The 52,890-nt window shown below is 41.1% G+C and carries 48 protein-coding genes, 1 pseudogene and 2 other annotated features (1 of these 51 cut by a window edge); of the genes and pseudogenes, 31 read left to right on the top strand and 18 right to left on the bottom strand.

The genetic code is table 11. From position 1 onward, the window contains the following. Nucleotides 1-56: 56 nt before the first annotated feature. A complete protein-coding gene (locus AOQ70_RS17695; protein ID WP_058837489.1) occupies nucleotides 57-707 on the top strand; it encodes an MOSC domain-containing protein in 651 nt (216 codons plus the stop codon). 42 nt (nucleotides 708-749) lie between these two features. Here AOQ70_RS17695 and AOQ70_RS19460 read toward each other — a convergent pair whose 3' ends face one another. The 3 genes from AOQ70_RS19460 to map form a co-directional block, all read right to left on the bottom strand. Next, nucleotides 750-887 carry a YflJ family protein gene (locus tag AOQ70_RS19460; RefSeq protein ID WP_064497716.1) on the bottom strand — a complete coding sequence of 46 codons (138 nt, stop codon included), beginning with the start codon at nucleotides 885-887 and terminating at the stop codon, nucleotides 750-752. A 134-nt stretch (nucleotides 888-1,021) separates the two neighbouring features. Beyond that, entirely contained in the window at nucleotides 1,022-1,183 is a 162-nt protein-coding gene (locus tag AOQ70_RS19820) for a hypothetical protein (RefSeq protein WP_087976421.1), read from the bottom strand. Nucleotides 1,184-1,306: 123 nt separating this feature from the next. Beyond that, complete coding sequence (gene map, locus AOQ70_RS17690) at nucleotides 1,307-2,056, bottom strand: type I methionyl aminopeptidase (RefSeq protein ID WP_024424611.1); 750 nt, start codon at nucleotides 2,054-2,056, stop codon at nucleotides 1,307-1,309. A gap of 187 nt (nucleotides 2,057-2,243) precedes the next feature. On the opposite strand from map, the gene nagE reads away from it, so the two are divergent. Continuing rightward, nucleotides 2,244-3,611, top strand: coding sequence for an N-acetylglucosamine-specific PTS transporter subunit IIBC (gene nagE, locus AOQ70_RS17685; protein WP_059377718.1), 1,368 nt, complete (start codon nucleotides 2,244-2,246; stop codon nucleotides 3,609-3,611). A gap of 18 nt (nucleotides 3,612-3,629) precedes the next feature. Here the strand turns inward: nagE and AOQ70_RS17680 are convergent, their stop codons facing one another. Both AOQ70_RS17680 and AOQ70_RS17675 read right to left on the bottom strand, forming a co-directional pair. Further along, complete coding sequence (locus AOQ70_RS17680) at nucleotides 3,630-4,388, bottom strand: DUF817 domain-containing protein (protein WP_059377715.1); 759 nt, start codon at nucleotides 4,386-4,388, stop codon at nucleotides 3,630-3,632. Between the two features lie 440 nt (nucleotides 4,389-4,828). Continuing rightward, complete coding sequence (locus tag AOQ70_RS17675; RefSeq protein WP_059377713.1) at nucleotides 4,829-6,190, bottom strand: DJ-1/PfpI family protein; 1,362 nt, start codon at nucleotides 6,188-6,190, stop codon at nucleotides 4,829-4,831. A gap of 479 nt (nucleotides 6,191-6,669) precedes the next feature. Between AOQ70_RS17675 and AOQ70_RS17670 the strand changes: the two genes are divergently transcribed. Further along, nucleotides 6,670-7,173, top strand: coding sequence for a DoxX family protein (locus tag AOQ70_RS17670; RefSeq protein ID WP_024426621.1), 504 nt, complete (start codon nucleotides 6,670-6,672; stop codon nucleotides 7,171-7,173). A gap of 43 nt (nucleotides 7,174-7,216) precedes the next feature. Here the strand turns inward: AOQ70_RS17670 and AOQ70_RS17665 are convergent, their stop codons facing one another. Further along, nucleotides 7,217-7,804 (bottom strand): YjgB family protein, encoded by a 588-nt coding sequence (locus AOQ70_RS17665; protein WP_058837485.1) that lies wholly within the window; start codon nucleotides 7,802-7,804, stop codon nucleotides 7,217-7,219. A gap of 98 nt (nucleotides 7,805-7,902) precedes the next feature. Continuing rightward, the gene (locus AOQ70_RS17660; RefSeq protein ID WP_039177124.1) at nucleotides 7,903-9,888 is read right to left on the bottom strand and encodes an LTA synthase family protein; all 1,986 of its coding nucleotides are present in this window, start codon (nucleotides 9,886-9,888) and stop codon (nucleotides 7,903-7,905) included. A gap of 579 nt (nucleotides 9,889-10,467) precedes the next feature. Here AOQ70_RS17660 and AOQ70_RS17655 point away from each other — a divergent pair. The 7 genes from AOQ70_RS17655 (at nucleotide 10,468) to AOQ70_RS17625 (ending at nucleotide 19,005) form a co-directional block, all read left to right on the top strand. Then, a complete protein-coding gene (locus tag AOQ70_RS17655; RefSeq protein WP_058837484.1) occupies nucleotides 10,468-12,126 on the top strand; it encodes a pyridoxal phosphate-dependent decarboxylase family protein in 1,659 nt (552 codons plus the stop codon). A 31-nt stretch (nucleotides 12,127-12,157) separates the two neighbouring features. After that, the gene (locus AOQ70_RS17650) at nucleotides 12,158-13,882 is read left to right on the top strand and encodes a methyl-accepting chemotaxis protein (protein ID WP_059377711.1); all 1,725 of its coding nucleotides are present in this window, start codon (nucleotides 12,158-12,160) and stop codon (nucleotides 13,880-13,882) included. Nucleotides 13,883-14,042: 160 nt separating this feature from the next. Then, nucleotides 14,043-14,429 carry a J-domain-containing protein gene (locus AOQ70_RS17645; RefSeq protein WP_058837482.1) on the top strand — a complete coding sequence of 129 codons (387 nt, stop codon included), beginning with the start codon at nucleotides 14,043-14,045 and terminating at the stop codon, nucleotides 14,427-14,429. A 168-nt stretch (nucleotides 14,430-14,597) separates the two neighbouring features. Further along, a complete protein-coding gene (treP, locus tag AOQ70_RS17640; RefSeq protein WP_041087235.1) occupies nucleotides 14,598-16,034 on the top strand; it encodes a PTS system trehalose-specific EIIBC component in 1,437 nt (478 codons plus the stop codon). A gap of 15 nt (nucleotides 16,035-16,049) precedes the next feature. Next, a complete protein-coding gene (gene treC / locus AOQ70_RS17635) occupies nucleotides 16,050-17,750 on the top strand; it encodes an alpha,alpha-phosphotrehalase (RefSeq protein ID WP_059377710.1) in 1,701 nt (566 codons plus the stop codon). Nucleotides 17,751-17,769: 19 nt separating this feature from the next. Then, a complete protein-coding gene (treR, locus tag AOQ70_RS17630) occupies nucleotides 17,770-18,498 on the top strand; it encodes a trehalose operon repressor (protein WP_059377709.1) in 729 nt (242 codons plus the stop codon). A gap of 72 nt (nucleotides 18,499-18,570) precedes the next feature. Further along, nucleotides 18,571-19,005 carry a hypothetical protein gene (locus tag AOQ70_RS17625; RefSeq protein ID WP_041087241.1) on the top strand — a complete coding sequence of 145 codons (435 nt, stop codon included), beginning with the start codon at nucleotides 18,571-18,573 and terminating at the stop codon, nucleotides 19,003-19,005. 39 nt (nucleotides 19,006-19,044) lie between these two features. Here the strand turns inward: AOQ70_RS17625 and AOQ70_RS17620 are convergent, their stop codons facing one another. After that, nucleotides 19,045-23,337 carry a multifunctional 2',3'-cyclic-nucleotide 2'-phosphodiesterase/3'-nucleotidase/5'-nucleotidase gene (locus tag AOQ70_RS17620; RefSeq protein ID WP_059377708.1) on the bottom strand — a complete coding sequence of 1,431 codons (4,293 nt, stop codon included), beginning with the start codon at nucleotides 23,335-23,337 and terminating at the stop codon, nucleotides 19,045-19,047. A 254-nt stretch (nucleotides 23,338-23,591) separates the two neighbouring features. Here AOQ70_RS17620 and AOQ70_RS17615 point away from each other — a divergent pair, with 254 nt between their 5' ends. Then, on the top strand, nucleotides 23,592-24,110 hold the full coding sequence (locus AOQ70_RS17615) for a type 1 glutamine amidotransferase domain-containing protein (protein WP_059377707.1): 519 nt from the start codon (nucleotides 23,592-23,594) through the stop codon (nucleotides 24,108-24,110). Nucleotides 24,111-24,217: 107 nt separating this feature from the next. Here AOQ70_RS17615 and AOQ70_RS17610 read toward each other — a convergent pair whose 3' ends face one another. Next, the gene (locus tag AOQ70_RS17610; protein WP_003214000.1) at nucleotides 24,218-24,433 is read right to left on the bottom strand and encodes a DUF1128 domain-containing protein; all 216 of its coding nucleotides are present in this window, start codon (nucleotides 24,431-24,433) and stop codon (nucleotides 24,218-24,220) included. A gap of 75 nt (nucleotides 24,434-24,508) precedes the next feature. Then, the gene (locus AOQ70_RS17605; protein WP_039177145.1) at nucleotides 24,509-25,864 is read right to left on the bottom strand and encodes an alanine/glycine:cation symporter family protein; all 1,356 of its coding nucleotides are present in this window, start codon (nucleotides 25,862-25,864) and stop codon (nucleotides 24,509-24,511) included. Nucleotides 25,865-26,037: 173 nt separating this feature from the next. On the opposite strand from AOQ70_RS17605, the gene AOQ70_RS17600 reads away from it, so the two are divergent. The 3 genes and pseudogenes from AOQ70_RS17600 to AOQ70_RS17590 all read left to right on the top strand — a co-directional run bounded on the left by AOQ70_RS17600 (nucleotide 26,038) and on the right by AOQ70_RS17590 (nucleotide 27,708). Then, nucleotides 26,038-26,508 carry a low molecular weight protein-tyrosine-phosphatase gene (locus AOQ70_RS17600; RefSeq protein ID WP_058837477.1) on the top strand — a complete coding sequence of 157 codons (471 nt, stop codon included), beginning with the start codon at nucleotides 26,038-26,040 and terminating at the stop codon, nucleotides 26,506-26,508. 20 nt (nucleotides 26,509-26,528) lie between these two features. After that, nucleotides 26,529-26,862: pseudogene (locus AOQ70_RS17595) on the top strand (hypothetical protein). 27 nt (nucleotides 26,863-26,889) lie between these two features. After that, nucleotides 26,890-27,708, top strand: coding sequence for a YihY/virulence factor BrkB family protein (locus AOQ70_RS17590; protein ID WP_039177150.1), 819 nt, complete (start codon nucleotides 26,890-26,892; stop codon nucleotides 27,706-27,708). A gap of 205 nt (nucleotides 27,709-27,913) precedes the next feature. Here the strand turns inward: AOQ70_RS17590 and AOQ70_RS17585 are convergent, their stop codons facing one another. Continuing rightward, complete coding sequence (locus AOQ70_RS17585) at nucleotides 27,914-29,095, bottom strand: MFS transporter (RefSeq protein WP_058837476.1); 1,182 nt, start codon at nucleotides 29,093-29,095, stop codon at nucleotides 27,914-27,916. Between the two features lie 75 nt (nucleotides 29,096-29,170). Between AOQ70_RS17585 and AOQ70_RS17580 the strand changes: the two genes are divergently transcribed. From AOQ70_RS17580 to AOQ70_RS17570, 3 genes are all read left to right on the top strand, one after another. Continuing rightward, the gene (locus tag AOQ70_RS17580; protein ID WP_058837475.1) at nucleotides 29,171-29,548 is read left to right on the top strand and encodes an OsmC family protein; all 378 of its coding nucleotides are present in this window, start codon (nucleotides 29,171-29,173) and stop codon (nucleotides 29,546-29,548) included. Nucleotides 29,549-29,613: 65 nt separating this feature from the next. Beyond that, complete coding sequence (gene cax, locus AOQ70_RS17575) at nucleotides 29,614-30,681, top strand: calcium/proton exchanger (RefSeq protein ID WP_059377704.1); 1,068 nt, start codon at nucleotides 29,614-29,616, stop codon at nucleotides 30,679-30,681. Nucleotides 30,682-30,748: 67 nt separating this feature from the next. Beyond that, the gene (locus tag AOQ70_RS17570; RefSeq protein WP_039177159.1) at nucleotides 30,749-31,531 is read left to right on the top strand and encodes a YfkD famly protein; all 783 of its coding nucleotides are present in this window, start codon (nucleotides 30,749-30,751) and stop codon (nucleotides 31,529-31,531) included. Between the two features lie 355 nt (nucleotides 31,532-31,886). On the opposite strand, the gene AOQ70_RS17565 is transcribed toward AOQ70_RS17570, so the two are convergent. The 4 genes from AOQ70_RS17565 to yfkAB form a co-directional block, all read right to left on the bottom strand. Next, complete coding sequence (locus tag AOQ70_RS17565; RefSeq protein WP_024425262.1) at nucleotides 31,887-32,606, bottom strand: YebC/PmpR family DNA-binding transcriptional regulator; 720 nt, start codon at nucleotides 32,604-32,606, stop codon at nucleotides 31,887-31,889. Between the two features lie 131 nt (nucleotides 32,607-32,737). Continuing rightward, nucleotides 32,738-33,139, bottom strand: coding sequence for a nuclear transport factor 2 family protein (locus tag AOQ70_RS17560; RefSeq protein WP_059377701.1), 402 nt, complete (start codon nucleotides 33,137-33,139; stop codon nucleotides 32,738-32,740). 99 nt (nucleotides 33,140-33,238) lie between these two features. Beyond that, nucleotides 33,239-34,075, bottom strand: a complete 837-nt coding sequence (locus AOQ70_RS17555) for a mechanosensitive ion channel family protein (protein ID WP_039177163.1) — start codon at nucleotides 34,073-34,075, stop codon at nucleotides 33,239-33,241. Between the two features lie 7 nt (nucleotides 34,076-34,082). Further along, entirely contained in the window at nucleotides 34,083-35,204 is a 1,122-nt protein-coding gene (gene yfkAB, locus AOQ70_RS17550; protein ID WP_041106321.1) for a radical SAM/CxCxxxxC motif protein YfkAB, read from the bottom strand. A gap of 146 nt (nucleotides 35,205-35,350) precedes the next feature. On the opposite strand from yfkAB, the gene AOQ70_RS17545 reads away from it, so the two are divergent. Both AOQ70_RS17545 and pdaA read left to right on the top strand, forming a co-directional pair. Beyond that, nucleotides 35,351-35,542, top strand: a complete 192-nt coding sequence (locus AOQ70_RS17545; protein WP_012009274.1) for an SE1561 family protein — start codon at nucleotides 35,351-35,353, stop codon at nucleotides 35,540-35,542. A 112-nt stretch (nucleotides 35,543-35,654) separates the two neighbouring features. After that, nucleotides 35,655-36,434: a delta-lactam-biosynthetic de-N-acetylase gene (pdaA, locus tag AOQ70_RS17540; RefSeq protein ID WP_372556296.1), complete on the top strand. Its 780-nt coding sequence runs from the start codon at nucleotides 35,655-35,657 to the stop codon at nucleotides 36,432-36,434. 89 nt (nucleotides 36,435-36,523) lie between these two features. Here pdaA and corA read toward each other — a convergent pair whose 3' ends face one another. Next, entirely contained in the window at nucleotides 36,524-37,483 is a 960-nt protein-coding gene (corA, locus tag AOQ70_RS17535) for a magnesium/cobalt transporter CorA (protein ID WP_059377699.1), read from the bottom strand. A 131-nt stretch (nucleotides 37,484-37,614) separates the two neighbouring features. Next, nucleotides 37,615-38,130: a hypothetical protein gene (locus AOQ70_RS17530; protein ID WP_059377695.1), complete on the bottom strand. Its 516-nt coding sequence runs from the start codon at nucleotides 38,128-38,130 to the stop codon at nucleotides 37,615-37,617. Nucleotides 38,131-38,565: 435 nt separating this feature from the next. On the opposite strand from AOQ70_RS17530, the gene AOQ70_RS17525 reads away from it, so the two are divergent. The 12 genes from AOQ70_RS17525 (at nucleotide 38,566) to AOQ70_RS17470 (ending at nucleotide 51,531) form a co-directional block, all read left to right on the top strand. After that, nucleotides 38,566-39,435, top strand: a complete 870-nt coding sequence (locus AOQ70_RS17525) for a DNA-3-methyladenine glycosylase family protein (protein ID WP_059377691.1) — start codon at nucleotides 38,566-38,568, stop codon at nucleotides 39,433-39,435. A gap of 102 nt (nucleotides 39,436-39,537) precedes the next feature. Further along, nucleotides 39,538-40,923: a 23S rRNA (uracil(1939)-C(5))-methyltransferase RlmD gene (gene rlmD, locus AOQ70_RS17520; protein WP_039177177.1), complete on the top strand. Its 1,386-nt coding sequence runs from the start codon at nucleotides 39,538-39,540 to the stop codon at nucleotides 40,921-40,923. Nucleotides 40,924-41,038: 115 nt separating this feature from the next. Then, nucleotides 41,039-41,449 carry a DUF6508 domain-containing protein gene (locus AOQ70_RS17515; protein ID WP_059377688.1) on the top strand — a complete coding sequence of 137 codons (411 nt, stop codon included), beginning with the start codon at nucleotides 41,039-41,041 and terminating at the stop codon, nucleotides 41,447-41,449. A 32-nt stretch (nucleotides 41,450-41,481) separates the two neighbouring features. Then, the gene (locus AOQ70_RS17510) at nucleotides 41,482-41,997 is read left to right on the top strand and encodes a hypothetical protein (protein ID WP_059377686.1); all 516 of its coding nucleotides are present in this window, start codon (nucleotides 41,482-41,484) and stop codon (nucleotides 41,995-41,997) included. A gap of 160 nt (nucleotides 41,998-42,157) precedes the next feature. Then, on the top strand, nucleotides 42,158-42,979 hold the full coding sequence (locus AOQ70_RS17505) for a MerR family transcriptional regulator (protein WP_059377684.1): 822 nt from the start codon (nucleotides 42,158-42,160) through the stop codon (nucleotides 42,977-42,979). 26 nt (nucleotides 42,980-43,005) lie between these two features. After that, on the top strand, nucleotides 43,006-44,193 hold the full coding sequence (locus AOQ70_RS17500; protein ID WP_059377682.1) for an MFS transporter: 1,188 nt from the start codon (nucleotides 43,006-43,008) through the stop codon (nucleotides 44,191-44,193). Between the two features lie 213 nt (nucleotides 44,194-44,406). Beyond that, nucleotides 44,407-45,237 carry a DNA alkylation repair protein gene (locus AOQ70_RS17495; protein WP_059377679.1) on the top strand — a complete coding sequence of 277 codons (831 nt, stop codon included), beginning with the start codon at nucleotides 44,407-44,409 and terminating at the stop codon, nucleotides 45,235-45,237. 216 nt (nucleotides 45,238-45,453) lie between these two features. Next, on the top strand, nucleotides 45,454-46,215 hold the full coding sequence (locus AOQ70_RS17490; protein WP_059377676.1) for an HNH endonuclease: 762 nt from the start codon (nucleotides 45,454-45,456) through the stop codon (nucleotides 46,213-46,215). A gap of 189 nt (nucleotides 46,216-46,404) precedes the next feature. Further along, nucleotides 46,405-46,628 (top strand) — a binding site (T-box leader). Nucleotides 46,629-46,665: 37 nt separating this feature from the next. After that, nucleotides 46,666-46,890 (top strand) — a binding site (T-box leader). Nucleotides 46,891-46,943: 53 nt separating this feature from the next. Then, complete coding sequence (thrS, locus tag AOQ70_RS17485; protein WP_059377674.1) at nucleotides 46,944-48,872, top strand: threonine--tRNA ligase; 1,929 nt, start codon at nucleotides 46,944-46,946, stop codon at nucleotides 48,870-48,872. 158 nt (nucleotides 48,873-49,030) lie between these two features. Beyond that, nucleotides 49,031-49,600: a hypothetical protein gene (locus tag AOQ70_RS17480; RefSeq protein ID WP_059377672.1), complete on the top strand. Its 570-nt coding sequence runs from the start codon at nucleotides 49,031-49,033 to the stop codon at nucleotides 49,598-49,600. 23 nt (nucleotides 49,601-49,623) lie between these two features. Then, nucleotides 49,624-50,907: a hypothetical protein gene (locus AOQ70_RS19815; protein ID WP_059377667.1), complete on the top strand. Its 1,284-nt coding sequence runs from the start codon at nucleotides 49,624-49,626 to the stop codon at nucleotides 50,905-50,907. 342 nt (nucleotides 50,908-51,249) lie between these two features. Next, complete coding sequence (locus AOQ70_RS17470; RefSeq protein ID WP_039177194.1) at nucleotides 51,250-51,531, top strand: hypothetical protein; 282 nt, start codon at nucleotides 51,250-51,252, stop codon at nucleotides 51,529-51,531. A gap of 56 nt (nucleotides 51,532-51,587) precedes the next feature. Here the strand turns inward: AOQ70_RS17470 and AOQ70_RS17465 are convergent, their stop codons facing one another. Next, on the bottom strand, nucleotides 51,588-52,890 hold the 3' portion of the coding sequence (locus AOQ70_RS17465; protein WP_058837459.1) for a helix-turn-helix domain-containing protein. The gene runs 206 nt beyond the window's last position; only the last 1,303 of its 1,509 coding nucleotides appear in the window; its start codon lies beyond the right edge, outside the window; the stop codon is at nucleotides 51,588-51,590.

Here is a 52,890-nt window from a genome sequence, read left to right as displayed (position 1 = left end):
ATTTGTCAAACGATGTAAAATAAAAGCCAGTAGACAACCAAAGGGAGATGGCCATCGTGGGACAGAAGAGATATGCCATAGAAGGAATCCAAGTGGGACAACCTATCATCACCTATGCGAACGGAAAAGAAATCAAAACAGCCATCAACAAAAAGCGCATTCATGAGCCTGTGTATTTAAGTCAGATCAATTTTGAGGGAGATGGCCAAGGTGATTTGATTCATCATGGGGGTTATGATAAAGCCGTCTGCGTCTTTCCGTACGATCATTATGCTTACTTTGAGCAATTTTTAGGGATTCCTTTACAGGAAGCTGCCTTTGGCGAGAATGTAACAGTACGCAAGCTAGTCGAGACGAATGTGCATATTGGCGATGTGTTTCAGCTTGGAGATGCATTTGTTGAGGTGAGCCAGCCAAGACAGCCTTGTGTGAAATTATCTGTTAAGCATGGCAACATGAAGCTTGTAAAGGAAGTGCAAAAAACAGGGTATACAGGCTTTTATTTACGTGTACTGAAAGAAGGCATGGTGCCGCCTGATGCATCGCTTGTACTCGTAGAAAAAGCGTCCCATCACATTACGGTCCATGAGGTCAATGAAGTCAAATATCGTCAAACAAGTCCAGAGAGACTGAAAGCCGTTCTTGAAGTAGAAGCTTTAGCAGATGTGGTGAGGAAGTCTTTAGAAAAACGAATTCAGCACATTTAAAAAAAGCCGTACATCAGCTTAAGATGTACGGCTTTTCAGCGTTTATGAGCTGCGTTTCTTTTGCTCAAGAAGATTTGCAAGGAAATATGTTTTTAAGCTTTGAAGCTTTCTTCCTTCATGCTTAGTCACACCAAGCTTCTTTAATTCTTCGACATACCAGCCTTTGCTACCATAATGCATGATAGAAAACTCCTTTCAATTGAAACTGCCTGCATTGTAACATCTCAAAAAAGGACGTGAAAAGTGTGCAGGTGTCAAGAAATGAAAACTGATTCTATCTGCCTATGATCCATGTATATGCTGGAAATATTGATTTATGAATTTGGCGGGTTGAGGGTAACGAGGATCATGCCGACCGTCATAATCATGATGATAACACCAAGATAGGTCATCATGGATTGTTTTTTCTTAATCCCTACAACCGTTAAAATAATACTTTCGATGAAAAAGATAACACCTATGATGATGAACCACATATCAAATAAGACCCCTTTCGCATATCTTTGCCTATTTTACCACAGGCATTTTTGTTTAGTCGTGACAGATTCGTGAAACGGGCATGAAAAAATCCCCTCCAGTAAAGGAAGGGACCCGCTGGCTTACAGCTTTGTTAAAATAATCGGTTCGTCTTTAGTGATCACAATGGTATGTTCAATCTGTGCGACTAGACTTTTATCTGGTGTTTTAAATGTCCAGCCATCATCAGCCTGATAAATCGATTCAGCATTTGTTGAAATGAAGGGCTCGAAGGCAATAACTGTGCCATTTTTAAACAAAGCATTATCGAATGGATCATAGTAGTTCAAAATATGGTTAGGTGCTTCATGCAGGTTCTTCCCAATGCCGTGTCCTGTCAGGTTTTTAATAACGGTAAATCCTTGTTCTTTCGCTGTATTGTAGACCGCACGGCCAATTTGGTTTTGTCTTTTACCGGCTTTTGCATGTTTTAATCCTTCTAGGAACGCATCCTCCGCACACTTACATAATGCTTCAAGACGAGCATCACCTGTACCTAAAACAAATGAAATGCCTGTATCGGAATAATATCCGTCAAGCTCTGCTGAGATATCAATGTTTACGAGGTCACCCTCTTGTAAAATGGTTTTTTCACTAGGGATACCGTGTGCCACTTCATCGTTTACACTGATACAAGTGGTACCAGGGAAGTCATATTCCTTTTCAGGTGCTGAATTGGCCCCATGCTCTTCTAATATTTTTTTCCCAATCAAATCTAATTCTTTTGTAGACATGCCTGGTTTCGCTTGGCTTTTCATTTCTTCTCTTGCCAAAGCGACAATTCGGCCGACTTTTTTTAAGGCTTCTAACTCATGATCATGTTTGACAATCACTGTTCATTCCCGCTTTCTATAACTTCATTCTATTCAATAGCTTACCACATTTTACGCAAAAAGAGTAAAGAGCGGAATTCAAATCGATGTGGACAAATTGGTATAGATAACTAGACGTGCATATGATATATTTTTTATGAACATCATGAACGATTTAGTCATGATGATGACAAAGGGGGGAAATCAGATGGTGTTTCAGTTTTTTCAAAAGCTAGGAAAATCATTTATGCTTCCAATCGCTGTGCTTCCAGCAGCAGGGATTATTTTGGCCATTGGCCGGGAGGATGTATTCAATATCCCGTTTATTCATGCGGCAGGGAATGCAATTTTTGCGAACTTGGCTTTAATTTTTGCAATGGGAGTAGCGATTGGTATTTCAAAGGATGGGAACGGGGCAGCGGCATTATCAGGTGCAATCTCTTATTTTATTTTGTCAGCCGGTACCACGTCGATCAACTCAACCAACAATATGGGGGTATTGGGCGGTATTTTATGCGGGCTTTTGGCAGGTTATGTTTACAATAAATTTAAGGATACGAAGCTGCCGGAATACTTAGGTTTCTTTAGCGGAAGGCGGCTTGTGCCTATTATGACGGCACTTTTCACCATTCTATTAGCAGCCGTTTTCGGATATGTATGGCCGCCGATTCAAAGTGTGATCAATGATCTAGGGGAATGGATTTTAAGTCTCGGTGCAACAGGTGCAGGGCTGTTTGGTTTCTTTAACCGATTGCTCATTCCATTAGGACTTCACCATGTTTTGAATAACTTATTTTGGTTTCAATTCGGGGAATTCAGCGGGGCAACAGGGGATTTAGCGCGATTCTTTAAAGGAGATCCAAGCGCGGGTGTCTTTATGACAGGATTCTTCCCAGTGATGATGTTTGGTCTGCCAGCGGCATGTCTAGCCATGGTTGTGACTGCAAAACCTGAGAAGCGAAAAGCAACAGCTGGTCTGATGATTGGGATGGCACTTACATCATTTATTACAGGGATCACTGAACCAATTGAATTTTCTTTCATGTTTTTATCTCCACTTTTATATGGTGTCCATGCTATTTTAACAGGGCTTTCGCTTTTTATTGTGAACACCCTCGGGATTCATAGCGGTTTTGCCTTTTCAGCAGGTGCGATTGATTACGTCTTAAGCTTCGGCATTGCGCAAAAGCCGATCTTGCTTCTTGCAGTAGGAATCATTTATGGCGTCGTGTACTTTGTCGTTTTCTATTTCCTCATTAAACTATTAAAGCTGAAAACACCAGGCAGGGAAGATGATGACATGGAAGATATCGCAGCGGATGATGCGGTGACAACAGGAGGAGCAAGTATGCTCGTAGAGGGACTTGGGGGCAAAGACAATATCACCACGATTGATCATTGTGCCACACGTCTTCGCTTAACAGTAGAGGATACAAATTTATTAAATGAAGGTACATTGAAAAAAGCAGGCGCCAAAGGGGTGCTGACTTCTGGAAAAACATCCGTACAAATTATCATTGGAACGAATGTAGAATTTGTCGCAGATGATCTCCGTAAGGAAGTCGATCGAGATTAAAAAAAGCGTTCAGCCAGGTCAAATGGGCTGAACGTTTTTTTGTTTACGCTGTTCGATCACTAGCACAATACTGATCACGACGAGTAAGAACCATGAACTAATTTTCCCTAGATGAACAATGGACCAAGCATGCTGCTGATTTGGATATTGCCATGCGCCTAAAAAGGTGGTGACATTTTCGGCAATCCAAATGAAAAAGCCAATCAGGAAAAATGAAACAACAAGCGGCATTCGAAAGGAAGATGGACCAACCTGAAACGAAACCGACGTTTTCCAAAACACAGCAACAAGCAGACATGTCAGCCACCACCTGACATCATAAAGCCAGTGATGCGTAAAGAAATTGAGATAAATGCACAAACTGATACCAATTGAAAGAAATGGATGAGGCCAGTCGGTCACTTTTACATGAAGTCGTGAAAATGCCTGATAAATATAACTAGCCACACTTGCATACATAAAGCCGCTATAAAGTGGAACCCCGAATATTTTTGTATAAGCTTCTTCTGGGTAGGACCAAGAGCCCATATGTACTTTATACACTTCCAAACAGATTCCTATGAGATGAAATAGACAAATGACCTTTAGCTCCGTCCAAGTCTCCAGCCGCAGCGCAAGCATTAGGATTTGAGCTGCGAGGCAAAGCAGTAGAATGAAATCATACCGGTGAAGAAAAGGAATAGACACCGTCTTTGATAGGGCAAGCGCCGCAAAGATCATGACGGGGAATAGACATGAGATGGCCTGTAAATAAGCAAAATGAAATAGTGTTTTCATACAAAATTAAACCCCTTTTTACTGTCTGAAATGACTTAGACGGTTTTCGCAAGGGAAAAGTTTACCTCTATGAAGCAGAAAGAACAAGATAAGATGAATTCTGGTGGTGACCTGTTCAGTTTTGACTCAGCTCAAAGAACACCCTCTTAATAGAGGGTGTTTTTATAAAGTTTAATCAAAAATACCTCATAAACCCTTATTTTACGATAAATTAGAAGAATCCATTTTGAAAAAAGTATGATCAAAATGGATTCTTCTCTAGCATATTTAAGTTTTGGTTTTATAAAAAAGTTTGATCATTTTTTATCAGGAATTTAATTAAATTTATAGTAATCAACCATTATGGCAACTTTCAAAGCATGATCAATCTCATTTACTCTTAATTGTAAATGGATTGTGCTTCTTCTTCCTAAACTGTGATGTTTCTTTTGCTTCCTGTTTTATGCAGGAACAGTTTTTTTCCTTAAGAAACGTCTTTCTACCAAATATACGACGAACATAGACAACAAGCCGACACCGATCGGTATGCCGAACGCTTCGTACGAAAATGGTGCTCCTTTAAGCTTAAGCTGGCTTGTGGCGCGGTACTCGAGCCGCTTGGCGGCGAATTTCGCCGTCAAGATATCTTCTTGCTTCGCCAAATCTTCAAACGCAGGTTCCATCGCGAACCGCTCTGGCGAATCACTGTGCAGGAAAAGCTGCTCAGCCTTTCCACCGTTCACGTTCCAGTTTCGGATATCGTCTGCAGCGCGCGTCTTCACGTCCGGTCCCACAAAAATCATTTTGTCGAGTTTTGGAGCATCCTCTATTTGATATCGGGCGATCAGATTCAGACCGTGCCGAGTAACAACCGGCTCGCGTTTGTTGGATATCGTCAATGTTGTTGTTGTTCCAGAAGCCCCGTACGTGTCAAAAGCCGAGGATAACATCAGCTCGTCGGCACCGTCATACAGCAGGACTCCGTTCTTTTCCTTGCTCCATTGAAACGCATTGTTCAAAATATAGACGATATCGCTCAATCCGGCCGTGAAAGGCTCCATTTGCGGATGCTGAACAAAATCGTAGGAAGGGTAATTCATTTCCTTCGCCACTTTCTCCGCTACAGGATCTCCCATTTGCTGGGATATAACATACAGTGTGGTATCAATCCCCGAAGTCAGGCCGGCGGAGGAGACTATGTTACCGTCATGCACGTAACGCTGATCCCTTTTCCAAGTAATCTCGGTATATTTCTTTTCCAATCTGCCGATATCTCCCCAATGTGTTGCTGCAGATTTCCTGTTCAGCAGGCCGGTATCCGCCAAATTTTCCGCCCCATTGCAGATGGACAACAATAGCGTTTCCTTGCCGGAGTGCTTACTTATCCAATCGCGGACGGGTTTGTATTTCGCTTCATCCAAAATCGGCATGAAAGGGATCACAATTATATCCGGGCTTTTGCCTGTCAATTTGTCCAACTCGTCGAAAGAGTAATGCGGTACGACATCAAGCCCGCCCGTCAACGATTTTATGTTTTTGTTGGGAGCTGCCGCAAATACATTGTACGAACCCGTCATGGAGAACATTTCGTATGGTACGAGAAAATCAAACACCTCGGTTACTTCATTCGCCAAAATAACGACCACTGTTGGCTTTTTCGAATCATAGGTAGGAGTTTGGATGCTTTGTAGAGAAGCAGGAACTGGCTTATCATAAACCGACATAGCCTCCTGCATCGTGCTCATGAAACCGATCGCTCCGGTTCCTCCAACAACCAGAACGAAAACGCATACATACACGATGAAACGCCATAATTTATTCAATTGTCTTCTCTCCCTTAATGTTCTCTAGTTAATTGTGACGTGTTACTTACTTTGATAATAAAGGGAGGAGGAAATTGATTAAACCCGCTCGAGGCTTATATTTTCTCTGACTACGGTCTTAGTAAAGGATTTTTTTCTCGAACAGCAGACGAAAGCTTATTTTAAAATATTAACTGACCGGACAGGTTGTTAGAGTATTACTTCTGGTTCTTTAAAGGTACACATCACTACTAACCAATACCTCATCCCTATCGTACTTTGACACAGCAGTTGAGTTGTTTGAAAACCATGAAACGCGTCACACTCCAAAAGTTTATTTCTACAAGCTGCACACACTTTTGAGATTTGCATAAATTAGATATTCATGAACAATTTGTGAATATATATGTGAAAGAGATCACAAATAAGAAATAGCATAGTATAATAAGATCATAAAGAAAATGTGAAATATTTCACATAATTTAAAAGGAGGCATCATCATGTTTACAAAATTCTTACAAACGAATGTATGGGCAGCCGTTATCCTTTTGGCAGCAAGACTTTATATCGGATGGACTTGGCTGACATCTGGTATTGGAAAACTAACAGGTGGATTTGATGCATCAGGCTATTTGCAATTTGCGATATCTGAACCTGTCGTCAAAGATGGTCATCTTGTGTATCCGTTCTATGTATGGTTTTTAGAAAATGTCGCTTTGCCGAATGCCGGATTATTTAGTGCTATGGTCATGTGGGGAGAAATCTTAGTAGGCCTAGGATTAATTGTCGGATTATTCACAACAACGGCAGCCTTTTTTGGAAGCGTGATGAATGTCTCTTTCTTACTAGCTGGAACTGTCTCTGTGAACCCGCTGCTTCTTCTGATCGCAGTCTTCATCATGGCAGCGAAAGGAAATGCCGGAAAACTTGGTCTTGATTATGTAGCAGGTCCAGTCCTCAAACGAAAACTGAAAAGAAAGCCGCAATTAGAAGTGGCATCATAATAAAGAAAAGCATCCAGAGCATGTGCTCAGGATGCTTTTTTATTTAAGAATTGGCTTTTATCAAGTTGATATGCAGCACGGTGAGTTCATGCTGGCTAATATCAGGATCATGTCCAACGATAAATTCGAGCTCATAATCACCGGTTCGATACACATATTTTTTCTCTTTTGTTTGCGGGATGGTGCTCACTGAATCCGCTGATCCGAGCTGTTTCTTTAGTAGAGCAGGGGTCATTCCACCAATATTTGTTTCTTTTTCTACATTCGTTCCGAAATAACGGATTTCATCAATCTTGCCTTTTGCATCATAGTGAAAAGCAAATCCAGGATTCCCCATTTCAGCGTGATAGAGATCAAAGCTGCTTTGACCTGTTTCTGGGTATGGATTTCCGAGCTTATGATGAACGTCTTTTTTTGTTTGAACGCCTATTTTGAGCCCTTTTGCATAGTAAGGCATCTGTCCTTTATGTGCCAGCTCATAAATGCTGGTAAGCGCGGCTTTTGGACCTTGAGGAACGGATTGTTCTGCTGCTGGTTTGGCCATGGCGTGTGCTGAGACAGCAGGGCTGAAACCGAATAGGGCAGACGAAGCAAGTGAGGCAGTCACGACAAAAGCTGCTGTTTTCTTCATGATAAATCCCTCCTTCTTCTCCTATACCCGGTGCAATCATGATCAAACGTAAAAAGAACCAGCTGATCAAGGATCGGCTGGTTCTTAGCATGAGAAAGTTATTTTGAAGAAGAGCTGGATTCATCTTTGGCGGAAGAGGAATCCTTTTCATCCTGTACTTTCTTTGTATAGTCATAGTCGTTGCGGTCAATCGGTGTAAAGCCTTTAGGTTTGTAGAAACGGAGTAAATCTTCGGTGACAATCTTATCAGATGTCTCCAGCATCTTTTTCACCGTTTCATTTTCTTGTGATGCCTTGTCAGTTGGCTCGATTTTCTCGCCTGTTTTGTTGCTGTAATAGTTATTGCCTACTTTCGTGTAGTCCTTAGACACGAAGTCACCGTTTCTAAATGGCACAAGCTCTTTAAAGTTCTTCGATAAGATATCAGAACCAGACATTAAATAGTTCTTCGTATCATCGCCGAGCAGGTGCAGAAGGGTTGGTGCGACATCGACTTCACCAGAGTATTTATGAATCTGTCCGCCTTTTACGCCAGGTACATGGATAAAGAGCGGCACACGCATGAGCTGTGCATTTTCATAATCTCCAATTTTTTGCCCTGTCACTTTTTCCATCGCTTCATTATGGTTTTCAGAAATGCCGTAATGATCTCCGTACATAATGACGACTGTGTTGTCATAGAGACCTGACTTTTTCAAATCGTTGAAGAACTGTTCAATCGCTTCATCTAAATAATGAGCCGATTGGAAGTAGTTATCGACGACAGAGTCACCGAAGTCACCAGGTTCGAAATCAGTGTCACCTTCGTCCATTCCAAATGGGAAATGGTTCGATAAGGTAATGAATTTCGAATAAAACGGCTGCTTCAGGTTTTTAAGCATTGGCATCGATTCTTTGAAGAACGGTTTGTCTTTCAGTCCGTAGTTCTTCGTATCCTGCTCGTTCATATCGTAGTACTCAGAATCGTAAAATCTGTCATACCCAAAGGATTTAAACATTTCATTACGGTTCCAGAAGGTTTTCGTATTGCCATGGAATTCGGCTGACGTATATTGATCCTTCTTCAAAATACCAGGAAGTGCTTGATACGTGTTTTGCGCTTTGTTAATAAAAACAGAGCCCTGTGATAATGGGAATAATCCAGTATCCATCATAAATTCAGCATCAGACGTTTTTCCCTGTCCTGTTTGATGGAAGAAGTTATCAAAGTAAAACGTTTTGTTGTCGTGTGCCAATGAGTTAAGGAACGGCGTTACTTCTTTTCCATTCACTTTATAATCAATGACAAAGTTTTGCAGAGATTCAAGAGAAATTGTAATCACGTTCATGCCTTTCGCTTTCCCGTAATAAGCCGGGTTAGGATCAGCGCTGTTCGCTTTTAAATAATTCTCTACATCTGTCACGTCATTTGAATTTGCGAGAGCACGCTGGCTGTTTGATTTCACATTTTGAATGGCATCAAACACAGTAAAGTTATAAGCACCTAAATATTTAACTAAATAATTGCGGTCGAACGATCTTGATAAAAGCTCTGGACGATCGATCTCTGCAGCAACTAAGTTTAAAACAAAGATCACAACAGAGGACACAAGGACGAGTCTAAACGATTTTGACTTTTGTACAGGTACAGTCGTGGCTGTACTTGTTTGCTGCTGCCTTTTCATGCGGACTGCAAGTACGATCAAAATGATTGTATCAATAAAGTAAAACACATCAGTCCAACGCATGAGTGAAAATGCACTATCACCTAATTGTCCGCCATTCGTTCCTGCCTGCATCACTGTAGGCAGCGTGATAAAGTCATTGAAGAATCGATAGTACACGATGTTTGCGTATAGTAAAAAAGACATGAAAAAGTGAATCACAATGATAGCGGCAGGCTGCCATTTTTTCTTGAACAATAAAGCAAAGCCAAGAAAGAACAAGCTGGAGCTAATAGGATTCACGAAAAGCAAAATATGCTGAAGCACATTTGATATACCAAGTTTAAATTCGATTAAATACGCTGAATACGTTTTGAGCCATAGTAAGATGGCTGCAATCAGAAAGAAGCCGAGACCTCTTTTTTGAATAAATGTTTTCATATAAACACTCCTTTTCTCCGATACACGGAAGAGGCGGAACGAAAGAAAACGAACCATTAGAATATACCACGAAATGCACAAATAGAAAAGTCATAACCGGTGAAGCGCCTTTGCAAGCCTGTCCGAGCAATAAAAGGAGAGAAAATGAAAATATTCGCCCATCGAAAAACTTTTTATGAAAATCGACCTATTATTGACAGAAAATTCAGCAATTTTCCAGTTGCTATATCAATAAAACAGGTAAAAAGGCATAAGTCTAAAGAATTAATTTAATTTCTACAATGGTCATTTAGAGAGTTTTTCCATTGTTTATTAATGTTTATGCAGGTTAAGCAAAAAAAATGAACAATGGAATGGAACAAGAAGATGGATAAAAATTCCTCTTATACGATATATCAATATATTTTTGTGTTTCATCAACATAATGCTTTTGATGTGTTTTTTAAGGGTTTCATTTATTTTAATAAGTAAACAAATTATCTAGATATACTTAAGTGAACATATCGAGACTATAAACTTCTGAATTGGGGTCGATATAGACAGTGACAGGAAATCTTCCATTGAAAGGATTGATAGTATATGACTGTACGAGCAGAGAACCTCGTTCAGAACTGGTTTCCGAGTGAGGACGGAAATGCAGGAGAGCGTAAAGAACTCGTCAAATTGATGGAGCAGATCATTTCAGGGGTCGATGACCTGAAGGATCCCAACCGTGCACACCTTAAAGGTGAAAAGAATCGTGGGGAGGACTTTTACAAAAAGCTCACTGAAACAAGTCAAATTCCGATGAACGGCCAGCAAGCGGAACTTGTGAATGAAGAATTACTGAAGCTTTTACATAACCATCCATACCACACCAAGTATTTCTTCACGAACATTTTGCCAATGGCAAGTACACCAGGAATTTTAGGCATGCTGACAGCTATGCTGGTAAACGGAAACAACCTATGGGATGTTTATGGGCCAGCAGGTGCGGAAGCTGAGGTCAGAGTGGTCTCAATGATGTCTAAGCTCATCGGATATGATCCAAACGTGAGCGGGGGATACACAACATGGGGAGGTCAAGGAGCGATTTTTTCAGGACTTCGTTTAGCGATTGCCAAAGCAGCGCCGGAGTCACTGCGAAAAGGAGTTCCGCAAAATCTTTATGCGTTTTGTTCTGATGCCGCACATTACAGCTTATTTAAGTCAATGGAAGCAACAGGACTTGGCACAAACAACTTAATCAGAATTAAGACGAATAAAGATCATTCAATGGATATGGAAGATTTGCGTTGTCAAATGGAACGTGTTGCACAGGATGGCGGGATTCCCGTTTATATTGTGGCAACAACCGGAACAACAGATGCCATTGCAATTGATGATGTAAAAGGGGTACGTGAAACAGCAGAAGCGATTGCTGAAAAGTATGATCTGAAGGTGCCGCATATTCATGCAGATTCGGCGCTGGGTGGATTCTTTGCTTTCTTTAATGAGTATGATGTATCAGAAAACCCGCTGCAATTCACAGACGGTGTTCTTCGTATGCTAAAAGAAATCAAAGCGAAATTCCAGCATCTTTCTCTTGCAGACTCGATGTGCTTTGATTTTCAAAAGCTCGGCCAAACACCTTACACATCCAGTTTATTCTTAGTGAAAAACGCTGCTGACTTAAAGCGTTTGGATCTGGAAGAACAAGAGACGCCATATGTTGGCCATAGAGGCTACGGGGAATACCATACGGGTTATACACTTGAGTGCTCAAGAATGGGAAGCTCAATCAGCATGCTGAGTGTGCTGTTAACGTTTGGGATTGAAGGCTACCAGCGCTTGCTCGGTCAATTCTTAGAAGTAAACCTTGCCTTCAGAGAAGCACTTAGTAGGGAAATTCCGCAAGCAGAAGTCGTGAATGATGACAACGTCGGAATGGCTACATTATTTAGAATTTACCTAGACGGCTCACCGCGTTTTCAAGAAGAGATTTCTGGCGAAGCGACTTCAATGGAAATTGAGCGAAACAATGAATTGAACAAAATGTTGTTTGAAAAGCTTGGAGAGAAAAGAGACGAGATGTTCTTTGGCGATACAACGAAGTTTTTACTTGTTAACTCAAAAGAAGGTCAAGAATTCTATCTAAGTGTTAGTAAGTTTTTTGTCATCTCACCTTATACGTTACCAGAGCATATCCCTCATATCGTATCTTATTTAAAAGATGTGATTGCATCTGTTTGTGGACAATTTGAAAATGTACATGCTTAAACCAAATCTGAGAGTGGAGATGTAGGAAAAAATGGCGAAACAAAGGAAATTTGGAGGATACACGATATCCTCTAAAATCATGTCAGTCGTTACCGTAACATTACTCGCAACCGTTGCATTATTCGTTCTAACATTTTATCTAGTCAGCCAGGATTTATCATCCCAGTTATTAAAGCAATTTGATTATCGATTAACAACAGATATTGATACCGCCAAAAAAGAAATCGATAACATCGATGGAAACGTGCTCAGCATTAGCGGGAAGGATGATCCCATTTATGTCGATATCAAAAAGAAATTCACAGAGCTTCAAAAAGATCATACGCTTGAGAACTTATACGTGTTATCTAATAAAGGCGGTAAAGAAAGAATTATCGTATTAACTGGGGAAGACAATGATTTTGACCAGGATTATGCATTTTCAGATGAGATGAAGCAAGCTCTTTCTGAAGATAAAATGGTCAAAAGTGATATTTACCATGATTCATATGGAACACATAAATCAGTCTTTTTGCCAATCAAAGATTCAGGCGGTGAGCTGACAGGGATTTTAGGGATTGATCTAGATGCATCAATTGTTCCAGCCACTACGAAGAAGCTCACAATCTACATTACGGTTGCATCGGCTATTGTGCTCATCGGTGGATTGCTCTTCTCCTTTATCATGGGAAGAAGAATTGCGAAACCAGCACGTTCATTGATGGAATCAGCGAACCGAATTGCTGACGGTGATTTAACTGGAATGGTAGAAGTTGAGAGTAAAGACGAGATCGGCCAGCTTGCCGCATCCTTCCAAAAGATGCAGGGGCGGATCAAAGAGCTCATTTCGAAGATCTCGCACTCATCTAGTGAAGTATCAAAAATGTCTTCACAGCTTCGCACGGTGACGAACGAATCAAGTCAAAGTGCGCAGCAAGTGTCAGAAGCCATGACGAATATGAGTGAAGGAATCAATGATTCTGTCGCAAATATTACGGATTGTACGAGATCTGTTGCAGAGATCGATACTCAAATCGAAGGCGTCACAAAAGAAGTCGATGAAATGAAATCTGTTTCATCTGACGTACAGGAGCAGTCAGAATCTGGTCAAAAACTTGTGAACCATGTGCTTGATCATCTGAACTTGTTACATGACAAGATGACCAACTCGAAGCAGGCAGCAGAAGAATTACAATCCCATTCAACGGAGATTGAAAGTGTGATCTCGATTATTACGGACATTTCAGCACAAACGAATCTTCTTGCACTGAATGCTTCCATTGAAGCGGCACGTGTTGGGGAAGAAGGAAAAGGGTTTGCTGTTGTGGCAGATGAGGTACGTAAATTAGCAGAGCAATCAGCAGATGCAGCTAAAACTGTTTCAGACCTCGTTATCGGTACACAGGAAAACAGCCAGCGTGTTCTTGAAAGCGTAGAGGAAAGCAGTAAAGCAGTGGAAGAAGGACGTGAGCAAATGGAAGGCACGTCACAAAACTTCGCTGTGATTTACGACGGTGTATCTCAGTTTTCAAGAAGAACGAACAATTTGCTTGCTTCTATTAAGCAAGTTGAGCGAGCATATCAAACGATTTCTACATCGATTGAGCAAATTTCTGTTGTATCGGAAGAACATGCAGCCAGCTCTCAAGAAGTAGCGGCAGCAACAGAACAGCAAAGTGCTGGTATGCAGCAAATTTCAAGTGCGATTGAACAGCTCTCTGACATGTCAGACGACTTAGCACAAATGGTCTCAACTTTCAAAATCGACAAGAAATAACAAGAAAGGGCTAAAATATTTTAGCCCTTTTTCTCTTTTCAGCGAAGAAGGGACGAGCACCGAATGCGAGGGTTTGTCTAGACGCTGAAGCTGGCTCTTGTGAGAGAGCCAGCTTATTTGCTATGCTTAATCAAACACTTGCGACGAAAGGAGAAACGCTATGGATTTTGCGCAGAGATTATCAGAAGAACGGATCAAAAAAGCGATGGATAACGGGGCTTTTGAAGGATTATCTGGCTTTGGGAAGCCTCTGCCAAAAGATGACGCTGCTCATGTACCAGAAGAACTTAGAATGGGCTACCGCATTATGAAAAATGCCGGATTTGCTGGGGAAGAAACAGCGCTGAAAAAAGAACTTATGACTGTCAAAGAATTACTTCAATCGAGTATAGATGGAGAGGTAAGAAAGAAACTGTCTCTCATATGTGAAGAAAAACAAAAACGTCTGGATGAACTTACATCTAAGCGTCAAACTTTTGCTCGCCCAGCCTCCTCCTTTTACAAAAATAAGGTCTACGAGAAATTAACAGAGCATAAAAAAAGATAATGACACGCCGCCTCTCCCTGAGCACATTGAGGGAGCTTTTTTTATGTAAGCGCTACATTTTATTGTTGACTACATGTATATACAAATATAAAATATGAAGTAAACATGTATATACAAGTTTTTTGGTTCTTTTTTCTTATATAAAAAAACGATCTCGGAGGGGATAGTATGGCTGATTATCAGGCAGCAGCAGATCAGATTGTGAAAGCCATCGGCGGCAAAGAAAATATCGATCAAGCGACACATTGTGTAACAAGGCTGCGCTTTGTGCTGAAAGATGAAGGTAAGGTGGATGAGAAAGCACTTGAACAAATTGATGAAGTGAAGGGATCTTTCTCAGCGAACGGTCAATACCAAGTTGTTATCGGCCAAGGGGTCGTCAATCGAGTATATGCCGAAATGGTCAAAAGGACGGGAATTGGGGAAGCCACAAAAGAGGACGTCAAGCGTGCCTCTGATCAAAAATTGAATCCATTGCAGCGTGCTGTGAAAACGCTTGCTGATATCTTTATACCGATTCTTCCTGCTATCGTCACAGCCGGTTTATTAATGGGGATTAATAATATTTTAACAGCTCCTGATATTTTCTTCGATCAAAAATCGATTGTGGATGTGTACCCGGCATGGGCTGATTTAGCGAATATGATCAACTTAATTGCTGGCACTGCCTTCACGTTCCTGCCAGCATTAATTGGCTGGTCAGCTGTGAAGCGATTTGGGGGGAATCCACTTTTAGGGATGGTCCTCGGTCTGATGCTCGTACATCCAGACTTGTTAAACGCATGGGGCTATGGAGCGGCAGAGAAGACCGGTGACATTCCTGTTTGGAACTTGTTTGGACTTGAAGTGCAGAAGGTAGGCTATCAAGGACAGGTTCTTCCGATACTCGTTGCCTCCTATTTACTTGCAAAGCTCGAATTATTTATCACAAAACGGACACCTGAAAGTATTCAGCTGTTAGTGGTTGCACCGATTACGTTATTAGTCATTGGATTTTTATCATTTATCGTCATTGGACCTGTTACATTTGCAATCGGTAACGTTTTAACATCTGGACTTGTAGCGGTATTCCAGCAATTCGCAGCACTTGGCGGTCTATTATACGGCGGACTGTATGCAGCATTAGTCATTACAGGAATGCACCATACGTTCCTCGCTGTTGATATTCAATTGATTAACTCAAAGCTGCACGGCACGTTCCTATGGCCAATGCTTGCCTTATCCAACATTGCACAAGGATCAGCTGCCCTTGCGATGATGTTTGTCTTAAAAGATGAAAAGCAAAAAGGACTTTCGTTAACATCCAGTATTTCTGCTTATTTAGGAATTACTGAACCGGCCATGTTTGGGGTCAACCTGCGTTATCGATTCCCATTTATTTTTGCTCTGATCAGCTCAGGATTAGCCGGTATGTTTATCGCTTCTCAAGGGGTGCTGGCAAGTTCAGTTGGTGTTGGAGGCATTCCAGGAATCTTCTCCATTATCCCGAAATATTGGGGTGCATTTGCAATCGGAATGGTGATTGTACTCATCCTCCCATTCATCGGTACTCTTTTATATGCAAAACTAAAAAAGAAGAAGGATTTTTCAGACGAACTTAACTAGTGGTGGTGAAGGAAATTGAATCAGCAAACAAATGAACCGTGGTGGAAAAAAGCGGTGGTCTATCAAATTTATCCGAAAAGCTTTTTAGATACAACAGGCTCTGGGACAGGTGATATCAATGGCGTGACGAAAAAGCTTGATTATATCAAAGAGCTTGGGGCGGATTGTATTTGGCTCACGCCAATGTATGAGTCCCCGCAGTATGACAACGGCTATGATATTAGTGATTATACAAAAATCCATGAGATGTACGGCACAATGACAGATTTTGAACGCATGCTGAAGGAAGCGCATGAGAGAGGAATACGAGTCATCATGGATTTAGCCGTTAACCATACATCCATTTTCCATGAGTGGTTTCAAGCCTCGCGTGAGTCAAAGGATAACCCTTATCGAGATTATTATATTTGGAAGGAGCCAAAAGCGGATGGATCTCCGCCGAATGATTGGCAGTCGAAATTTGGCGGTCCAGCCTGGGAACTCGACGAAGTAACAGGAGATTATTATCTTCATTTATATGATGTCACTCAGGCGGATCTCAATTGGGAGAAGGATGAAGTGCGCAGGAAAGTATATGACATCATGCACTTTTGGTTTGAAAAAGGAATTGATGGGTTCAGGCTGGATGTCATCAACAACATCTCAAAGGATCAGCGTTTCTTAGATGATGCCGGACAATCTGTGCAAGGTGACGGCCGCATGTACTATACAGACGGGCCAAGAATTCATGAATTTTTGCATGAAATGAACCAGGAGGTTTTTTCGAAATACGATAGCATGACAGTGGGAGAAATGTCTTCAACGAATATCGCAGACTGTATTCGGTATACAAGACCTGATCGGCAGGAGCTTGATATGACGTTTAACTTCCATCATTTAAAGGTGGATTATCCAAATGGTGAAAAATGGGCAATCGCGCCATTTGATTTTCAAGAATTGAAGTCGATTCTGTCTGAATGGCAGACGAAAATGCATGAGGGCGGCGGCTGGAATGCCCTGTTCTGGTGCAATCATGATCAGCCCCGTATCGTCTCAAGATATGGTGATGATGACACGTATCATCAGCAATCAGCGAAGATGCTGGCGACCACAATTCATCTCATGCAGGGGACTCCTTATATTTATCAAGGTGAGGAAATAGGCATGAAGAATCCTCGCTTTGAGGACATTTCGTCTTACCGTGATATCGAATCACTCAATATGTACGTAGTCATGCTTGAAAAGGGGAAATCAAAGGAAGAAGCACTCGCCATTTTACAGGTCAAGTCAAGAGATAATGCGAGAACACCAATGCAGTGGACCTCAGAGAAGAATGCAGGTTTCTCAACAGGAACGCCTTGGATTGAGCCAGCCAATAACGATATTTCGGTCGAGGCTTCATTAAAAGATCGGACGTCCATTTTCTATCATTACCAAGCCCTTTGCAGACTGCGTAAAGAACTTGACGTGATCACATATGGCAGCTTCTCCTTACTCCTAGCAGAAGATCCAAAGATTTTTGCTTATGTTAGAGAAAGCAAGGATGAGAAGCTCCTCGTGATCAACCACTTTTATGCAGGGGAGACGGACTTTACGCTTCCTGATGAGCTTGTGCAGGCTGTTGATGAGATGGAGAGTCAAGTGCTGTTATCCAATTATGAGGATGTGCCGGCACATATCAAGGGATTTACGTTGCGCCCATATGAGTCAATCGTTTATCATTTAACCAAACGCTAGAAAATGGGGCGGAGGGAAAATGAAAGAGAATAAGTTTCGAGTGATTTATGATCAGCTCGCAAGACGAATTGAACAAGGTGAATGGCAGGATAAAGGTATCCTCCCATCAGAGCATGAGCTTCTGATTATGTACGACACGTCCCGGGAGACGGTGAGAAAGGCATTAAATATTCTTGTGCAAAATGGCTATATCCAAAAAATCCGCGGGAAAGGCTCTGTATTGCTGAATCGGGAGAAAATGCAGTTCCCTGTATCAGGTCTTGTCAGCTTTAAAGAGCTTTCCAAAACGCTTGGCCGAAAGACAGTCACAACGGTTCATGAATTTGGTTTAATCAAACCGGATCAGTATATTCAGTCTCAGCTGAAAATTGATGGACAGACGGACGTCTGGAAAGTCATTCGCTCTCGCAATATTAGCGGGGAAGAAGTGATTTTAGACAAGGACTACTTTTTGCAAAAGCATGTTGAAGTATTGTCTAAAGACATATGCGAAGGATCAATCTACGAGTATATTGAAGGAGAACTCGGTGTATCAATCAGCTATGCTCAAAAGGAATTTGTGGTAGAGCCATGTACAGAAGAGGATGCGAAGTACCTTGATTTAAAGGGATTTGACCATGTCGTCGTGGTAAAGAATTATGTGTTCTTAGAGGATACGAGTCTATTTCAATACACAGAAAGCCGTCACAGGTTAGACCGCTTCAGGTTCGTCGATTTTGCTAGAAGAGAAAAAATGGACAGAGCATAGGCTCTGTCTTTTTCAGGTTTTGGAGAAACGGGGATATACACAACGAAAAAATTTTGATTTATAGGAGGAAAAATGATTAGACTGAATCGACCACTAAAATTACGGGATTTAGAAATTTTTAGCGTGATGAAAGATCATCGAATATTATGTTACGTCATCATTGAAGATACTCGAAAACCGTTTACGGAAGAAGATAGAAAACTAGATCCATTATGTTATATGGATGAAGAAGATATACAAGCGATTTTGAATGTGTTTCATATTTCAATTATTAATGATGAAAAGTTAAGTGAAGAGGATTTAACTCTTGTCCAATCGTATTTTGCTGAATTTGTAAATAATACGAATTTAACGAATTTTATTACGAGAGATTATGTTCAAGAGGATTTATATGCCATCGATGATGAAGATGACATCACGTTCTTCAATAGAATGCTGCGTCATATAGGATCAGATGATGTGAAACAATTTGATAAACGCAATTGGATTTATTTATCACAGGATTGAGATGGAAAAAGGACAGAGCATAGGCTCTGTCCTTTTCTTTTAGGATGATACATTGTTTCTTGTACGCTTACGCTGGTAGTAATAGAGGATACCGCCTGAGGCAAGCATGAGTACGCCAATCAATACAGCTGTATACATCATTGTTGCTGTATTCGGCAGTGTGCCGCCTGGGAGTCCGGTTCCATCTTGGTTTGGATCTGTACCTGTACCTCCGCCTGGCGCTGAACTTCCGCCGTCTCCACCAGTTTGATCTGGCGTTGTTCCAACTGCCCCGCTTTGGTTGAGTACGGTGTATTCGCTGAAGTGCTCAGTTTGACCTGAAACGACCCCATTTTCGAATGATCCATTACTTGTTTTGGCATAACGATTTTTCTTGCGGTCTACATAATATACACCAGGTTTCTTTGCCTTTTGAGGCTCATCTAATGTAAAGGATAGTGTAACAGGATCTTTAAAGGTAGAAACCTTTTTCTGATCTTGTTTGATTTGGAAATCATACGTATCCGTTAATGCATTTTTCACCTTATCCGTCTTTGTCATCGATATTTCTGCGTTTTTCTCGGACAAGTTAGAGAGCGGTAATGCGAGTCCCACTTTGTCATGATAGATAGTGACGTTCGGATCTTGCTCTCTTTTCTTCAGCTCGGTTACCTGTGCTTTTGATAGTGACAATTGAACGTTTTTCGCTTCGCTCGCTTTGTCTAAATAGAGCAATGCTTTGTTTGTATGCTGCACATACGTTTGGAATTTCTCATCATCTTGAATGTCATAAGCGCCTTTTCCTTTCGCACGTGGAAGGAACACTTCTTTCACTCGATGATCGATGACAGGAGAAATATGCCCGCCGTCTGCCTGTTCAATTTGCTCTTTGAAGATTTCATAGTCAACATAGCCTAAGTCTTCGCCGTGAGAGGCTTCTGTAAAGACGCTGTAGCCATCGCCGCCTGTCCCGACAAATGCGTTTGTTGCCACGCGGTATGTTTTCTTATCATCAATGTCTGTTAGTTTGCCGTTTTTGTCTTTCAGTTTGACATCAATGAGTCTGCTGCCAGCTGGTTTACTCAGTGTAAACGTATATTCAATGCCGGCTACATGAGGGAATGCGCCGCCGCCTTCCTCAATGCCTGAAAGCCCTTGTTCGAGCGCTTTCTTAATTTGGCTACCTTTTAAATCCGCGACATAGAGTGTGTTTCCGAATGGCATGACCGTTAAAATATCACCTAAAGTGATATCTCCTTTTTCAATGCTGCCTCGAATACCGCCGCCGTTTGTGATGGCAAGATCAGCACCAGCAGATTCCTGCGCTTTCTTCAGCATGCCGTCAGCAATAAAGTTCCCAAGGTTCGTTTCCTTCGCCCGGACGTGCTCTCGTTGTCCGTCTAAGAGGACATCAGTAGATCCGACTTTTTCCGTTTTTAAATCTTGAATATCTGCCTTGTACTGATCGAGGATCGCTTTTGCATCGGCATCTTCTTTGACAGAGTCATCGATGGTGATGAGGTCAAAAGAAGATTTCTTTGGCTGTACGACTCCTTTTTGATTAAAGGCCACATCTACTTTCCCTAAGAATTGTCCGTAGTCTTTCACCTGTGCGACAATCGTTGGTTCTTTCTTATTGACGACCTTTAATTTTTCTACAAGGGTGTGCGTGTGACCGCCAATGATTAAATCAATACCGTCTACTTTTTGAGCCAGCTCAAGGTCACGGTTATAGCCAATGTGTGTTAAAGCAATGATTTTATTGATTTTTTCTTCTGTTTGAATGGTGTTGACTGTTTCCTTTGCTTTCTTGTATGCATCCTTGAATTGAATGTTAGGGCCGCTGCTGGATGTAATGGCCGTGTCTTCAGTGGTTAATCCGAATACCGCCACCTTTTCACCGTTTACATCAAGCAGGATGTATGGGTAAATCCCAGCTTCTTTTTTCTCACCAGCTTTAAATGTGGCTGGCTTTTTCACTAAGCCGCTCAATTGTTTTTCCTTAGAGACATCAACGTTTGATGACACAATCGGGAATGCAGGCTTTTCAAATTGGTGACGGTTTTTCGCATCTACATCTGATGCATCACCTGTCAGGAATTGACGAAGAACAGAAGGACCTTTGTCAAATTCATGATTACCAAACGTCATGGCATCATATTTCATTAAGTTCATCAGTTTGAGGTCGGCAAGTCCTTGCCATTTTGTGAAATATAGGTCACCAGAGAAGACATCTCCAGCATCTAATAAAATGTTGTTCTTGCTTTCGGCCCGAACTTCTTTAATCTTTGTGGCACGCCTTGCCGCATCATCAAGGTGGGCGTGTGTATCGTTTGTATGCATCACCGTTAAATTCCAGTTGTCTGATGAAGGCGGTTCTGTTGTGCCATCCTCTTTAAAGGCTAGCTTGTACACACCAAGACCATCTGTGCTGGCGTTACGAACAAAGTCTACGCTGCTAGATTTTTCAGCAAACGGCTTAGCTAAAAGAGAAGATTCGAAAGTGACTGTTGCGCCTTTGATTGGTGCAATGGACCAGTTTTGGTCCGCACTTGGGTTGATGGTTTTTTGTTCGATAATATAATCCATCAGCACTTGGCGGTTCTCATCGGCTGAGGCAAGCACCACTTTATCTTGCGTCAGATGCGGGAAGCCACCGCCGCCAGAAGCTCGATAGTTATTTGTCACGACTAAAAATTCTTGATTGTCAGAGACTGGTTTTCCGTTGTAGGACAGGTTTTTGATGCGGTTTGCATTCGCATTGACAAGAGTGCCTGTTGTGCTGTACTTAGCAGGCTGCGTCACATCAACTTGATAGGTGACACCATCGATCACATCAAAGTTATACGAGCGGTATTCTTCGTTTAAAATAGGCTGTTCATTTGAATCGTTTGGTTTGATCTGATTAAACTGTCCGGCAGACATCTCGAGCCAGTCTTTCACTTCACTGCCGCTCAGTTTGACAATCTGCACGGTGTTATCGTAAAGGTAGAGATCGCCGATATTTTTAATCGCTAAATCACCTTTTGCGATATTTGTATAATAATTTACACCGTTTCGGCCGCCGGCTTTAAACGGGGCGCCTGCAGATAAAATCGGTAAGTTTTTGTATGACGTATCCTTCATTTTTTCTTGTGCATACCATTTTTGTGCATCCGTCACAATTTGAATAGAAGGGTCATCCATCACTTGAGCAAAAAAGCTGTTAATGTCTGCTTCTGTTTTACCGACTGGCTTTCTTACATAATCAAGTGTGTTTTGATGCGTTGTTTGAATAGCATCTTTTACAGTGCTGTTTTGAGAGGTGACTCCTGCAACAGATTCAATCTTTCCTGTTCCATCTGTGACTTTCCAGTTGCTGCCGTCAGGCTCTAATGTTAAATCAATGACGCCGAGGTAGCTTCCCCAGTTTTTAGACATGACGACTGGAATGCCGTTGATGGTTCCTTTTGAGACATCGAATTTGTCAACGCCGCTATATTCAGCGCTTGGGAATGTGCCGTGCTGGTGGCCAGACACGATCGCATCGATGCCTTTCGTTTTCGTGGCAAGGTCAAAGATCATATTTTCTGATCCTTTAGGCGAAGCGGTTTTTTCAATTCCTGTATGGGCAAGAGCGACGATGATATCTGCTCCTTTTTCCTTCATTTCAGGAATGGTTTCATTGGCAGATTCGACGATATCCTGCACTTGAACTTGTCCATCTAAATGCTTCTTATCCCACGTCATAATTTGTGGTGGAACGAATCCTATGTAACCGACTTTCACAGTTTGTGAGGCTCCGTTTGCGTCTTTAAATGTTTTTTCTTGAATCACATAAGGCGTAAAACGGTGTTCTCCATTTAACTTTTTGACGTTCGCATTGACAATCGGGAAGTTAGCCCCGGCAATAGTACCGTCAAGAAATGATAATCCGTAGTTAAATTCATGATTGCCAAGTGTTCCTGCATCGTACTTTAGTTTGTTGAGTGTATGAATAATGGGGTGAACCTTTGTTTGATTGATGATGCCGTCTTTCTCATTTTTGTAAACGTATTCTCCAAGAGGGGTTCCTTGAATCAGGTCTCCGTTATCAACAAGGAGTGTATTTGGATTTTGTGAACGGTGCTTTTCAATTAGCTCGGCTGTTTTTGCCAAACCAAATTCATTTGTTTCTTTGTCGCTGTAATAATCATAGTTCATCATGTTCGCATGAACATCCGTTGTGGCTAAGATGCTAACTTTTACGGCATCGCCGTTTTCTATTGCTGCATGAGTAGGTACTGCTGGGAGAATGAGACTAATCATCATAATGGAAGTGAGCAGAATAGACAGGTTTTTCCTTCGTTTAGACCTATGTGTTTGCTTCTTCACCTGATCTCCGCCTTTCTAATTTTTTTGACCACAATACCTATTGTAGAAATGTTTCGTTAACTTTTGTAGTTATTTTTTGCAGATTATTGTAAAGATAACATAAATCATACGAATTACCTTGTTGAGGAAATATAAATAAGTCTAAATGCTTATTTTTATCATAAGGGGTTTTCTGATCGGGATAGGATGTTTGATTTCAATGTACCCGGGTATAGTGTGTAGTGTAAACGATAATCAAGCAGGAGGGTTTCTACATGGGTAAGAAAATTGCAGTTGTATTAACAGATTACTTTGAGGATGTTGAATTCACCGAGCCTGCAAAAGCCTTTAAAGATGCAGGCCATGAGATCACAGTAATTGAAAACGAAAAAGGTAAAACAGTGAAAGGGAAGCAAGGAGTAGCAGAAGTGAGAGTGGATGCGTCCATTGATAACGTGAAGCCAGAAGACTTCGATGCACTACTGATTCCTGGCGGGTTCTCACCAGACATTCTGCGTGCAGATGATCGCTATGTCCAATTCACAAGAGCATTTATGGACGAGAAAAAACCAGTATTTGCGATCTGTCACGGACCGCAATTGCTCATTACAGCGAAGACGCTGGAAGGCAGAGGCGCGACTGGCTATAAATCCATTCAAGTAGATATGGAAAACGCAGGCGCCAAATTCAAAGATGAAGAAGTTGTTGTTTGTCAGGATCAGCTTGTGACAAGCCGTACACCTGATGACATTCCAGCATTTAACCGTGAATCATTAAAACTGCTCGCAAAATAAGCAGTTTTGACAGGATAAATAAAGCCAGCACCTTGCGGGGTGCTGGCTTTTTCTGTGCATGGATGGAAGAAAGCGGCGTAAACCGCAATCTGGTTTCCTTTGCACGATTATTTTCTTAAGTTTTTTAGTTCGCTTGCGATGGCTTGCATTTCACTTGGGCTGAATGAAGATTTTTTCATCACCATTTGGTGTAGAAATTCAATATCTTCGTACTTGTCTGGACTGAAGTCCTCGGCTTTGATGACTCCAATGTTCAGCATATTTAACTTTTGCGAAATGTCTTCAATCAGCTGATTGACTTCAGCCGCTTTTTGCTCTGACAAGGGCGGCACGTCCTTTCCTGCATATGTGAATAACATGTCTATTTTAACAGAAATGCAAAAGAATAAAAAGGGCTATTAAGACGACACCGAGATGTTTTTCTCCTTTTTCTCCTGCTTGATCTTATCAATGATTCGTTTAGATTCAAACACGACAACTCCTGATAAACCGATGAGGCCGATTAAGTTCGGAACAGCCATCAGTCCGTTTAGCATATCCGCCACGCCCCAGACGAAATCATTCTTAAACACGGCACCAAAAAAGACAGCAATAACAAACACAACACGATAATACATCACATACGAATCTTTTGCCAAATATGTAAAGCATTTTTCACCATAATAGGACCAGCCAATAATGGTGGAATAAGCGAATAAAAGTAAGCCGATTGCAACAATGATTGAGCCGATTGGTCCAAGGAAATGAGCAAAGGATAACGAGGTGAGTGCATCACTTTTTTCTGTGACGTACATATCGGCCATGACAATTGTGATCCCGGTTATGGAACAAACAATCATCGTATCAATAAATACTTGCGTCATTGACACAAGCGCTTGACGAGCAGGCATATCTGTTTTGGCAGCAGCAGCAGCGATTGGTGCAGAACCAAGACCTGCTTCATTGGAAAATACCCCTCTCGCCACACCCCAGCGGATTACGGTACCGATCGCGCCGCCTGCAACGGCTTGACCTGTAAATGCATCCGTAAAAATGAGCCCAACTGCACTTGGGACAAGATCCGCATTCATGACAAGAATGATCAGCCCGCAAATGACGTAGAATAAAGCCATGACCGGTACAAAAATAGCCGTCACCCGTCCAATGCTTTTAATCCCGCCTAAAATCACGAGCGCAGTAAAGGCCGTAATAATAATGCCTGTGATCCATGTTGGAATCTGAAAGGTTGAATTCATGACACCAGAAATCGAATTTGACTGCACGAGATTCCCAATTCCAAAGGCAGCCGCAGCACCAAAAATAGCAAACAGCACCCCTAGCCATTTTTGCTTCAAGCCATGCTCCAAATAGTACATCGGCCCGCCGGACATTTCACCTTTTTCATTTTTGACACGGTATTTCACTGCGAGAACAGCTTCAGCATATTTTGTCGCCATTCCAAAGAACGCTGCAAACCACATCCAAAACACAGCGCCTGGTCCGCCAGCAATGACAGCAGAGGCGACCCCTACAATATTTCCCGTTCCAACCGTTGCAGCAAGAGCTGTCATTAATGCTTGGAAGTGAGAAATATCACCTTCTGATGTCTTGTCTTGCTTTGAAAATGCAAGCTTCAGCGAATAGGGGAGCAGCCTAATTTGAATAAAGAGTACGCGAAAGGTAAGGTAAATCCCAGTCCCCACGATCAAAAACAAAAGCGGCGGTCCCCATAATACATCATTGATATTGCTGACAATCTGTTCTACCCATCCCATATGTATCCCCCTTTATTTGTGCAATTCTCCTAAAGTGTCCCCTTTTTTTGTATAATGTGTCAATGCCGATGGGAGTTTTTCTTGCAAAGTTTTCAAAAGAAAAAGGGCTTGATATGATAGAGAAAAGGTTTTCGAAAGCAGTTCTTAGGGAAAAGATAGGAGGAGAATGAAGGATGATTCATGTATTATTCGTATGTCTTGGCAATATTTGTAGGTCACCGATGGCAGAGGCCATGTTTAGAAAACGAGTAGAAGATGAAGGACTAAGCGAGCACTTTGTCATTGATTCAGCAGGCATTGGCGGCTGGCATCAAGGCAGTCCTCCGCATGAAGGTACACGAAAGCTGCTTGATGAAAAAGGGATCAGCTATGAAGGGATGTCCGCAAGACAAATCATAGAGGAGGACATCACAGCATACGACTATATCATTGCGATGGATGCTGAAAATGTAGGGGCACTTCGCAGTATAGCCGGTTATGGGAAACATCACTTTATTGGCCGTCTTCTTGACTTTGTTGAAGACGATGATCGAGATGATGTGCCAGACCCTTATTACACTGGAAACTTTGAGGAAGTACATGATTTAATTGAAACAGGAATTGATCGTTTTTTGACGTATGTAAAGAAAGAGAAACACCTTTAACTGAAAGGAGATCAGACGAGATGGAAGAGAAAAATCAAATCATGCTTCGAGGAGCTGTGATAGGAGCAGCTTGCGGCGCACTGCTGACATTATTTCATCGGCCAACAAGAATTGCGCTTAAAGACAAATGGGATGACTGTCAGGAAAAGCTGGCGGAATACCGTCAGGAGCCAGCCAGAATTTCTGCTTGCGTGAAAGAAAAAATGGAAGAAACGAAGCAGCTGATCCCTGTGATGCTGGACAGTCTCAGATGATTTGTCATTTTTAAATGAACAAGTCAATCAGTTAAAGGAAACAACCCCAAAAGTATTAGAGATTATTGAAGAAACAAAGGATCACTTTCGATCGAAATAGAAAGATTGATCATTGGAGATGAGGCGTATGGGTTTTATTAAAGCGTTAATTGAACGCTTTTTGCTGCATGAAGGACCAGCAAAATCTGCTGAGCTTGCTTACTTCTTTTTGCTTTCATTATTTCCGTTTCTCATCTTCGTGCTGACACTCGTTGGATATTTGCCGCTGACGTCGAAGGATGTCCTGAGCGTCATCTCTGGTTATGCGCCAGAAGGAGCGCTTTCGATGATTGAATCCATCGCCGAAGAGACACTGAACAGCCGCAACGGCGGATTGTTGTCATTCGGGATTATTGCCGCCCTTTGGTCTGCATCTAACGGGATTAATGCCGTCGTCAGAGCATTTAACCATGCTTACGAAGTTGAGGAAAATCGTTCCTTCATTCTCGTACGTTTAACATCAATCATCTTAACCATAGCGATGGTTCTTACGATTATTTTTGCCTTAATGCTACCTGTCTTTGGAAAAGAACTTGGCTTATTTGTCGCTAAATTAGTTGGGCAGTCAGATGCCTTTCTCACCATTTGGACGGCCATGAGGTGGATCATTAGCCCGCTGATTTTATTGATTGTGTTTACAGCCTTGTACTATTTCGCCCCAAACATCAGACTGAAATTGAAATTTGTCCTGCCAGGCGCCATTTTTGCATCGATTGGATGGATTTTGGTCAGCATGCTGTTCTCATTTTACGTAGGCGAGTTTGCTAATTACAGCGCGATGTACGGAAGTATTGGGGGAATCATTATTTTAATGATCTGGTTCTATTTAACCGGCATCATGATTATCCTTGGCGGCGAGCTTAATGCGCTTTTACATAAGCGTAAAATCGTACCAGGCAAGGTGTGAAGAAATCTGGGCATCCTAAAGAAGAACGAATATGTTCAATCTTGATGGATGGGGGAATCACATATGTCCAAACAATCGAAAAAAGGCGGAAGCAACACGAAACAAAACAAAGGCCATCAGCCAAAGCACAAAACAAGCGGCAGTGCGAACGGGCAAAATGGTTATCATTAAATGAAAAAACTCCTCTGCGGTGCAGGGGAGTTTTTTAATTAGAAATGGATTCATTGGGACTTTCCACCACTGCCGTCGTTCTCCCAAACCGAACGCAGCAAAACACAAATAATATCACGATACTGACAAGGTAAAGTAAATTCATTCCTTCAAACGTTTGCACAAAGAATCCTCCGAGTACCGGCCCGAGAATACTGCCGGCACTAAACGCCATCCCGCACATCAAATTCCCGGCGGGAAGCAGATGCTTTGGCAATAAGTCGGTCATATAACTGATGCCAAGTGAGAAGGTAGAGCCTACAGCCATTCCGGCGATAAAGAAACAAATGGCCACAGCCAAAACCGATTGAATGAAGATCCCTGCTAAAAGGAAAAAGAATGATCCAGCGAGTGTCACACATAAAATGATGCGGCGTCTGCCAAACCGGTCACTGAGCATTCCAAGAGGAAGCTGAAAGACAATGCTCCCAATGGCAAACGCAGGTAAAATAAACGCGACCGCATCTACTGTCACCCCGCTTCTTAGCGCATATACAGGGAAGTTACTATTAAGTGTCGTTTCTAAAAATCCATAGCAAAATGGCATCATAAAGGCGACCCAGCCAAATTGAAAGGCCTTTTTGAAGCGCTTCAAACTGTTTGTCTGCTCTGACGTTTGCACTTCGCCCGTATCTGGATATGTATTTTTTAAAACAAACACAAGCAGCCAAATACATAAACTAACGGCACCAGAAACAATAAAAGGCAAAGCTGGATTGATCTCAATGAGCGGCGTTAAAAAAGGGCCGGCGGCAAAACCGAGTCCAAACGATAATCCATACAGTGAAATGTTTCTTCCGCGATTTCTCGAGGATGAAGCATAGGTCACCCACGTCTGTGTAGAGAAATGCAGCATATGGTCACCAATCCCGATCATAAGCCGGAGGAAGAACCAGACGACATAAGATTCAAAAAACACAAAGCTAAACAAGCTTAAAAAGACAGCGGCGCCTCCAATGACGATTAACGGCTTAAATCCAAACCGGCGAAGCGGTGCTTCCATAAAAGGAGACGCAAGCAGTACTCCGAGATATAAGCCTGTGGCATGCAGTCCGTTTAACGTAGGAGAAGTACCGGCATGTTCGAAAATAATGGAAATGACAGGAAGTAATGCACCCTGTGAAAAACCAGACACGGATACAAGTAAAATTAAAATCATAAAGTGAATTCTCGACATAAGATGCTCCTTACAAGTTCATATTTTCATCGTACAATGGAACCATAGGGGTTTCAATAGAAAGGTGGAAAAGGAATGAAGCTGACATACGAAAAGGATCATTGGATCGCACATAATGAGGACAGGCAACTGCCTATTTCAGGAACGGAAGAAATGGGGTACCGTCCATCTCAATTGTTCACCTCAGCCATTGCAGGCTGCTTTGGAGAAATGCTCTTTCATGTGTGCCGTAAAAAGCGAATATCCTATAAAGGGCTGACGATCACACCTGAAACGACAAGGGCAGGAGCTGTAAACAAGATTTCCTGCATTCATTTACATATCTTATTTGAAGACATTAATACATCTGATGAACAAATCGATAAAGTGATCACCCTTGCATTGAAGCATTGCTCTATGGTGCAGTCCGTGAAAGGAAGTATTGATATCACCTTCTCACACGCGCGAATCTAAAATGTATATGATGCCGGCACTCACGAAAGAATAACAGTCAGACATATGTAAAGGAGAATGGCTGTATGAATCGTTTATTTCTTGTGATTGTCGCAATCGGTGTTCCGCTATCGGTGCTTGGCAGTTTTCTTCATTTCCCGCAGGTCGTCATGTTTGCCGTTTATTGTATCGCCATTATTGGTCTTGCTAGTTTTATGGGAAGAGCCACAGAAAGTCTTGCCATCATTGCGGGGCCCAGAATTGGCGGACTTTTAAACGCTACATTTGGGAATGCGGTGGAGTTAATCATTTCGTTTTTTGCTTTAAAGCAAGGATTGACGGCCATCGTACTTGCATCATTAACAGGATCGGTTATCGGAAATTTACTGCTTGTGGCTGGCTTGTCTTTTTTCGTTGGCGGATTAAAATATAAGCGTCAAGTATTTAATGTCCATGATGCAAGGCACAATTCAGGCTTGCTCATGTTTGCCATTATTGTAGCGTTTGTCATTCCAGAAGTGTTTTCGATGGAGATGGCAGAGAATAAACAGTTTGTTTTAAGCATTGGGATTAGCATTGTCATGATTTTGCTTTATGTCGCGGCGCTCTATTTCAAACTGGTCAGCCACCGCGGGGTGTATGTTGCCAAGCTGGAGAGCATGGAAGGCGAAGCAGAGACGGAAGAAGAAACACCTGAATGGTCTGGCAAGTTTGCCACTGTCATTTTGCTGCTTTCGACAATCGCAGTTGCGTACATTTCAGAGCGCCTTGTTCATACATTTGATACGGTAGGAGAACAATTTGGCTGGAGTGAGCTGTTTATCGGTGTCATTATTGTGGCCATCGTCGGCAACGCAGCAGAACATGCCTCAGCTGTCATCATGGCGTATAAAAACAAAATGGATGTAGCAGTAGAAATCGCCTTTGGCTCCACACTTCAGGTTGCCATGATGGTTGCGCCGATTCTTGTCATCAGCTCGCTATTTTTTGATAAGCAGATGCCGCTCATTTTCTCCTTGCCAGAGCTCATTGCGATGGCATCCTCTGTGCTGCTCACGGTCATTTTATCAAATGATGGTGATACAAACTGGTTTGAAGGCGCCACATTACTCGCTGCCTATTTTATTATGGCGATTGGATTTTTCCTTTTATAATCTTTTGTGGATAAGGGACGTCTTTCGGGAAAATACTATGGAAAAATGAATGAGAAAGAGTGATGATATGAAAAAGATGCCCCGCATCATGTTTGTTGTTCTCTTATCCTTAAGTTTTCTATACAGCTTTCCAGCGGAGGCGGCAAAGCCATTTAAAGTGCCATCCTCTGTCGCAAGTATTTCAAAGGAGAATACGTATCCGAACGCGTCACAGGATCAGCCGCTGCTTCAGCCGAGCGAGCTGACGGCTGAATTGTTCAAAACAACAAGTGTCCCGATTGAGAATACTCATTTGATTAAAATGCTGAACGAATCCAGCATTTCAGGGACGCCATTAGCAGTTGGATACCGCGCGACCATTTTCCTTGGGAGATGGGCGCTGAGCTACGATTCAAACGAAACCGTCGCCAATTGGGAATACAAAAAAGTGAATACGAACCATATTGATAACAGAGGCGGCAATAAAACAGCCATTGGAAAATACGTTCAAAAGCAGCAAGTGAAAGTAAGCGGCGGACTCACAGCAAAAGTGCCAAGCCCAGAAGATGTGAAAACATTGATGATGCAAAAAGCGATTCAAAAAACAAAGCTGCCCCTCGCGTTTGACACCGTAATTGGTGCAGGAACAAAACGAGATCAGTCTTACCATGTCTCTCCAAAAAAAGCAGCATCGCTTCATGCCTATGCACCAGCGATTAACGAAAAAGGTAAGGTTACTTACGGAGAAGTGTACCTTGTGCTAAAAGGAAATAAACGAAAACTCGTCGTGAAAAACGTGACCTCACAAGGAATCGGCGCTTGGATTCCAGTTCAGGATCACCTGACGTTTGGGTTTCAAGGGATGAATTAAAACAGTCATCTCCTCTTATCAACAGAGGAGATGACTGTTTTTTGCTAATAGGGTTTCTCTTTTTTTCTTTTTAATTCATTTTTGTAAAAGTCAAAGACGTTATATAAATACCAAATGATAAAAAGAAAGAAGATAACTTTAGTCAATATCGGTAAGTCGTTGAAAATAAGACATAGGCCAAGATAAGGGATGATCATAAATCCATAATAAGAAAACCACCATGTTTTAAAAATGAAACTCATCTCCTTGAAAATTGTAGACATTAACATCTTATACATATATTATATTTTTTGAGGAAATAAAAAAGCCATAGTAGAAGTTGAATGAACTCAACGACTACTATGGCTTAAGTTTTTTATTCCCCTAAATCCACATTATGATAAACCTGCTGCACGTCTTCAAGCTCTTCTAATACATCGATCAGCTTTTCAAATTGTGCTTTAGATTCATCATCTAACGTCACTTCGTTTTGCGGTAGCATTGTGATTTCAGCGACAGTGAATTCTTCAACACCGGCTTGTTTGAATGCTTCTTGTACTTGATGGAATTGATCTGGTTCAGCGTACACAATCACCGTTTCATCTTCTTCCATGATGTCACGTACATCAACATCTGCTTCCATTAAAAGCTCAAGTGTTTCTTCTTCGCTTTTCCCTTCGACACCGATGACAGCTGTTTCGTCAAACATGTAAGCAACAGAGCCGCTTACGCCCATGTTTCCGCCGTTTTTCCCAAATGCTGCTCGAACATCTGAAGCTGTACGGTTCACGTTATTGGTGAGGGCATCAACGATTACCATTGATCCGTTTGGACCAAATCCTTCGTAGCGCAGCTCATCGAAGTTCTCTTCCGCACCGCCTTTGGCTTTTTCAATGGCACGGTCCACAATATGTTTTGGGACACTATATGTTTTTGCACGTTCTAGGACAAAACGAAGTGCTTGGTTTGATTCTGGGTTTGGCTCACCTTGTTTGGCAGCCACATAGATTTCACGCCCGAATTTTGCGTAAATACGACTTGTACTGGCATCCTTTGATGCTTTCTTTTCTTTAATGTTGTTCCACTTACGACCCATCTTATTCACTCTCTTTCACTTAGAAAATACACAGTATGAGGGTCCCCATGCTGCATGAAATCATTCTGCTATCTATTATACATGAATCAGTCAAGAGGATAGAAGTAAGAGGGCTGAAATGAAGAGAATTGTTAGCTAATGTGCCCAAGCTGTTCAAGCATTTCATGTTTTTCGTGAGCCCGAGTCAGCTCGTCGCACCGAATGATCCTGCCATCTAAAAAGGTGAAAAGAGCTGTGACATCTATTAAACCCCCGTCTCCGTTTGCGAGGTCAACATGTACCGTGTAACGAAAACACGCTTGCTGCGTTTCTTCATCAAATAACACATCATGAAAGGCGGGGATCACAAGCTGTGTTGTCATTTCTTTTAATGTGGATAGATGATTTTTAAATTCATCAAGCGTGGACACCTTCCCATCTGTCACTTGCTGATAGTCAGGTGAAAAATATGTCTCCACCTTTTTTACATCGAATTTGGTTAATACCTCTTGATACATCTCCTTGATGAAAGAAATTGCTTCTGTTTTTGTCATTCCATACATCCTCTCTATTATTAACTGGTTAACTAAATAACATTATAATTAACTGGTTAACAAAATACAAATAAAAAAATAACCCCATATAGAATGAGGTTATTTTGCAGGCTGGGGATAAGCGAGATCCTCAAGCAATTTGACATCATGCTGATGAAGTTGCTTGATCATTTCTTTTCGCACAGCGAGAGCGGCTTCGAAGTATTTTTCGTCTTCGACCATTCCCTTAACTGTGATTTCAATCCCGCGATTCAGCTTATTCAAGCCCATAATTCCATGAACTTGAAAGGGTTCAATGGCGTTTTGGAATTCATCTTTTTTAAGAAAATCATGATGCATTTGATTTAAATTGTCACATGCTGATTCAAGCGCTTGGAAGGCGATATCTGGGTTTTGATTCGCGCTAATTAACACAGATTCCGTAATCCGCATATATTGCATGTTATAGTTTTGGATTTGCCTGATATCCCCGTTAGAAATGGTTAACAGCTTGCCGCTCCATTCTCTAATTTGCAGAGAGCGGAGACCAATCTCTTCAATGGTTCCATTAAAGAGGTTATTCACCGTCACATAATCCCCTTTATGAATCTGGCGTTCATAGATGAGAAAAATGCCTGCTAAAATATCACGAATGAGCGTCTGGGCGCCAAAACCGATGACGATCCCAGCGACACCAGCACCCGCAAGAATTTTCCCAAAGTCATGAAAGAAAAGAGAAATAACATAGAGCACAAAGCAAATTGAAGCGGTGTATTTCGTGACCGATTTGACCAAGCTCTCAATCGTTTTCTTCTTTTTATCTTCTATAAACTCAGTTCGTTTAAAGAAAATTTGAAGGGCTTTGTTGATCATAAAGACAGCAAGCCAAAGAACGAGCCCAACAAGGAGAATTTCAATGTATTTGTTTTTGACCACTGTCAGAAATGTATCGTCCATCTATCGGTTACCCCCTGGCTGTTCGAGAAGTAAAATCAACATCTTGATAATAGCTGTTTTTCACTAGAACATTCGGACCGAGGCACTGCACGCTTGGGCAATGACAATTCAGCTCTTTTGCTAATTTCGTGTCCATCCAGCGTGTATAGGCTGATTGCAAAGTATCAGTTGCAATGTTTCCAAGCGGCGGTGTATCGCCAAAGTCTGTCACAATAATATTCCCATCAAAAATATTCACATTCAACCGTGAACGGCCGTCAGGGTCATTTCGTACTGTGACATTTTTCTCCTGGCGCAATCGATTGAGGAGACGCTGGTCTTCTTCATCTGTGCTGCATGAATAAAATGGCAGGGTGCCAAACAGCATCCATGTGTTTTGATCGCGAATATCAAGCAGCTGATGAATCGCATCCCGCATTTGCGGAAGCGTCAATGATTCAAGGGCGCTGGCGAAATCACTTGGGTACATCGGGTGAACTTCGTGGCGCTGGCATTTCATCTCCTCGACGATCTGCCGGTGGATGTGCTCAATATATGGAAGCGTGCGCTTATTCAGCATGGTCTCAGCGGATACGGTTACGCCTGCTTTGACAAGTGCCTGACTATTTTCAATCATGCGGTTAAATAATTTCTCGCGCTGCTCAAAGGTTGGTTTACGATCCATCATAGCAAAACCGACTGTTGCAAACTCTTCGACAGTGCCCCAGTTATGTGAAATGTGAAGGACATCTAAGTATGGAATAATTTCTTCATAGCGCGCCAAATCAAGGGTTAGATTTGAATTGATTTGTGTACGCACGCCGCGTTCATGGGCATACTTTAATAAAGGAACGACATATTCCCGTACAGATTTAAGAGAAAGCATAGGCTCTCCGCCTGTAATACTGAGTGAGCGCAGGAGCGGAACTTCATCTAAACGGCGAAGTAACAAATCTATCGGCAGCGCATTCGGGTCTTTAGGCTGTAAGGTATAGCCGACCGCACAATGCTCACATCTCATGTTACACAATGTTGTAGTTGTAAATTCAATATTTGTCAGCTTCATTTCTCCGTAATCCTGCACATCGAGATAGGCTTCCCAAGGGTCGTATGCAGGTGTGATCGGACGAAGTGCTGTTTTTTGGTTCATGGTATCTATCTCCTTTTCATTCGGGCAAACGTAGACCCGCCAACAGTTAATTTTAAGCCTCATCACGGTTATACGCAAGAGGGACACAATTGATTTACAAGGGAAAAAAAGATAAGCTATAAACAAACGCTAAAGGGAGTGTATCGATGGGCAAGGCAGCAGACAGCAAAGAGCAGCAGGTTGATTATTTAAAGAACCGATTAGATATGTTTATGAATGTGATTGATTCATTAGATCCTGAATCAACAGACGTTGAAGATATAGACAGACTGATCCAAATGATTGACGACCTAGAAGCGAAATATGAACGGTTTAAAAATGATTGGAAGGAAGAATAGCTCGCGCAGTGCGGGCTTTTTTCTTTAAATTGGCAGGTGAATCGGTGTATGAGTCTCGGTCTTATTCTGCACAATAGAAGAAAAACCGGGAAGTGACGTAATGAAAAAATTCATGCTGATCTGTTTATGTGCGCTTTTTGTTTCCATACCTTTTTCAGAAGTAGGAGCCGTGTCTAATAAGCCCATCCACTGGGGATTTGCGAAAAGCAAAGAGCACAGGCCGCCGGATGCGGGCAAAGAATTAACGGCACTCTTAAAAAAGTATGATGCCTTCTATTTAGGCAACACGAAAAAGAAAGAGATTTATTTCACCTTCGACAACGGCTATGAAAATGGGTACACACCCAAGATCTTAGACGTGCTGAAAAAACATCAAGTACCAGGCACCTTTTTTGTGACAGGTCATTTTGTAAAGGACCAGCCCGGGCTTGTTAAACGTATGGCAGAAGAAGGTCATATCATTGGCAACCATTCCTATCATCATCCAGATTTAACAACAAAAAGTACGAAAGAAATCAAAGAAGAACTGGACCGTGTCAATGAAGCTGTGTACAAAATTACAGGTAAACAAGATAACCTCTACCTTCGTCCGCCGCGCGGTGTGTTCAGTGAAAGGGTACTAAAAGAAACAAAACAGCTCGGCTACCAAACTGTTTTCTGGTCAGTAGCGTTTGTAGACTGGCATATCCATCATCAAAAAGGAAAACAGTATGCTTACGATCAAATGATGAAGCAGGCGCACCCAGGTGCCATTTACTTACTTCATACCGTCTCAAGAGACAATGCCGAAGCGCTGGATGATGCCATCACCGCTCTGAAAAAACAAGGATATTCCTTTAAAAGCCTAGACGATCTCATGCTTGAAAAAGTATGGCATCTGCCTCAGCTATAGAAAGAAGCCTGCAGAAGATCTGCAGGCTTTTTGATTATGCCTCTCTGATTTTACGCTGAAACAAAAGAGGGTGATGAACTGAACAAACACTATTTAAAAATCCTAAACCACCCTTTATGTTTAAACCACAAAAGCATACCCGAAACGAGCAGACCCATGAAAATCAGCACGCCAAAATAGCCGTATTTCCAATGTAATTCAGGCATGTTGTCAAAGTTCATTCCGTACACCCCAACAATAAAGGTCAGTGGAATAAAAATGGTCGACACAATGGTCAATGTCATCATAATGGCATTCATCCGGTTGGAATTCAGCGTCTGATAGCTGTCTCGTAAATCCGCTGTCATGTCCCGGTTCGACTCAACGATCTCTGTGAGCTTCAAAAGATGATCGTAAATATCATTAAAATACGCTTGGCGGTTTGTATCGCTTTTCATCGTATTTGTGTTCACAATACGATATAAAAGGTCCCTCATTGGGATAATCGTTCTTCGCAGTTTGAGCAAATCGGATCGGATTCCGAATACTTCGTTCATCAACGTGCCATACGTTTTATGACCTTCTTCATCCTCAATTTCATTCAGCCTGTCCTCTATTTGATAAATAATAGGGAAATAATCATCAACAAGCTGATCAATCAGCATGTAGGCAATATGCTCAGGTCCGCTGTTTCTTTCTTTATCAGACCCCTTGAGCTTTCGAATGACACGATCAATGTATGGCGCTTCCTTTAAATGAAAGGTCACGATATAGTTTTCACCAACAAACAGATCAATTTCCTCAGAACGCAGCGTTTTTTGATTAAGGGCATGCAGCACGAAAAATAAATACCCCTCATAAAAATCAAGCTTCGGCCGCTGTAAATAATGGAAGCAATCCTCAATCGCAAGCGGATGGAACTGAAAATATTCCTTCAAAAGCGCTGCTTCCTTTTCCGTTGGTGCATGAAAATCAATCCAATACCAGGCGATTTCGGGGCTTGAAAGCTGCTGCATTGTTGCATGTTCAATCAAGTCGCCGTTTTTTGTCACTGCAAGTTTTCTCAGCATGTGCACCCCTCCAGACTTGCATTATATCATGAAGCAGCGCCGGTGAACTTATACGTTTTCTACATAAAAAAGCCGATCTCAGAAAGAGATCGGTTAAATGTGCGTGTATGATTGATGGATAAAACCGAGAATTAAGGACGATGGAACGTAACGAATTTATCTTGACGGTCAAACCAGCCTCTAAACGCCCAGTTATCCCAGCCGCCATCGCCGTTGTTTTTAAATGTACCGCTTTCGAATACCCAAATTCCGTAAACAACATTACCAAGATTAGCAGTAGCAAAAGTTTTGACGCCGTTAAAACGGTCTTCGTAGTTCTGGCTTAGGTTAAAGACCATGACATTATATCTGCCGCCAGCAGCGTAGAATGTGCTTTCCATGACGCTTTTCACGAATCCAGAACGGTTTGCATTTGCGTTTACTGCGTTTACAATGGCATTGGCAATCCCAAGAACATCAAAGTTTACGTTAACATTAGGGCTAGCCGTAGTGCCAGCTTTACCTTCAGTAGCAGCTTTGTTTAAGACAGTTTGCTGAAGTGTAGTAGAAACAGGTGCTGAAGTTTTTGGCTCAGCAGCGTCAGCGAATAATGGCAGTGTCGAAGAAACAGCAGTGGCAAGTGCAACAGAAAGAATGGTTTTTTTCATTGGTCGGATCTCCTTTGTTTTTTAATTTTGGGTCTTCTTTTTTGTAAAATGTGAAACTAGGTGAAGCCGGTTATCAATGAGGTAAATATGTTCTTGCAAGATAAAACAAATGATTGCCTAATCCGCTAATTCCTTTGTTCACCTCCTTGATATGTCATAATTATACAAATATATTCAGGGAGGAAGATATCACCCAGAGGTTCTATTTCTAATTTAAGGAAAATGATCCTAAAATGTTGAAGATTGCTGTCGAATGTTAGCTGAATTCGACTAAAAAACTTTCGTCTATCCAAAAGGAGAATGACCACAAATAAGGAAGATATAACTGATAAATTCTTGTACTCTTTATGTTAAAAAGTATTCAATAAAGAGAATCATTCATGCAAAATGAAACAATCACATCTGCGTATGTTGGCAGAAAGGAAGAGGACATGTATGTGGGAAAAACAGCTGGTGATAGAGCCGCCGTATCATTTCGATCAAGTGCTTAGACGCTTATCAAGTGATCCATTAAAAGCAGTCGATTTGAGTCAAAGAGAAATCAAAGTGCCGATCAGATTAGAGCAAAAACCGTACGTAGTCATCGTTCAAGCTACTGGAACAAAAGATGCGCCTATGTTCCGGGTGCGATCAAACGGCCCAGAGGAACCCCTTCTTTCTGAGGTGAAACGGATATTTGGCATGGAGCATCAATTACACATGATTCAAGACCATTTTTCTCAAACCAATCTAGCGCCCATTTTTGAGGAGCATATCGGAACGCCACTCATGCTGGATTTTCATTTATATCATTGTTTCATGAAATGCATCATTCATCAGCAGCTGAATCTTTCGTTTGCTTACGAGCTCACGAAACGATTTGTCCATACGTACGGTGAGCAAATAGAAGGTGTATGGTTTGATCCTTTACCAGAAACCATTGCATCACTTAAAGTGGAGGATTTGAGGCAGCTGCAATTTAGTCAGCGGAAAGCGGAATATGTCATCGATGTGTCGAAACGAATTGTGAGCGGTTCTCTTTGCTTAGACGAATTACATGATTTATCTGATCTAGAGGTGGAAGAACGTCTGCTTCCAATTAGAGGCATTGGACCTTGGACGGTTCAAAATGTCCTCATGAATGGGCTTGGAAGACCGAATCTCTTTCCAGTGGCAGATATCGGGATTCAAAACGCGATCAAACGGCATTTTGATTTGCCTGAAAAGCCGACAAAAGAGGAGATGGCAGTCTTAAGCAAGGAATGGACCCCATATTTAAGCTACGCTTCTTTATATTTATGGAGAAGCATTGAGACAGATAAATAAATGAAAGGCATTTTCTCTCTTTGTCCAAGACGTGATATACTAAGGAGATGGAATAAAATGAAGACAACCTATCAATGGTTTAAATAGAACGGAGAGAATAAAGTGAAAGAAAAACAGCAAGGTGCCCTTTTGCAAAAGGGACAGCAGTTCCCGCTTACCATTAAACGCCTTGGCATTAATGGAGAAGGGGTCGGTTATTTTAAAAAACAAGTGGTCTTTGTCCCAGGCGCGCTTCCAGGTGAGGAAGTGGTGGTTGAAGCAACGAATGTCCAAGCAAAATATGCAGAAGGTACGGTCAGGAAAGTGCGAAAGCGCTCTGAGCATCGAGTCAAACCGCCATGCCCAGTATACGAAGAGTGCGGCGGCTGTCAGCTTCAGCATTTGGCGTATGAGCAGCAGCTAAATGAAAAGCGTGATATTGTCATTCAATCAATGGAGCGCCATACAAAGCTATCGGTTGAAAAGCTTGATATCAGGCCAACGATCGGCATGGAAGACCCGTGGCATTACCGAAACAAAAGTCAGTTCCAAGTAGGACGTTCTCACAGCGGAGACATCATTGCAGGACTTTACGGACTGAATTCTCATAAGCTTGTACCGATCAAGGAATGTATCGTGCAGCATCCAAAAACGAACAAAACAACGGGTGTTGTTCGCAAAATTTTAGAGAAGTTCGGCGTATCTGTTTACAATGAACGGACAAGAAAAGGCGACGTGCGTTCGATTGTCGTGCGTGTCGGCTTTGAAACAGGGGAAGTACAGGTCGTTCTTGTCACATCAAAACCTGAATTTCCAAAGAAAAAAGAAATTGCCGAAGCCATTCAAAAACGTCTGCCTGAAGTGACGTCCATTATGCATAATATCAATGGCGAAAAAACATCAGTCATCTTCGGCCATAAAACATCTCACCTAGCTGGCAATATGGTCATCCAAGAATTTTTAGGAGACGTCTCTTTCGAACTAAGTGCACGTGCTTTCTTCCAATTGAATCCGAAGCAGACGCTAAAGCTTTATGATGAAGCGAAAAAAGCGGCCAAACTGACTGGCAAAGAAAAGGTTGTCGATGCGTATTGCGGCGTTGGAACCATTGGGATGTGGCTCTCAGATGGCGCAAAAGAAGTAAGAGGAATGGATGTTATCAAAGAATCAATTGATGATGCGAAGAAAAATGCCAAAAAACACGGCATGAAAAACGCGACCTATGTGACAGGAACAGCTGAACATTGGCTGCCAAAATGGGTCAAAGAAGGCTTCCGTCCTGACGTCATCGTCGTCGACCCGCCAAGAACAGGCTGCGAGCGCACCTTCTTAGACACCGTCAAACAAGTCAAACCAAAACGCTTTGTCTACGTCTCTTGCAACCCATCCACACTAGCAAAAGACCTTGAATACATGTCAAAAGACTACAAAATCGAATACATGCAGCCAGTTGATATGTTCCCGCATACGGCGCATGTGGAGACAGTTGTATCAATGGTAAGAGTGTAAAAAGTGAAGTGAATAAACAGTCCGTGATTTGAATACTGGTGGCTAACTGGTAGGATGATCACGGATTTTTTTATCAACTGAGTAAATCAAGTTCATAAAATAGAGGAGGATAACGATGAGTCAATTTGAAATACTGACAAAATACATACCGATGCTTCACGAGGACCATATCGGAGAATGGGTGATCGATCAAGAAAATGATGGAACAGCTGAACGCCCAATCCAGATGCCCTTTGTGAATTATTCCGAAACGGTCCAACGCTTTATTGAAGATGTCTATACCTTTGCAGAACAGCATCAAGAAATGGAACTTACCCGCTATAGTGAAATCCTCTCAGAAAATGGAATTGATTGGGGAACGAACGATATGGAGCATGTGGACATCTCAAATTTAAATGCGCAGTGTGTACTTGCTCTCATCATGGGGGCTTTGAGAGCTGAGCGATTTAGTGAGGGAGCCATATTCAATTTCTTTAAAAGTGGAAACATGTTGAAGTGTCTTGAAAGATTAGATTGTTTGGACTAAGAGCGGTTTATTTCAATTATTGGAGTGATCATATGAAAAATAAAACAGATGCAGCCGATACTTTTCCTCCTATGAAAATAGAAGAAATTGATCAAATTTTATTATATGATCTTGATGCAATAAAAATTGAAAAAGAAGATGAGCGTATAAAATTCATTTTACAAGATCCCTATTGTCCTGATAAAAGTCATATTCACAGTGTGTATGTCATTTATAAGAAGTCTATACTCAATTTACTTGAAGGTAGGATTCGTTCTATTCATAGTCATGAATTCATGAGTGCTAAGAAAAAAGATCGAACGATTTCTAAAGAAGATATAGAATATGTATTAGAGATGGCTACAGTTGTGGTTCTTGCAAGTGAAAATAATGGAGTAGTGACGAATTATTTTTATAGTGGAGACGGAGAAAGGTTAGATCGTATTTTTAATATATGCTTAGGTTATTCAACAGACTTACAAAAAGAGAATAAAGTAAGTTTGGAACGATTTATGAATGATATGAAGATTGTTGAGCAGATGGGATTGTTAGAAAAAATTTTAGGATAATGGGCAAAGCCTAGATTTTAGAGAAATCTAGGCTTTTTGCGCTTTTGAAAAATTTATTCAACTTCATCAAATGATTATGCAAATGAAAATCTTCTATTGACTTTCCCCTTAACTGAAAGGTTTATACTTTGATCAGATCAACAAAACGGAGGAGATCAGGATGTTCAAGATTGGCGATTTTTCTATGTTAAGTAAAGTCCCTGTCAAAACCTTAAGGTATTATGACCAAATCGATTTATTAAAACCTAAACAGATCCATCAAGATTCGGGATACCGGTATTATTCAGCTGAGCAGCTGCTTGAGGTCAATCGGATTTTTCTATACAAGGAATTAGGTTTTACGTTAAAGCAAATGGGTCAGCTTCTTCGTGAAGATATTTCTGTCGAACAGATTCAGGGGATGTTTCTCTTGAAAGAAAGTGAGATTCAGCAATTGATCGATCGAGAACAGCAGAAATTAGCCCGTATTAAGGAGCGGATGCACCTCATCAAACGAGAGGGGTGTGTGGAAAAAGAGCAGGAGGTCATCATCAAATCGGTTGAAAGCAAACACATCATGTCTTTTCAATCCAACGGAACTGTTGACGAGATCCCATCATTCTTTCAAACGTTTCATCATTTGTTACATAAACATCCGCAAGAATTGAACTCTGAGCCACAAATCGTGCTGTGGAGGGAATCACTTGCTAAAGAAAGTGAGTTCGAATTTGAGGTTGGGTATTCCGCTAAAGCGTTAAGGGGCTCTCTTCCTCAGGGCATCACGATACGTACGTTACCAGCTGAAGAAACCATGGCGACGCTCCTATTTCATTCAGATTCTCCCTTTGCACAAACTGCTTGTGTTGACCTGGCGACATGGATCGAAAATAACGGATATCGCGTGAAAGAAGATCAGCCGGGCCGAGAGATTTATTACCCATTGTCTGAAAATGAAGAAGGAAGACTCATTGAAATACAAATTCCTATAAAAAATGAAGTGTAAACATTGCCCAAAGGAGAAACGTCACGATGAAAAATAAAGCCGTTGTTTATTTACTTGCTTTAGCAGCCTTCTTAATCGGAACAATCGAATATATCATTACAGGGATTATTCAAATGGTCGCAGATGATTTACAGGTCACGACATCAGCTGCTGGTTTATTGGTCACATCCTTAGCGCTCTCAGCAGCAATCGGCGCACCGATTGTCATTGCACTAACCATCAATATCGACCGCAGAAAAATATTATCATGGATGCTGATCATTTTTACTTTAAGTAATATCATCACAAGTGTCAGCCATTCTTTTGAAATGGTGCTGATGACAAGGGTTTTACAAGGAATTAGTGGAGGGACGGCCATTGTGGTGGCAATGGCTGTGGCCACTCGTCTTGTCGAACGAGAAAAAAGAGGAACAGCGATTGGCATCATTTTAATGGGACTCAGCAGTTCCTTGGTTTTAGGTGTGCCAATCGGGACATTTCTAAGCAGCATGATTGGATGGAAAGCATTATTTGCAGCCATTGGATTGATCACGCTCATTCCGCTGATTGTTGTATATAGGCGCATCCCTTCTATGAAAGAACAAGAACCGGTGACGCTAGGTATGCAGTTATCGATATTAAAAGATAAGAGAATTTTGCTTGCGGTGGCAGTGACACTCTTTTATGTAGGTGGATATTCTACTTTATTTACCTATTTAACGCCATTCCTGCAAGAATCAGCAAACCTTAGCATCACAGAAATCAGCGTCATTTTATTGCTAGCGGGAATATGTAGCTTTTTGGGCTCCAGTCTTGGAGGGATAGCAGCAGATAAAAAAGGCCCAATATTCACGATTTTCTCCGGAATTATTCTACAAATCATCATGCTTACGCTGCTAGCATTTGTGACAGGGAACCTCGTGGTCATGGTGGCGGTGATCATGATATGGATGATTGCAACATGGAGCACATCGCCAGCTCAGCAGCTATATCTTGTCACACTTGTACCTAAATCTCCTGATATCGCATTAAGTGTCAATACATCATTTATTCAATTCGGATTTGCTTTAGGCTCGGGGTTAGGAGGTATTGTACTAAGCAGGACATCTATATTGAACCTCAGCTGGATCAGCGCTGGAACGGTTCTTCTCGCTTTGCTCATGACCATTCTGATGGTGGCATTTGACCGAATTTCTCAGCATAAGAGTTTGAAGGTGATGGAGCAAGGAAGGTAACATAGATTCACTAGTATTGAGGGAACTACTTATTTCGGTAGTTCCTTTTTGATTTGAAAAATGAACCAGTTGAGGAAGTTTATTTGCTACAATGGGAGTGAATATCCAAAGAATGAAGAGATCACTTTCACACTAGCTTTTTTAGGGTGAATAATAAATTATTCTAAAAATGTATATCAAACAAAAGTACTACTAGACAGGAGAGAATACATAATGCCAATAAGCGAGGACATCATCAATCGTAAAGGCGCTCGAAAGGGGAGTGACATTCCTCATGACGTCTTGATTCTTTTGAATCAGGGAGAGTTAGAGAGTGTCAATTTAACTGAATGGCTGGCTGTCAATCATGTGACTCTATTACAGCATGTTTTGCCGTCCATTGGTTTAGACAAACATTTAATCGATCTTTCAGCAGAAATCGCCAAACAAAAAGCGGAGTCAGGCATGAAAGCGATTCGTCTCATAGGTCATTTGTTAGATGGAGTGCTGCAGGAAGAAAATGAGGAAAAAAGAGTGGAAGTCATACAGGCATGCAGTTGTCACATATCTGATAGCGTCCGCTGCTGGGCTGCTTATATGAACAAGCAGCGTTCATCCTCTTTGGAAGAGAAACTGGCGTACATTCAGCCTTTCGCAGCTGATCATCATTTTGGTGTACGCGAAATTGCTTGGATGTCAGTGAGAGAAAGTCTAAGTCAGCAGCTCGATCAAAGTATAAAATATTTAACAGAATGGACAAAAAGTGAGGATGAAAATATTCGTCGATTCTCTGTAGAGGCAATCCGTCCAAGAGGTGTATGGACAAAGCATATTGAGTTATTAAAACAGGAGCCAGAAAGAGCACTGCCAATTCTAAATCACCTCAAATCTGATCCATCAACATATGTTCAAGATTCTGTAGGAAACTGGCTGAATGACGCTAGTAAAACACAGCCTGATTGGGTACGAAATCTGTGCGAACAGTGGTCAAAGGATTCTAATACAAAAGCGACAAGCAGAATTGTTAAGAAAGCCAAGAGAACGATTGTGAAGGGGAATTTGTGAAAAAGAACATGAACTAAATTTCCTTTTTTGAGGGAATTTTTATCTGAATGATTCAGGAGAAATTCTTAGAGGTATGCAGGTATATTCTTCAGAATGGTATAAATTAAGTTTTGTTTGAGTCAAATATTGTTTTTGTAACCATTCAATAGAGCATATTAATTCTTCTGAATATCTATCTATAAAGAAAACAATATACAGAGAGAGTGAGTCGTACCATTGATGAATCAAGATACTTTTGCTGATTGGTTGAGAACTTATACAAATATAAAACCATACTCTATTGGAAGATACTCTAAAGCGATCGGCACTATATCCTCAGAATTAGGAGACTATGGATTACAGAAGATTAATTTATTTAATCTAACTGATGCTGCCTTTATCGATGAAATTCTTAGTAATCCAGAGTTCAAAAAGAAGAATGAAAAAGGACATAGGATGTATAGTGTAGCTTTAAATCATTTTAAAAAATACATTGAATATTATGATGATTCTGAGTTGCAAGCAGAGCTATTTAAAGAGGAGCAGGAGTTTGAAAAGTACCTAATAGGAGATCCTGCTGATGTCGGTAGAGCTGATATTGAGGATAAGCCAAGAGATAAGCCTGAACATAGGTTAGTGAAAAATAAAAAGGTATGGAGTAGAAATCCTAAATATGCAGTTTTAGCTGTTGCTGATGCAGATTATTTATGTGAGTTCGATAAACAGCATAAGCATTTTATTTCTAAGTTTAATGGAGAGAATTATGTAGAGGCTCACCACTTGATACCAATGCAATATCAGGATCAATTTGATCACAGTTTAGACATCCATGCTAATATTGTTTCAATTTGTTTAGTCTGTCATAAGAAAATCCATTATGGACGATTTGAGGACAAGAAAGAAATATTAGATAAGCTATTTCACAGTAGGAGAGAGAGACTTCTTAAAGGTGGAATTGAGATAGAAATTTCACAGTTATACACGTATTATCAGGATTGAGAAATCTAAGGGAATTATGGCTGGCTTAAGATTACTACCTACATTAGGATGCTAATTGAGTATTTAGGGCAAATTGATTATAGCCTGAGTAAAATCACTCAAAATGCCATTTTAAAGAATGAATTTCATTAGCTTTACTCAAAATAAAGCTTTACATCATCCATTATCATCATGTAAGATATGGAGAAATTAAAAGCGAAGAAAAGGACATGAGCCATTTTTACTGGTTATCAGAGAGGGAAGTCACGCTGAAATCTTCCTAACACAGAAAAGTTGTCTTACCACCTTTGAGCTGTATTGGGGAAATTACAGTATCCAATATCGTTTACGCCACGTTACGGCACCAGAGCCATAAAGCGAATACGCATTATGGGAATTTGGGTGGAACCACGGATCACACATTCGTCCCTCTATGAGGGATGGGTGTGTTTTTTTGTACACTCATATAGGATCATTGCTTTGAAAAGGACATGAGCAGCTTTTATCGGTTACCAGAGAGGGAAGTCACGCTGAAATCTTCCTAACGCAGAAAAGCTGTCTTACCACCTTTGAGCTGTATTGGGGAAAATTGCAGTATCCAATACCGTCAATGCCGCGTTACGGCACCAGAGCCATAAAGCGAATACGCGTTATGGGAATTTGGGTGGAACCACGGATTACACATTCGTCCCTCTATGAGGGATGGGTGTGTTTTTTTTATTTCAAAAAATAGGAAAGGTGTGTCAGTTATGAGAGAAAACATGGTGAAGATTCAATTTCTAGATGGAAAGATAAAGGAGTTTCCCGCAGGTACGACTGTTGCAGATGTTGCCTTCCATATTAGTCCGAGCTTAAGAAAAAAAGCGGTGGCGGGAAAGGTCAATGATCAAATGGTTGATTTAAGTGAAAAGCTAAACAGCGATGTTCGGCTGTCTATTGTCACACTTGATTCAAAAGAAGGGGTTGAAGTGCTGCGCCATACATCTGCACACGTATTAGCCCAGGCTGTGAAAAGGTTATATGACAATGTCACACTAGGAATCGGTCCTGTCATTGAAAATGGATTTTACTATGATATGAAGCTCGATCAAACATTAAGTGTAGAGGATTTGGAAGAAATTGAAAAAGAGATGAAAAACATCATAAATGAGAATCATCCCATCCAAAGAAAAGAGGTCTCTTACAAAGAAGCAGAAGCGCTGTTTGCACATGATCCATATAAGCTGGATATTTTAAAAGGGTTACCCTCTCAAGAAGCCATCACAGTTTATCAGCAAGGAGAATTTGTAGATTTATGCCGCGGGCCGCATGTACCTTCTACAGGGTACTTAAAGTCATTTAAACTAACACGTGTTGCAGGGGCTTATTGGCGGGGAGATAGCAATCAGGATGTCTTGCAGCGAGTGTATGGTGTAGCGTTTCAGCATCCAAATCATCTAGCTGATTATCTTCATTTCATGGAAGAAGCAAATAAACGTGATCACCGGAAATTAGGGAAGCAGTTATCCCTCTTTATGTTTTCAGAAGAAGCACCAGGCATGCCGTTTTATTTACCAAAAGGTCAGATTGTCAGAAATGAATTAATGGCCTTTTCAAGAGAAGTGCGAGGAAAAGCGCAATACGAAGAAGTGAGTACACCGTTTATGATGAACCAAGAGCTTTGGGAAAAGTCAGGGCACTGGGATCATTATCATGAAAATATGTATTTCTCAGAAGTAGACCATACAAGCTTTGCTTTAAAACCGATGAACTGTCCAGGGCATATGCTCATGTTCAAAAACAGCTTATATTCATACAGAGACCTCCCGATCAGAATGGCTGAGTTTGGCCAGGTGCATCGTCATGAATTTAGCGGAGCGTTAAATGGATTGTTCAGGGTCAGGACATTTTGCCAAGATGATGCTCACATTTTTTTAAGAGAAGATCAAATCGAAGCTGAAATCAAACGGATTTTCCAATTAGTTGATCATGTGTATCGGACATTTGGGTTTGAGTATTCCGTCGAGCTATCCACTCGTCCAGAAAAAGCCTTAGGGGATGATGCCATTTGGGAAATATCCGAAACAGCACTAAAAAATGTGCTTGATCGTCTAAAGGTCGACTACCAGCTAAATGAAGGAGATGGGGCATTTTATGGACCGAAGATCGATTTTCATATTAAAGATGCCCTGCAGCGGAGCCATCAGTGCGCCACAATTCAGCTGGATTTTCAAATGCCTGAGAAATTTGATTTAACATATATCAATGAAAAAAATGAAAAGGTACGACCAGTTGTGATTCACAGCGCCATTTTTGGTTCTCTAGATCGTTTCCTAGGCATTCTCATTGAGCATTTTGCGGGTGTCTTTCCATTATGGCTAGCACCAGTACAAGTACAAATCATCCCAGTCTCAACTATTCACCTTGATCACTGCTTAAAGGTGCAGCAGCAATTAAGAAGTATCGGAATAAGAGCAATAATCGATGAGCGTGATGAAAAACTTGGCTATAAAATGAGAGAAGCACAAATGCAAAAAATCCCTTATATCGCTGTCATTGGCGATACAGAAATGCAAGACAACACACTAAATATTAGACAGCACGGAGAAAAGACTTCAAAGCAAATGTCTGTTGAGGATTTTAAACGTTTGGCAGCTGAGCAAATAAAAGACAGAACAGCTGCTCAAGAAATGATGTGATGATTTCATTACGAAGAATGAGACGTCCATTGAATGATGGGCGTCTTTCCCTTTCCATTTCTGCAATGGAAAGGGAAAATATTGAAACATTTTTTCGGTAAAATCGTAATAAAGATAGAGCGTTCAAAAGAAACATTTAAAACGGAGAGGAGTATTACATGGATCAAGCTGCACTGAAAAAGATGAGGACAAAACAAGTAGTTATCTCTAATTTACTATTCGGCGTGATGATCTTGATTTTTTTTGTTTTGATTCAAAAAGTTGAGATTCAATTTACATATTTCTTTCTTTGTTTAGGAATCTTCATGCTCCTTCAAGGCATTTACGGCTTGATCAAAAAAGGATCAACAAAGTCTTTCATTCCCATTTTTGAGCAGGTAGCCATTTATGAAAAAGAAAAATTGGGAAAAGAGTGGGAGAAAGAACAAAGAGTGGAGAACATTTGGAAATTGATATTGAGCGGGCTTATGTTCTTCCAATCATTTAGTTTACAAACAATACCAGATTCATTCTTTGAAATAGAACTTAAGTTTCTCATTTTCTTATTTGTTATGGCTCTAGCCATTATCAATATAAGCATGCTCTTTCGCTTTAGAAAAATCGATCGGTCGACTGAAGCGCACGGATTAAAAGGCTTTACAAAGGAATCAAATATGCTGGCAATGGCATTAGGATTATTATCAGTGATCGTCATATTCGGCTTTATCGTCATCTTTCTTCTTCCATAAAACTGAATTTTGAGGTGAAACAAATGAATGCAAACATACAACAACTGATCGATCAGACAAAGGCGAAATTTGGCTTAGATCTTTACTATCTAAAAAGGCACAATTTTCATCGTTACGTCAATATGTTCAATGAAACGGTGTATACATTGAATATGGAATGGTTTCCCACCCATGAAGCTGAACCAGAGGACGATGATCTAAACCCGGACGGCACTGCTGTGATTGACGTGAATTTGAATACAGGGCAGGTTGAAACGGTTATTTTTGTCATGGATAAAACCTTCGCGAAGAATGGTGTCACATTTAAGAGGCCTTATCCAGCTCATGCCATTCAATGGATTGAACAAGAAACAGGGTTGATTGATGGTGAGCATTTTCACTTGCAACAAAAGGAGAAAGGGGAACTTTTTTTCGAAGAAGCAATAGATGGTGTGAAAGTGACGCCTTCAGGCAGAATCGAGGTGAAATGGAATGAACATGGGCAGCTCATTCACTTTATACATCGAGGGCCATTTATGGCAAAAAAACGACTAAGAGCTGAAGAATATGTGCTTTCCATTGATAGGATCGAGGATTTAGCTCAGCAGCAAGTGCAGCGGTTTGATTGGCCCTCCTTCGAGCAGAATCGAATCCGCCCTATATTTGCGTTAGAAGAAATTTATGTCAAGAACGATGGAACAGGAACGATACCATTTGAAATTGGACGTGAAGAAACACATTGTATACACATGAATCAGGTCATGGAGTGGAATGAACCTTTAACCAAAATCTTTGAAAAAAAGGAAATCAATATAAACGAGGACATTACTGCTGAACAAGCCTTCTCACTGGAGCCTTCACCAGATACATTCCCGATCTCAAAAGAAGAGCAAGCGGAGTGTATCAAAGCGGTTCGCACCTTTTTGGCGCAAAAATATTCAAAGGATACAGGGAAGTGGGTGCTTAAAACACTCCACCGTGATCATGGCTATATCGAAGCGATATTAAAAACGAATGAGCAAGAAGGCTGTGGATTTATGGATAAGATCAAGGTCTTCATTGATCCCAGCACTTTTGAAGCCATTAATTACATAGATAAAAAAGAGATGTTTCAAGTATGCGGGATACTCAATCCATCTCAAACAGCTAGTGAAATCACCATTTCTCAGAAAGAAGCCTTTGAAACATTGAGAGAACGCCTCGAACTTACACCCATCTACGTCTATGACGATGTGCAAAAACAATATGTTTTATGCGGCAAGCTTGACTGTCGTGATGGCGTTGATGCAGTGAGCGGCGAAGTATTCTCTTTGACAGACCTTTCATAACTTCTAAAAGAACAGTGAGTAGCTGTTCTTTTTTGTCCTATTTTCCTCTTTTTAGAATAAAAATGGAATTTTGTAGAAGGAAGTTGTCGTTTCATCACGAAAGAAACAGATAAGAATATGATCATAGGTCCATCGGTGGGAATTCGTATTTCATACAGTAAACGTCATACATATGGAAAACTCATGACAGTAAAGTTGATCTACAAATCTTTTAGAAGAAAAAATGACATTGTGTCTCTAGTAGTATGCGAAAATAGGCGGACTGAGATCATAGGGTGAGTTGAACATGTTTGTTTTAGGTAAGCTTAAAGCTATAAATAGAAGAAAGTGAGGATATCTAACTTGAGTACATTGGAAGTGTTTCGTCAGTTTTTGGTTGACCATTATCCTGCGTTACAAGATGAGCTTTGGTTGCAAGATGTTGATACCCTTCGAATCTCTCCTATTCTTCATCCTTTTCTGAAAAGCAAGCTGCCAGAAGGAATCGAAAAATTCACTTGTGTCCTATTCACGCAGCAGACAGATCAAACTGCTGCACCGCTCAAAGTCTACCTTCTATTAGATGAATATGAGCAATCGCTTTATGCCATTGATTTGATGAATGAACAAATAGCGCTTCATTAATACAGAAGCAAAAAGCTGCTTGAGAGAGCTCCTCAGCAGCTTTTTTTTGGTGAATCTTAGTTTGTCATATCAACCAATCTTGAGTGCAAGTTGTCCACTTCTTTCTTTGTTGGAAAAGAGCTGATCAGCAGCGTAGACCGTCCTAATTGATTAGGAAGTTCAGTATCGGTCACAATCATATCAATCCCAAGTCGATCCATTGTCTGTTCATTTAATGTATTTTCTGGACTTGTGAAAATATGAATGAGAGGAGGCAATCTTAATTTAATTAAATCCGCAATAAACAAACTATGATTATAACCTAATGTTGAAATGACAAAAATGTTCAACACGTTTCTCCGATCCATTTCCAAATGAACAAGCCCCCTCCAGTTAGAAGTAATGATACGAATCAATTCTCGTTCATTTTTCACAAAAGAAGCAAGTATATCGTCTGTTTTTAACTCTTGGATGATATGAGTAATCCTCGAATAGAAGTAAGGAAGCTGTTTTTTTACCTCTGATAAATACCTCGATTTCTTTTTGAAAAGGAATCCATCTCTTACGGTAATTTCCCTAGAATACACATAATATTGGAGAAGAATCAGTGTCATCGCCTTGCGATTAGCCACCTCTTGATGAAATATCAACTCCAGTTGGTTGATAAAGGAATGAATGGCTTCGAAGAGGTGTGGTGTATGCGATTGAAAGAACGTCAATTTTTCTTCGACAGTTTCAATTGATTTATAATGGCCAATAGCTGGTTCAATCAATAGTAAAAAGACAAATTCGTGACGATCCAACGTAACACCAAAAGTATCCTTTGTCATTTGGCAAACGTGTTCTTCCAAGTTTTTGATTTGATTATAGATACCTTTAGCTGTAGATGTTTGTTTTTCCTTATCCATTGAGTACCTATAATTGCGTCGTATTGAAAAATTTTTCCTCACTCGGTGTATGGAAACGGCGAGCCATAGGCAAAATTTATCTATCGCCACATCAGGTAGATTGACTTCGAGCACCTGAAATAGCTTTTGTAAAAAATCAACTGCATCTTGCTTTTGAATATCATCGAATGGCCAAAGCCTGCTTCCATAGACTTCAAACAAAAATTCCACAAAAAATTGACGAATCTCCTTCTCATTTCCATGGAACTGCATACTATCTGGTCGTAACTCAATGTCATACGAGATAAGAAGCGAATTGATTTTATGAATGGTGTTATACAATGTGGATCTACTGATATTCAGTATGTCCATCCATTCATAGAAAGACCTGTTTTGTTCAAAGAAAACGCCGTCAATCAATCGAATTTCAATCGTATCTTTTAGAATTTCTTTGATATAGTAGTCGACTCGTATCGTCTGTGTATAACAAATG

This window comes from Bacillus sp. AM 13(2015) (assembly GCF_001518755.1).
GTDB classification, from domain to species: Bacteria; Bacillota; Bacilli; order Bacillales; family Bacillaceae; genus Bacillus; species Bacillus safensis.
Note: the sequence above shows the minus strand (reverse complement) of the source record. Positions and strands in the feature narration are given on the sequence as shown.

What these genes read in the sequence shown, in the direction of transcription:
- AOQ70_RS17680 (WP_059377715.1), bottom strand. Translation starts at nt 4,388, where the DNA reads ATGAAAACACTATTTCATTTTGCTTATTTACAGGCCATCTCATGTCTA.
- AOQ70_RS17515 (WP_059377688.1), top strand. Translation starts at nt 41,039, where the DNA reads ATGAGTCAATTTGAAATACTGACAAAATACATACCGATGCTTCACGAG.
- AOQ70_RS17555 (WP_039177163.1), bottom strand. Translation starts at nt 34,075, where the DNA reads ATGGACGATACATTTCTGACAGTGGTCAAAAACAAATACATTGAAATT.
- AOQ70_RS17665 (WP_058837485.1), bottom strand. Translation starts at nt 7,804, where the DNA reads ATGAAGAAAACAGCAGCTTTTGTCGTGACTGCCTCACTTGCTTCGTCT.
- AOQ70_RS17600 (WP_058837477.1), top strand. Translation starts at nt 26,038, where the DNA reads ATGATTCATGTATTATTCGTATGTCTTGGCAATATTTGTAGGTCACCG.
- AOQ70_RS17545 (WP_012009274.1), top strand. Translation starts at nt 35,351, where the DNA reads ATGGGCAAGGCAGCAGACAGCAAAGAGCAGCAGGTTGATTATTTAAAG.
- pdaA (WP_372556296.1), top strand. Translation starts at nt 35,655, where the DNA reads ATGCTGATCTGTTTATGTGCGCTTTTTGTTTCCATACCTTTTTCAGAA.
- AOQ70_RS19820 (WP_087976421.1), bottom strand. Translation starts at nt 1,183, where the DNA reads ATGTGGTTCATCATCATAGGTGTTATCTTTTTCATCGAAAGTATTATT.
- treR (WP_059377709.1), top strand. Translation starts at nt 17,770, where the DNA reads ATGAAAGAGAATAAGTTTCGAGTGATTTATGATCAGCTCGCAAGACGA.
- corA (WP_059377699.1), bottom strand. Translation starts at nt 37,483, where the DNA reads ATGCTGAGAAAACTTGCAGTGACAAAAAACGGCGACTTGATTGAACAT.
- cax (WP_059377704.1), top strand. Translation starts at nt 29,614, where the DNA reads ATGAATCGTTTATTTCTTGTGATTGTCGCAATCGGTGTTCCGCTATCG.
- treP (WP_041087235.1), top strand. Translation starts at nt 14,598, where the DNA reads ATGGCTGATTATCAGGCAGCAGCAGATCAGATTGTGAAAGCCATCGGC.
- AOQ70_RS17625 (WP_041087241.1), top strand. Translation starts at nt 18,571, where the DNA reads ATGATTAGACTGAATCGACCACTAAAATTACGGGATTTAGAAATTTTT.
- AOQ70_RS17495 (WP_059377679.1), top strand. Translation starts at nt 44,407, where the DNA reads ATGCCAATAAGCGAGGACATCATCAATCGTAAAGGCGCTCGAAAGGGG.
- nagE (WP_059377718.1), top strand. Translation starts at nt 2,244, where the DNA reads ATGGTGTTTCAGTTTTTTCAAAAGCTAGGAAAATCATTTATGCTTCCA.
- AOQ70_RS19815 (WP_059377667.1), top strand. Translation starts at nt 49,624, where the DNA reads ATGAATGCAAACATACAACAACTGATCGATCAGACAAAGGCGAAATTT.
- AOQ70_RS17510 (WP_059377686.1), top strand. Translation starts at nt 41,482, where the DNA reads ATGAAAAATAAAACAGATGCAGCCGATACTTTTCCTCCTATGAAAATA.
- AOQ70_RS17560 (WP_059377701.1), bottom strand. Translation starts at nt 33,139, where the DNA reads ATGACAAAAACAGAAGCAATTTCTTTCATCAAGGAGATGTATCAAGAG.
- AOQ70_RS17565 (WP_024425262.1), bottom strand. Translation starts at nt 32,606, where the DNA reads ATGGGTCGTAAGTGGAACAACATTAAAGAAAAGAAAGCATCAAAGGAT.
- AOQ70_RS17480 (WP_059377672.1), top strand. Translation starts at nt 49,031, where the DNA reads ATGGATCAAGCTGCACTGAAAAAGATGAGGACAAAACAAGTAGTTATC.
- yfkAB (WP_041106321.1), bottom strand. Translation starts at nt 35,204, where the DNA reads ATGAACCAAAAAACAGCACTTCGTCCGATCACACCTGCATACGACCCT.
- AOQ70_RS17670 (WP_024426621.1), top strand. Translation starts at nt 6,670, where the DNA reads ATGTTTACAAAATTCTTACAAACGAATGTATGGGCAGCCGTTATCCTT.
- AOQ70_RS17590 (WP_039177150.1), top strand. Translation starts at nt 26,890, where the DNA reads ATGGGTTTTATTAAAGCGTTAATTGAACGCTTTTTGCTGCATGAAGGA.
- AOQ70_RS17660 (WP_039177124.1), bottom strand. Translation starts at nt 9,888, where the DNA reads ATGAAAACATTTATTCAAAAAAGAGGTCTCGGCTTCTTTCTGATTGCA.
- AOQ70_RS17530 (WP_059377695.1), bottom strand. Translation starts at nt 38,130, where the DNA reads ATGAAAAAAACCATTCTTTCTGTTGCACTTGCCACTGCTGTTTCTTCG.
- AOQ70_RS17615 (WP_059377707.1), top strand. Translation starts at nt 23,592, where the DNA reads ATGGGTAAGAAAATTGCAGTTGTATTAACAGATTACTTTGAGGATGTT.
- AOQ70_RS17570 (WP_039177159.1), top strand. Translation starts at nt 30,749, where the DNA reads ATGAAAAAGATGCCCCGCATCATGTTTGTTGTTCTCTTATCCTTAAGT.
- AOQ70_RS17605 (WP_039177145.1), bottom strand. Translation starts at nt 25,864, where the DNA reads ATGGGATGGGTAGAACAGATTGTCAGCAATATCAATGATGTATTATGG.
- thrS (WP_059377674.1), top strand. Translation starts at nt 46,944, where the DNA reads ATGAGAGAAAACATGGTGAAGATTCAATTTCTAGATGGAAAGATAAAG.
- AOQ70_RS19460 (WP_064497716.1), bottom strand. Translation starts at nt 887, where the DNA reads ATGCATTATGGTAGCAAAGGCTGGTATGTCGAAGAATTAAAGAAGCTT.
- AOQ70_RS17650 (WP_059377711.1), top strand. Translation starts at nt 12,158, where the DNA reads ATGGCGAAACAAAGGAAATTTGGAGGATACACGATATCCTCTAAAATC.
- AOQ70_RS17500 (WP_059377682.1), top strand. Translation starts at nt 43,006, where the DNA reads ATGAAAAATAAAGCCGTTGTTTATTTACTTGCTTTAGCAGCCTTCTTA.
- AOQ70_RS17580 (WP_058837475.1), top strand. Translation starts at nt 29,171, where the DNA reads ATGAAGCTGACATACGAAAAGGATCATTGGATCGCACATAATGAGGAC.
- AOQ70_RS17655 (WP_058837484.1), top strand. Translation starts at nt 10,468, where the DNA reads ATGACTGTACGAGCAGAGAACCTCGTTCAGAACTGGTTTCCGAGTGAG.
- AOQ70_RS17505 (WP_059377684.1), top strand. Translation starts at nt 42,158, where the DNA reads ATGTTCAAGATTGGCGATTTTTCTATGTTAAGTAAAGTCCCTGTCAAA.
- AOQ70_RS17645 (WP_058837482.1), top strand. Translation starts at nt 14,043, where the DNA reads ATGGATTTTGCGCAGAGATTATCAGAAGAACGGATCAAAAAAGCGATG.
- AOQ70_RS17585 (WP_058837476.1), bottom strand. Translation starts at nt 29,095, where the DNA reads ATGTCGAGAATTCACTTTATGATTTTAATTTTACTTGTATCCGTGTCT.
- AOQ70_RS17525 (WP_059377691.1), top strand. Translation starts at nt 38,566, where the DNA reads ATGTGGGAAAAACAGCTGGTGATAGAGCCGCCGTATCATTTCGATCAA.